Origin of the sequence: Streptomyces sp. NPDC048185, assembly GCF_043202495.1 — a bacterium.
Lineage (GTDB): Bacteria > Actinomycetota > Actinomycetes > Streptomycetales > Streptomycetaceae > Streptomyces.
Genome location: NZ_JBIDAN010000011.1, coordinates 112,822 through 170,492 on the forward strand (window position 1 = coordinate 112,822; position 57,671 = coordinate 170,492).

Here is a 57,671-nt window from a genome sequence, read left to right on the forward strand (position 1 = left end):
ACGAACCCGCCGCTGACCACGACACCCACCACCCCGAGGAGACCGATGCCCGCACTCACTCCGGACACCATCCGCGCCGCGACCGACACCCTGTGCCGCCTCACCGAATACCTGCGCGAGAACCCCGACCCCAAGGAGGCGCTCGCTCTCGTCGAGCCCCTCCTCGACGAATACACCGGCCTGCCCATCCAGCTCGGCGACACCCTGCGCGCCCTCGCCCGCGCCGTACAGAGCCACCCGAACACACCGCGCAGCGAGAAGATCAGTGATCTGGTCACCGAGCTGCGTGCCGCGGCGTGGGTGCAGACCGACCAGTACATGCTCCACTACGTCCTGGACGAGCTGCGCAAGGAGATCGGCAGCTCCGCCGCGAGTGAGCCGGGGTGCGGTCGGTGCCGCTGAGCGAACGGCAGCTCGCCGGGTTCGCCGACAAGCACGCCTGGCGGATCCCCTTCGACACCAGTCCCCGCCATCTCGCCGGCCCCGGGGATGCCCGCCACGTCACCCACGGCTTGGCCGCCGCCGGATGGAGCGCCGTCTCCGACCCTTTGAGTGCCGAGATCGTCCTGCGCAGTCCCGACCTTCGCCACAGCCTCCAGTTCGACCCGCAGTCCGCCACCTCTGCATGGTGGCGGCTGCGGGCCGAGCCCACCGACACCGAGCCCGGCTGGTACGCCGAGTTCGGTGAACTCGTGCCCGCCGAGGTCCTCGCCGGCTTCACCGATGCCCTCATCGCCCCGTCGCCACAACAGCCAGACCCGTGGCAGCCGGTGACCTCGGCGGGCTGGCACCGCGACTCGGACGGTACGGCGCGCTCGCCGGACTCCATGTGCCACATCGAACTGCGCCCGTTGAGCGAATTCAGTGGCCGGTCGTCCTGGCACGTTGAGACCTGCGAGCCCGGCGACGGGCAGTTCCCCGGCCCGCGCATCTGGCACGCCTACTTCGACGAGGACGTCCCCGCCCACCAGGTCGGATCGTTCCTCACCGCGCTGGCCGACCGCAGCCCGCACCAGCGCGGCATGTACGACCGCACCGGCCACTACAGCGCCGTGCAGGAGCCCAGCCCGCTGCGCCCGCAGCAGGTGGTCGACGCCCACACTGCCCGTATCGAGTCGCTCCGTGCCCGGGCACGCTCCGCCCGCAGGCAGCAGACGAAACCCGCACCGACCCCGGCGCCGGCCCACACCGCCCAGCCGGCCGCCCGCCGCTGAACCGACAGGACCCCTTTCCCATTTCCGCCGATCACCGCGCACACCGCGACCTCCTCCGCCACCTCGACCATTACGTGAGCGACAGCAAGAAGATCCTCGACGCCTGGGACGCCTACTCCGACGAACACACCGACCTCGACGGATGGCCCTACGACGACCACGCCTACGGAAGGCGCGCGAGCCAGCGCGACGCCGACACCGCCGAGGCATTCGAGCCGCTCCGGTACGGCGCCCGTCACCTGCTGGCCACGGCCGAAACGCAACTGGCCCACCTGCCTGAGACCAATGTGCAGAGCCGCTGGGTCTACCAGCTGGGCGTCCTGCGCGACGCACTCGACCGACTCGACGAACTGCACAAGCAATGGCTGGTCACCCGCGACGCCCTCCCCGCCACCGCCAAGCCCGGCACCCCGGACTTCGACGACGCACTCGCCGCACATCACGCCGAATCGTGGAGCTACCTCGACGACTGGGCCACCCACGGCAAGGCGCTCCGCGAGATCAACACGGCCGCACGCAAAGCCCCTTCACCCCTGGCTCCCACACCGACACCGGCCCCGGCCACCGCGCCCGACCGGCGAGCTGCCGCACGGAAGTGAGCATGCCCCCGGCTCCCGAGACCGTCGAGGTCGACTTCATCACGCCGTGCCACCTGGCCGACGGCGGTGACCCCGCCTGGATCACCGTCCCCCTGCACCGTGCCTGCGGCTGGAGCCACGGCAACGACCCCCCGATGCCCCGCGTCCTGCTCTCCAGCCCCGACCAGAAGGCCCTCCTGCGCCTGGAACCCGACCCCGACGGACAGTGGTGGACCCTCAACCATGCGGCGGAGGCGGACCGGCCCGCCTGGTACGCGAGTTTCGGCGCCCGCACCCCGGTCGAACTCATCGCCGCCTTCAGCGACGTCCCGCCGGCAACTCCAGGCCCGCCACGCCAGCCGCCGGCCAGGAACAGCCGCAGCCGCTGAATGCCCCGCCCCCGCCCGGAAGGCACGTAACTCTTTGCCCCCCACCTCCTCCAACAGTTCCACCGACGGGTACGACATCGTCCTGCGCCTCCTGATCGGCATCGCAGCCGTCATCGTCCCCCTGTCCCACCTCGCCTGGCTGTCCGGCAACATCACCGCCTACCTCACCGGAGGCGGCTGGGCGCCCTACCAGCCGACCACCGCTCTGCTCCACCCCCAGCGCCTCTGGCCCCACGCGGGAGAAACATCCCTGCTGATCGGGGCACGCATCGTTCCCGTTCTCCTCCTCCTAGCCCTCGGGACAACAGCGGGCATCCTGTGGGCCCGGCACAAGAACCGCAGCGGCGGCCGGAAGAAGAAGATCACCGGCATGGCCAAGGCCCGGGACATCGAACCGATGATGGCCAAGGCGATCACCGACAAGGCCCGCTCCCTGCGCCCGAGCCTGAAGGACGCCAAGCACATCGAGGCCCGCGACACCGGCATCCTCCTCGGCAACCTGCAGGGCACCAAGCAGGAGATCCGCATGGGCTACGAGGACGTGGCCGTCGCCATCATGGCGCCCCGCTCGGGCAAGACCACCTCGCTCGCGATCCCCTCCATCCTCGCCGCGCCCGGCCCGGTCCTGCTGACCTCGAACAAGGCCGCCGGCGATGCGTTCACCGCCACCTACGACGCCCGCGCCGCGGTGGGACGGGTGTGGTCGATGGACCCGCAGCAGATCGCGCACGCCGCACGCGAGATGTGGTGGAACCCCTTGGCGGACGCCAAAACCCTCGACGGCGCCGGGCGGCTGGCCGGCCACTTCCTCGCCGCCTCCGTGGACGCCTCCCAACAGGGCGACTTCTGGTCCAAGGCCGGATCCAACATCCTCGCGCAGCTCTTCCTCGCCGCGGCCCTGGACGAGCGGCCGATCACCGACGTCATGCAGTGGCTGGCGTTCCCCGCCGACCGCACCCCGCTCGACATCCTCCGCGACCACGGGTTCACCGCCGTCGCCGCCCAACTCAAGGGCACCGTGGAAGGCCCGCCGGAAACCAGGGACGGCATCTACGAGACCGCCCGCCAGTACGCCGCCGCGCTGCTCAACAGCGAGATCGCCGCCTGGGTCACCCCGCAGAAGAACGTCCCGGAGTTCAGGCCGTCGGAGTTCGTCACCTCCACCGACACGTTGTTCCTGCTGAGCAAGGACGGCGGAGGCGGAGCTTCGGCGCTGATCGCCGCGTGCGCGGACTCGGTGATGCGGGCCGCGACCGCCCAGGCCGAGCGCGCCGGAGGACGCCTCGACCCGCCCATGCTCGCGATCCTCGACGAGGCCGCCAACGTGTGCAAGATCTCGGACCTTCCGGACCTGTACTCGCACCTCGGGTCGCGCGGCATCATCCCGATCACGATCCTGCAGTCCTACCGCCAGGGCCAGAAGGTCTGGGGGGACGCCGGCATGGACGCCATGTGGTCCGCCTCTACCGTCAAGGTCATCGGCTCCGGTATCGACGACCCCGACTTCGCCGACAAGCTGTCCCGCCTGATCGGCGACCACGACGTCGAGACCACCTCAACCTCGCACTCCGAGTCCGGCAAGTCGACCTCGGTGTCGATGCGACAGCAGCGGATCCTTCCCGCCGACGAGATCCGCGCCCTGCCCAAGGGCACGGCCCTCTGCTTCGCCACCGGTCTGCGCGCCGCCATGCTCGACCTGCGCCCGTGGTACCAGGAGCCCGGCGCGGCAGAACTGTCCGCGGCATCCGACCGCGCATCCAAGGCGATCACCGCCCGGGCCATCGCCAAGCACGCACCGACGCAGTCCGACTTCGGGCCCGCCGCGTGAGCGAATCGCGCCTGCACCTGGTGCCCGTCCGCTCCCGCGAAGCCAAAGAGTTCGTCCGCCTCTGGCACCGGCACCACCCGCCGCCCACCGGACAGATCGTCTCCCTCGGTGCCGCCGACGAGGCCGGCATCCTGCGCGCCGTGGCCTTGGTCGGCCGCCCCGTCGCCCGCCACCTGAACGACGGCACCACCCTCGAAGTCACCCGCACCGCCAGTGACGGCACACGCAACGCCAACTCCCTGCTCTGCGGCGCCGCCTGGCGAGCGGCCAAAGCGCTCGGATACCGGCGACTGATCACATACACGCAGGCAGGGGAGAGCGGAACCTCGCAGATCGCTCGCACACTGTGGCAAGCGCCCTGACACGACAAGCTCATCGACATCGCGGATCGCCGCGGCCGTCCCGCTCAACAGGCGCGCTACCACCACGTGCAGGCTCGCCGCGCCCGCTGAAGCAACCGACAGATCCCGTTTCACCGATCCCCTGGACCGCCGTGTCTCTTTTGGACTTCCCCGATGTGTTCATCGGGTCCACCGACGACGGGCACACCTTCGTCGTCATCAACCGCCGCATCCGCGATGCCGACCGGCTGCTGACCGAGGCTGGGTTCCTCGCCCGGGAGCACCTCGGCCGCACGCTCTACCTGCTGCCGCCGGGCACTGACCAGGACGCGCACGAGCGTGCCGGGATCGCGATGTACGGGCTCCTGGCCCACACCCACGACCTGGTCGATCTCTGCTGGACGACCCGCTGGAGCCCCGACAGTCCCGTCGCCGATCCGGAGATCCGCTTCCACTTCAGCGCCGGCGCCGTGGCGGTGACGGCCAGGACTGCCGCCGCCCGTTCCCTCCTGGAGCAGCACGGCTTCACCCCGCTGGCGAACGGCTTGTCCTATCGCCCGCCGGACGGGCTGGACGCGCGCGGCCTACTCGGCGCCGTGACAGCTGCCGAAACCCACGCCTACACCCACGGTCTCGGTGTCCGCGTCGACCTCGGCATCCCCACGCCGGCCGACATCCCTCCCGCTCCCCGCCGCCCGTCATCTGCCGCCATCCGCACACCGACCACGCCTTCGACCCGCCGTCACACCCGTTGACCCCCACGCGGGTGGGGTCGGGGTGTGAACGATCGTCGAGCCGCGGTCAGTGGCGCGCGGCGGTACACACCTTCGCACTCCAGCCGTTGACCGCTATCCCTCTTGGAGTCTTGCCACGTCATCCGAGACCCCGAGCGCGCATGACCTTGCCTGCGCGCTTGCCGACCAGATCCACCCCGGCGCCGCTCCCCGTGATGTGACCGTCAGCTTCAGCGTCCGCCGACAGGCGGCAGCCAAGTACGACCACGGCTCCTGCGGCGGCCCCGTGACGGAATTCGCCCAAGCCCTGCACGCCCGACTCTACGGCCTTCCCACGGACGACGATGCGCTGCCTACCGCCCTCGACGCGCTCCTGCAGGCCACCCACACCGCGACCGCCCCCGAGCAGCAGACCGCGATCCTGCAACAGCTCGCCGAGCAGCTGCGCAACGCCACCGAGATCATCCAGCGCTACCAGTACCAGGCTCAATGGGACCGGCTCCCCGACAGCGTCGCCGAGCAGCTCCGGGAGGCCCACGACCAGGCTCAGCAGGTCACCAAGATCCTCGACGCCGTCGCACCCGCTTTCAGCAGCCAGCCCGCCGCGCCCGTGCCGCCTGCCGCGCAACCGCGCCACACCGCCAGCCCACCCGCGCCCACGACTCCACCGGCCGGGCGCCGCCGCTGACCTCCGGCGATAGCCCACCCGCCGGGAAAGGCACCAACCTGGCCACCTCCGATCCCCTCCAGACCTACCTCACCCAAGAATCCTGTGCGCTGGGCGTGTTCGTCCCCGCCGGCCTGCACCCGGCAACCGCACAGCGCCAGCACCTCGATCAGCTCGCGCACGCAGGTGCCGACCTGTTCGAGGTCGGCCTGCCCACCGAGGACGCAGCCCTCGACGGTCCCGTCATTCAGGCCGCCTACCACCGCGCCCTGCGCAGCGGAAACGCCCTCGACCACGCGGTGCGCGCCGTCGAACACGCCGCCAGCCTCCGGCCGACCGTTGTCATGACCTACTGGGAGCCCGTGAGCCGCCACGGCCCCGCGTACGTGGCCCGCGTGTTCGCCGACGCCAGCGCCGACGGCGTGATGATCGTCGACCTGCCCGCCCACCAAGCGGCCCGCTGGCACGAAACCGCACGGGAGACGGGCCTTCGCACCCCACGCCTCATCCCCCGCACCACCCCTGACCCGCTCCTCCCGGCCGCAGTCGCCGGCGCGTCCGGATGGCTCTACGCACCCGCCAGCACGGCCCCCACCGGCTACCGAGGGCCTCTCGACATCCCGGCGCTCGCTGGCTTCACCCAGCGGCTACGCACCGCGAGCCCACTGCCCGTGGTCTCGGGAGTGGGGATCTCCACCCCGGCCCTCGCCGCACGTATCGCCCCACTGGTGGACGCCGTCGTCATCGGCACCCCCGTCGTCCGCGCCCTGGCCACCGACCCGGCCCAAGCCCCGGACCTGACGGCCGCGTTCGCCCGAGCCCTGCACCCGACCACCCTCACGGAGACCCGTGCCTGATCGCTCCGCCCCGACCGAGGCCCTCGACCGGATCACGGCCGACGCCCTCACCCTGCACCAGGCCCTGTGCACCAACAGCATCGGCCACGCGCACGCGCTGGCCGCGTGGATCACCGACGCCCAAGGCATCGCCGGCGCCGCCCTGCGTCTGTTCCTCGACCTCGCCCAGCACACGCCGCACACCACGGCCGGGGAGCTGCTGCTCCTCGACCACGTCGCGCAGATCGCCAAGGCCGCCCAGGACGCAAGCGCCGAACTGACCGCAGCCCTCGCCCGCGCCGTGGAGAACCAACGCCGCCGAGCCGACGCCACGACGGGGTCGGCCGTCCTCATCCGCCCCTCACCACAGCAGTTCATCGAGTCGGCCACCGACCTCCTCGACCGCATCCCCACCCTCCACCACGCCATACGCCGCGACCGGCTCGGCGTCGTGGACGACTGCTCCCCCTGGGCGTGCCGCGGGGACGCGGAGGCGCTGACCCGCGACGACTTCGGGCTGGCCACGTGATACTCGACCTCTTCGCGGGGCCGGGCGGCTGGAGCAGGGCACTGGGCGTCCTCGGCGTGCGCGACGTCGGCCTGGAATGGGACGAGTGGGCCTGCAAAACCCGTGTGGCCGCTGGACAGTTGACGATCCGCACCGACGTGGCCATGTATCCGACGTGGCCCTTCCTCGGCCGCACGCACGGGCTGATCGCCTCCCCGCCGTGCCAGGCATGGAGCATGGCCGGCAAACGCCTCGGCCTGCTCGACCAGCCGCTGGTGCACACGGCGGTGGAGGACCTCGCCGTCGGCCGTGACACCCGCGAGCGTCTCCTCGCCGCCTGCCGCGACGAGCGCTCCCTGCTCGCGGCCGAGCCGATGCGCTACCTGCATGCCCTGAACACGGTCGGAGAGCCCGAGTGGGTCGCGATGGAGGAGGTGCCGGACGTTCTGCCGCTGTGGAAGCAGTACGCGGCCGTTCTGCGCGGCTGGGGTTTCTCGGTCTGGTACGGGATCCTCAACGCCGCCGACTTCGGCGTTCCACAGACGCGCAGGCGAGCGATCCTGATCGCCTCCCGGGTCCGTACGGCACAGCCTCCCACGCCCACCCACGCCCAAGTCGCCGAGCCTGACTCGCTGTTCGGTCCGGGCCGCGCCCGCTGGGTCAGCATGGCCGAGGCCCTCGGATGGGGCGCGACTGACCGGCCCGTTCCCACCGTCTGCGCCGGCGGCGGACCCGGCGGCGGACCCGAACCGTTCCCTTCGGGCTCCCGCAAGTCCCTCTCCGACGCCCGGGAGCGCGGCACCTGGATGCCCAGGCCGGACGGTGTGCTCCTGCAGTCCCGCCGCGAAGGAACTGGCTGGAAGGCACGGCACGGCACACGACAGAACCGTGCCGCCGACGCTCCGGCGCCGACGTTCACCGCCGACGCACACCGCTGGTCCTGGTCCCTGCGCAGCAACAACCAAGCGAACGCCACCGTCCGCCCGCTGTCCGAGCCGGCGGGCACACTGTTTTTCGGGCACCGCGCGAACGAGTGCACCTGGGTCGCCGGACCAGCCTCGCCTCCGACCGAGGACACGGACACACCAGCGGTACCCGAGCCGATCCGGATCACCGCCCGCGAGGCCGGCCTCCTGCAGACCTTCCCCGCCGACTACCCCTGGGCCGGCAACAAGGGCCAGCAGTTCTCCCAGATTGGCAACGCCGTACCGCCGTTGCTCGCCGGCCACCTCCTCGCCCCGCACCTCGGCGTCACCCTCAACCCCGACGACTTCACCCTCGCAGCCTGATGCCCCACGTCCCCGAACCCGAAGAAGACCACCTCGACGCCATCGCACCGCCGCAGCCGGTGTTCCACGTCGAGCAGGCCCTCCTCGGCGCCCTCCTCCTTCATCCACACCGCCTCGGCGACGTGACCGGCATCGCCGCCGACTCGTTCTCCACCACCGCGCACGCCGCCCTGTTCACCGCCATCAGCACCCTGCCTCCGCCCGACCCCGCCGAGCACGCGAAGAACACCAAATGGCTCAACCAAGTGCTCGCCACGGGGCGCGAACAGGCGCGCGGGCTGACCGCCTCCTACCTGCACACCCTCGTCCAGGTCTGCCCCTGGCCCCGCCACGCACCGGCCTACGCACGGATGGTCGAGGCCGAACACGCCCGCCGGCGCCTGCAGACGGCCGCCGAACGCCTCATCCAGAGCGTCGACGACGCCACCCACCCGCACCCAGTCGAGACAGTGCTCGCCGAGGCCGACGCGCTCACCGCGGTCGTGGACGACATCGCGAGCCGGTTCCCGCCACGCGCCGGAGTGCTGCCCCGCACCGCGGCACCGCCGCCGGCCATCACCACCGACCGCACCGAGGCGGTCGAGGAGGAGCAACTGCTGCTCGCGACCGCCACCGCCCACCCCGCCGACATCGAGTCCGTCCGGTGGCTGCTCCCCGACGACCTCACCCGGCCCCTGCACGCCGGCCTGTGGCAATGCCTGACCGCCCTGGCCCGCCGCCGCGAGCCCGTCGACCCCGTCACCGTCCTATGGGAGGCCCAACAGCGCGGCCTGCTCGAGAACGCGAGTGAACCCGGCGAGGTGCTCCGCCTGCTGGCCGAACCGGCCGGTTCCGTGGAGCACTGGGGCGAACGTGCCCTGCAGCGCTCCCTCCTGGCCACCGCCGATCACGCTGGCCGGCGCATCTCGGCGTACGCCGGAGACCCGGCGAACACCCCGTTCCAGCTTGTGGTGGGCGCCCGCCGCTCCCTCGCCGACATCAGCGCCGTTCGCACCCGCTGGCAGCACGCCACCGGAACTGTCCCGCCACCACGGCCGCGCCCGGCACCCGCCACTCGCGCCGGCCCGCCGACCACGACGGCCGCTCACGCCGCCCGCGCCGCGCGAGCAATCCGATAGCACCCCACTCACGCCGGTGGCCGGACCCGAAGGCCCGGCCACCGGCAGAAGAGACGACACCCAACGTGACTACCTCCATCGACGCTCACGTCCGCCTCGACACCCACCCAACCCATCCCAGCGCCGTGATCGCTGTCCTGACCGGCAGCCAGGCCCGCATCGCTCTCATGGCTCTCGAGGCAGCCGACTGGGCCGTCCTCGCCGACAACGCCCTGGTCTTGGCCCGCATCGACCACGAGGAGCCCTACTGGGCTCAGGACGCAGCCAAGCATCTGTCCGCCGGCGGCATCAGCGTCGAAATCACCCCTCGACTCCTGGAGGCCATGGACGAGGAATGGACCTGGGCGGACCATCCGATGCCGTGGTGCACCCGCAGCGAGATCCGCGAGGTCTCCAACCACGCGCAGAAGATCCACGACGACATCCGCCACGGCCATCTCCTCATCCACGCACACGCCCACGACGGCCACACCACCGTCGCGGTCGGCACGTACCTCGGCCGTGACGGCAAGTCGGTCTACCTCCACGGCGAGGACCACCTGCGCCAGGTCGCCGACACCTTCGACTCACCCGCTCAGGCCCTGCTCGCCTTCGAGGAGGTCCACGGCACCGACATGCGCCCCGGTCCGGCACCCCTGACCGACGCCGAGCGCGCCGCCGTCGAGGCCCGCACCGCCTTGGACCTCGGCGCAGCGAAACCCGGGCCTCACCGCCCGGAGCCGAAGACCGTCCCCGTCTACCTGGCCGATGCAGGCGACCACGACGCCCTCCTCGACTCCTTCCTCGACAGGCACGGCGAGTTCGAGAAGTGGCGGACCTGGTCCGACGAGACAACCCACGCCATCCACGAGTCGCAGACCCTGCGCATCGAGCGCGTTCACGAGGCCCCGGCCCACGAGACCGCGTGGACCGTGGCTGCCTACGAGACACCCGTCTCCGACCGCATATGGGTCCTCACCGCGACCGGCGCCACCCCCGCCCTGGTGATAGCGGAACTTCTGAATCACCTCGCCGACGGCGACGGCTGGGACACGACCACCGGCGTCCCGGTGGACGAGAAGATGGTCACCACGGCCACCCAGCCGCTCTCCGACGCCGGATGGAAGCACACCGTGGACGGGCGATGGATCCGCTGGACATCCCCCGACGGGAACGTGGGCGTCCAGTTCGACGCCTTCACGGCACAACACCCGAATCAGAACCTAGCCACCTGGACCGTCTGGGCCGGCCCCGGACCGGACCGGCCGACCTGGGCCATCACTGCGTCGCCACATACCCCGACTTCACTGCTGGCGGATCTCTCAGAGAACCTCGCCCACGAAACCGGCACCCGCAGCCATCAGGCCACGGGTCGCGCACCAACAAAGGGACTCGCCGTCACATCGCCGACTGCTCTGGCGGTCACGAGCTTTGCAGCCAGCCATAGGCGCTGATCACGGATACGCCTGAAGAGACCACCCGACGACCAAATCTCGCCAACAGACACCCAAGGCCAGCCGATACTGTCGGCCGTCACTCCGCCCCATAAGCTCGCGGAACGGCTCGTGCGCCCGGTCCACGTGCCTCGGCTGCGGAGCTCCACCCGCACGTCGTCCGCCCAGTAATAGCAGAACGCCCTCCTGAGCGCGAAGCCCGAGGCAGGCTCCGGACCCCCAAGAACGGCGAGGGGAGTCTGGCTGCCTACGGACCCCTGGAGCTGCACTCTGCTTGCGACCAGCGGCAAGCAGAACTGAACACAAGCAGCCCAGGGGATCTGGCAACCACCACAGGTCGCCGGATCCCCTGGGCGTACATAAGTCGACGAGGTAGTGGGCTTCGATGTAGGCGACGGTGGAGCCATACGGTTCCCCCACCGGCTTCAACGCGTACCGGCGGAAGACCGCGGCGGTGGCGCGGCGGACACCTCGGTTGCGAGCCTCGGCGTTGTCCCACGACTGCGCGAGGGTGCGCTTGACCACTTGATCGATCTCCTCGGCCAGGTTCCGCTCTGTGATGGTGAGGCCGGACGGTGCGTGATCGTGAATGATTCGCGACAGGACACCCACGTGGTCGTCGTCCAGCACGACGGCTTCGTCGGGGTGCTTCTCAGCGTTCACGATGGCACGGGCGACTCGGAGTGCTTCGGCCAGGAACTCCAGGGCGTCCTGGGCGTTCTGGATGATCCGGTCCCGCAGCTGCCTGATCCGCTCTGCCAGGGCGGTGTACTTCGCGGACCCCGGTTCGACCCCCCTTTCGAGGGCGTCCTTGATCTGGTCCAGGATCTCCGCCGCAGACGGCGGCTTCTTGTCCTCGCTGTCGTCCTTGTCGGACTTGGGGCGGACGAGGGCCAGCAGTTCCTTGAGGATGGCGATGCCCTGGGCGTCGAGGACGAGGGGTTCCTCCTGGGAAGCGACCACAGAGAAGGAGTGGACGTGGGCATTGATTATCTCCAGGACCATCGGTCCCAGCTCGCCCAGGCGTTCCTTCCTCTCTTCGTCGGAGGATCTCTTGAACAGGGTCGTGTACGCGGACCCGAACAGCCCGAACCCCTCCTGGTACTTGGCGATCCGCTTGTCGGTGTTGATGAGCGGGTACAGGCGGGCCAAGAGCCGGTAGTCCTTGGCGAACACCTCGGCGGCGACAGGGTCGGCGTCGAGGAAGACGTTAATGGCTCGTACCGACTCGTACCCGTGGACCGTGAGGTCCAGTCCGTCCACGTTCGCAAACAGGTCTTCGATACGGGCGAAGGTGGTGCGGAACTCGGCGACCAGGTCGGTCACGTCGGTGACGAACCCCCCACCTTTGCCAGCGGTCCCCTCCGCAGTGGGGTCGACGACGGCCCGCTGGACCTCCTCGGCCAGGCTGATGTAGTCCACGACCACACCGGAGGTCTTCACGAACCCGGTCGGGGACACCCAGGTGCGGTTCGGCCGGGTGATCGTCTGGAACAGGTTGTGGGCCTTCAGCGGCTTGTCCAGGTAGAGGACGCCCTCGTTGGGGGCGTCGAACCCCGTCATCAGCTTCGCGGTCACCACCAGGAAGCACAACGGATCGTCCGGGGCGAGGAAGCGCCGCTTCTGGTCCTCCTCGTCGACCTCCGAGAGCCGGTAGGGCCGCATGGCGGCGTCCTCGTCCTTGGAGTCCTTGACGTGGATGTTGACCTCGGCGGTGATCCGGTCATGTTTCCCGACCTCGGCGAGCACCTGTGACGCCTCGAAGCCGGCCAACAGCTCGTTGATTTTGTCGGTATAGGCCACGGCCAGCTCACGGTTGTAGGCGACGACCTGGGCCTTGAGGCCGTTGCGGTAGGCGCCGGCCAGGTAGTGGTCCACGATGTCCTGGCAGACCGTGTGTATCCGTTCGGGGTTGGCGAACACCGAGGTAAGACGCCCGAACTTGCGGGACAGGGTTTCACGGTCGGGGTCGTCGAGGTCGAATTCGTCGGCGAACTGGTCGAACTCAGCTTGCAGCGCCTGGTCGTTCATCTCGAAGGTGACCGGGTGCGGGTCCAGCATGACCGGGACGGTGGCCTCGTCATGCAGAGATCGGGACACCGAGTATCGGTGCAGCACCCTGCCCGGGTCGGTCTCCTCGCCGAAGAGGGCGAAGGTGTCGGTGGCGAGGTTCCTGATCGGGGTGCCGGTCATGCCGAAGAACTTCGCATGCGGCAACGCTGCACGCATCTGCCCGGCCAGAGACTCCTCCTTGGAGGACTGGGTGCGATGGGCCTCGTCAACCAGCACGATGATGTTGCGGCGGGTCGACAGGTTCTTGCCGGCGTCGGCGAACTTATGGACGGTGGTGGAGATAACGCCGCGTACGTCGTCGGCCAGCAGGGAACGCAGCTTCTTGCTGGTGGCGGGCTGGTGGAAGTAGGCGTCCCCCATCGCGGAGGTGAATACCCCCGAGGTCTGCCGGACGAGGTCGGTGCGGTCCGAGAGCAAGATGATCGTTGGCGAATCGGTGCGAGTGTCGGCCAACAGCAGGGAGGCGGCGAACACCATCAGCAGTGTCTTGCCACTGCCTTGGTGGTGCCAGATCAGGCCCTTCTGGCCGTCGGCCAGGACCCGCTCGTGGATCAGATGTGCGGCTTCCATCTGCGGATAGCGGGGCAGATACTTCTTGTCCGCGCCGCCCCCGGAGGTGCTGAAGAGGGTGAAGTTGGCGAGCATGTCCAGGACCGTGGCCGGGGTGAGCAGCAGCTCCACAGAGCGTTGCACGTCGGCCTGCCCGGAAAGGGCCTCATCGTCGGCAGTGGACCGGAACGGCTGCCACAAATTCAGGGGTGCACCGGCGGCACCGAATCGCAGCTTCAGCCCGTCGGAGGCGATGGCGAAGAGGTTGGGGGTGAAGAACCATGGGTACTCGGTGGCGTACACCTCGTTGATCTCGCGGGCGGCGCCGGCCCACCCGGACTTCGCGGTCGGTGACTTCACCTCTACGACAACGAGGGGCAGGCCGTTGACCCAGTAGACGAGGTCGAACCGTCGGGGTGTCTTGCCAGGGATGGTTATGGTCACCTCGTCCGACACGACCAGCGTGTTGGCGATTGGATGCTCGAAGTCGACGAGCTTCAGAGAGTGCCACACCCCGTCGGCGTGCCGGAACTCCTTTTGCCCGCGCAGCAGTTTCAGCACCTGTTCGTTGGCCCGCACCAGCCCGCCCTCGACGGCGTTGACCGTGGCGACGATCTCCTCGACCACGGCGTCCACGTCGAACCCGTCGATCACCTCAGGGTTAAGTCGGACGATGGCGTCCCGCAGGTGGCTGACGATCACCGTCTGCGTCGTCTCACGCGGCAGCGACCTGCCGGCTGCGAAGTTCCAGCCCATTGGCAAGGACCATTGGATCATCAAGTTCTGGAACTCGCGCTCCCGAATGCCCTTTGCCACGTCTCAGACCCCCAGTTCGGCAGACTCAATCTCGATAGTGCGGTCCAGCAACCCCAACAGCAGCCCCGCCCGGACTCGACGGAGACGGGCCTCCTCGGCACGGGTTGCCATGATCCCGCGGGCCACGGCGTCGCACCGCTGGACGTACTCACCCTGCTCTGGAAGCGACGGAATGGGCACCCGAAGAGTACCGAAACCGCGCTTATTGATCTTGACCATCGACTTACTCGTTCCGCCGGCAGTACCGGAGATGCTGGTCCGCAGTTCGCGCGATGACAAAGCGTGCTCCAGGTAGTCCGCGCGAACGCGAGACTCGTCCACACGAAGGCGCCAGATGAGGTCTGGCATGAATGTCCCCGCGGGCACGTTCCTCGCGACGGCAACGAAGCCAACGCGCTCCGGCGTGTTGGCCCGCGTGATGAGTAGGTCACCGTTCTTCACCACATGACTAGGCGAGAACGCGGCGACCTCCGTAACGGTCTTGGCCTCAGAGGTCTTGAACCAACCACGCTGCACTGCGCTGAGCTTCAGGATTCGGTACTCGTCCTCAGCAGAGGCTTCCCCTCCAGCCTGGACGCTCTTACCGCTGTCGATCCCCAGCAGTACGTCGCTGATGGGCTGATGATCCGTGTCTGGCAAGTTAGAGCGCAGCGACTCCAGAAGCCCCTCCAACGCCTCGGATTCAGCATCCAGTGCGGCAATCTGGTCATCAACTGCGTCGAGAATCTCGACAATCCGAGCTTGTACCTCGCGGGGCGGGATCGGGAGTTGGATCTGCAGGAGTTGCTCTGGGTTGAGACGCTTGCGCCGTTGAACTGTCCCGCTTACCCGGTTTTTCATCTCTGCCCACAGCCGAGGTGAGCCACAGACGTGCCTCATCCAGTCGGGCATCAGGTCTGGCCCGAGCGTGAACGTCGGGAATTCGTTGCTGACAACGAATCCGTCGAACTCATCAGGTACTACAGTGATTGGCCCTTCCCACGCAGTCAGTTTTCGCATTACGACCTGGTCGGCGCGCAGGACGTTCATCGCTACGTACTCTGTATCTCCACCGTCGAGTTCACCCTTAGTGATAACCCCCTTCCCTGCATTCAGGACCCCGGCTAGGTGGTAGGTAGTTCCAGGCTTCATCGGTGTGCGCTGGATGTCGAGGCGCATCACTTCCCCGAGCGGACGAAGCGGATAGCCGCTACTCGCCGAAGCCTTCGAACCCTGCGGTGGAATGGCTACCTTGCGACGTGCGGGAGCCTCCAGGTCGCCGAGGCTGATTTGCTGCCAGTCACTCATCGAAGCCCTCGATCCCGGCGGCAGAGAGGACCTCGAGCATGCGCTGCTCGGTCTTCTGGCGCTCGGCGCGGGCGATGTTGTAGGCATCGATGAGGGTGCCGAGATCCTCCTGCTCGGCGGCGGCCTGCTTGATATAGCGGCCGATGTTGAGGTCGTGCCCGTTCGCTGCGATTTCCGTGGCGGGGACAAACCGCGCGGACAGGCCAGCCTCTCCGTTGCCGTCGGAGCCCGAGTGGTAGGCCGTCACCACGTCGGCGATGTCTGTGCGAGTGAGGACGTGGCGGTTCTTGGCTTTGGTGAACCGTGTGGAGGCGTCGATGAACAGCACGCCGTCCTGCCGCCCCAGGGCCTTGGTGCCGGGGGCACGGAATACGAGAATGCAGGTCGGAATCGTCGTGTTGTAAAAGAGGTTCGACGGCAGCCCGATCACGGCTTCCAGTAGGTCGTCGCCCAGGACGCGCCGGCGGATAGCTGCCTCCTGGCCACCTCGGAAGAGGACGCCGTGTGGCAGGACGACGCCGGCACGGCCCTTCTTCGGATCCATGCTGGCGATCATGTGCTGCACAAATGCCCAGTCCGCCGACGACTGTGGGGCGACCCCCCCGATGGCGCGCGGGTCGTTGGTCCAGGGCTTCCACTTCAGGCTGTAGGGCGGATTGGCGACAATCACGTCGAATTGCTTCACGGACCCATCCGGCTTCTTGAAGCGAGGGTCCCTCAAGGTGTCGCCGACCTCGACCTTGAAATCGGTCAGGTTGTGCATGAACAGGTTCATGCGGGCCACACCTGCAGTGTCCGTTACCGCCTCCTGCCCGTTCAGGCTGAGTGTGTACCCCCGGCCGCCGCGGGCCTTCAGAAGGCTCGCGGCGGCAATGAGCATGCCACCAGACCCGCAGGTCGGGTCGTACACCGACTCGTGGTTCTTGGGGTCCAGCAGCTCGATGATCAGCTCGACGACCTCACGTGGGGTGAAGAACTGGCCGGCGCGGGTGCCTGACCCGTCGGAGAAGCGCTTGAGCAGGTATTCGTACGCTCCACCGAGCACGTCGTGGGACATGTTGCCCTCGTGCATCTTGGGGGTGCGGTCCATCGCCCGCATGACCGACGCCAGCACCTCCCCTGGCAGCACCGCTTCGGAGGTCCAGGTCATGGACCCGAACAGACGGGAGAACTTGTCAGGGTTGGCCGACTCGATGGCCTGGAGGGAAGCGCGAACCCGCTGGCCGAGGCCGTGCTGGGCGACGGTGGCGAGGATGGATGACCAAGAGGCGCGGCGCTCGGCGACGGTACCAGGGAAGATCAAGGGGATCTTGAACGTCTGGTAGTTGCTGTACTCGACCTCGTCGGCTTCCTCAGCTGAGAGGTCGAGGTCCTCGTTCTCCTTGAGGAAGATCTGGTGGGTGTGCTCCCAGGTATCCGACAGGTACTTCCAGAACATCAGAGGGAAGACGACCGAGGAGTACTGCGCTTCGGGCATCGCCACGCGCAGCTCGTCAGCGGCGTCCCACAACCGGTTCTCGATCTCCTGCTGGGTCACTACCATCAGTCGGGGGTGTCCTTGCTCGTCTAAAGGTGGCGACCCGAAGGTCGTGGTGTTCCTATCAGTCAGCCCAGCCCGGGGATGCCCGGCGCGCATCCACCGGACACGCCGCCGAGTGGACATGCGCGGGGCGTCGCATCCCTGTGCGGACGACCCGCCAACGATATCCCTCCCCAGGACCACGAAGGACGGCAATCGCGCCCAGCAGGAGACGCTCCGAGACTGACGGAGACGGCGCCACAGCGACGCCGTGGGCTGGCCGCCCGATGGCGCGTGCTCGTCGGCGACCGCCCCTTATGCGACGTCTGGCGCGCCCGCCCTCGTGATCGACAGGTCGCGCCTTCGATCGCGCGCCCGGCAGGTGCATGACTCGGCCCCGATGTGCTCCTGAGGACATCGCTATCTACGCCCTCACCACCGACGACTCGATCCCGGGACACGATCACGACGGGCTCTGGGCTTCAGGCACGCCCCCCGCACTCGCTTGAAATCCCCGCTGACAGGCACCCGGCGCCTCATCAGTTGCCATGAAGTCTTCACTGAGGTTCCCTACGAGTATGCCGAGGCATCTGCTAGCCGTTGAGCACACCAAGATCAGGGCGCTGCGCGAGCAGGCTGGACTCACTCCGCAGGAGCTTGCTGATCGCGTGGGGGTCACCTACCGCGTGGTCGTGTACTGGGAGGAGGGCAGGTATGTGCCTGAAGCCAGGAACGTACGGCGGCTCGCCGATGCTCTGGGCTGCGCCACCGCCGACCTCACGGGTACGCCCAGCGGGTCCGAGACGCTGGTTGACCTCCGCTATGCCGCTGGTCTCACCGCAGAAGAGGTCGCCACTCGTCTTCGCGCGACTGCCGTCGGCCGTGATCTGTTCGTGGACGCGCACAAAGTCCGCAGCCTGGAGCGGGGCCGTCAGGTGTCCGGATGGAACTGGAGGAAGCCGGGGCACACGGGCCGGCTCGTGCAGCAGCTGGCGACCGTGTACGAGGTGCCAGTCCGGATAGTGATGGACGCCTGGATGCGTACGCGGCCGGCCGATGAGCCCCCGCGTCTGCCCGAGCGGGAGCGGCACGGTCCGCCGGCGTCAGCGGTCGAGGGCTGGGAGGGGCTGAATGAACGGCAGCGGGTCTATCTGGGGGAAATCCTGCGCGATGACCAGATGACTGAAACGGAGATGTGGATGCGCCGGCAGAACCAGGTCAGGGTGCCGCCGGCCAAGCAGTGGCGGAAGTTGCCGTTCGCTCTCGACGCACCCTCCGAAGTAGTCGGCCACACGCGCCTTCAGCAGCGCCTGCGGAGCGCTGGCGTCCACGATCAAGGGGCCGGGGCCACCCTCCACTCCCTGGAGCGGCTGGGACTGATCAAAGTGACCAAGGACCGCGTAGAGGTTCCAGGGGTCGGCGAGGTGGACCGGACCCTCGTGGAGATCACGCGCCGCGGCCGTGCCTGCGCCCGCGCTGGGCTTGGAGAGCCCGCGGAGTCGGCGCCTCCCGCGCACCTGCTGTCCGAATGGCTGTGGGGCGTTTTGCTGCGTGTCGCCGCGGCCGGCCCGGAAGGTCTCCACGAGAGCGAGCTGACGGGCAAGTCCCTGTTCTACTTGGCTGTCGGCTATCGGCCGAAGCGCCAGGCGCATCCCAGCAGAGGCTTCATCGAACTACGTCCCCGGATGGCACCGGGCGATACGCACGTCCTCGAGTACCGGTGGCACACCACCGCTCTCGGGCAGCAGCACATTGCCTCCTACCTGCACGTATACACGGAGATGTACCCAGCTGCGGCGTCTCCAGCACAATGATCATTTAGGGCGGTCCGAGACCGTTCCGGGGGCATTGTCAGACCCGTGCTCTACCGTCGTCTCCCGTGACGACCCATGTCGATGATGACGGCTTGACGTTCTCGCATTTCGAGGCGTTCCGCCTGATCAACTTCACCTTCATCAAAGCCTGTCAGACGATCACCGCACCGGACCTGACCCCGAGGGACCGGGCCGAAAAGCTGATGCGGTACCACGGGGACCTGCTCGCCGCGTACGGCCCCGGAGTGCCGCTGTCGTTCGGCGAGTTCCGCCGAAGGCTGCGCGGTCCCGTCGACGGCCTGCTCCCACCGTGGCTGGACCGGTCCGGCTTCGGCGATCTCGACTTTCCAGTTGTCGATGCCGAGGGCTGCGTCACCGGGAACGCCTTCGATCTGCAGTGGGAGACCTCCCAGCTGCACCGGATTTTGAAGCGGCTTCGGCGGATCGGCCGGATGCGGTTCACCGAGGAGCAGCTTCAGGACGAGATCGACCAGGACCAGATGTACGAGATCCTCAAAGGCCGCGGTGACGCCCAGTACGTCAAGGACCGCACCACGCTGGTGGAATGCCCGACCGGCACGGCCGCGGAGCTGAACAAGCGCGGCCTGCCCCTCAACGCGATCGGCTTCTACGAGCCGATCCCCTACCACGCCGTCTACCGCACCTGGTGGTTCCCCTGCACGGTGTGCAAGTGGCCCATGAAGATCAGCAAGCGGATGAGTGCGGGCCGCGAGTACTACCGCGTCGCCTGCCTCTACGGCCGTCACGCCGATACCGGCGCCAGCTTCATGTTCCGGCCCACGTCCGGAGACGCGCCGCAGCTGCATCCGGACAGCCCCGACACCCCGGCTCCGCACGAGGCAGCGCTCGCGCTGGGCACCACCGGTGCCGTGCCGGAGGCGAAGCCGGTTGAGGGGCACCTGGCCCTCAAGCGTGGCGTGTGGCGCTACACCTGCGTGCCCGGCCTGCACGAGCTGCGTCTGCACACCGTTCTGCGGGAGCGGCTGGCCGCCGCACTGGCCGATGTGGACGCCGTCAGGCTCTGGCCGATGAGCGATGCCTACGACCATCACATCGAGGTCAAGGGCCCTGACGGGAGCACGCACGTCTTCACCGTGGATGTGAAGGACTACACCCACGGCCGTGTCCTGGCCGAGAGCCTGCACCGCAACGACGGCGACAAGGGCGGCGCCGAATGGCTCGTCGTTCCCGACCACCGAGCCGACCAGATCCCCCTGCTGACCGTGACCTGCCACAAGTACGGAATGAAGGCCGCGACCATGACCGACTTCGCCAAGATGGTCTGCCAGAGCGCCGGGGTGGTGTGGGCATGAGCCAGATGACTGTCAAAGACGCCTTCGTCCACGCCGCGCTGGCCCTGGCCGCCCACTACTTCCCGCAGCAGGACGACGACGGCAAGCCGCTGGCCTCCTTCCGCCACGCGGCGTTCTTCGCCAGCTGCAAACCCCAGGCATGGGAGAGATGGAATGAGCTGGGCAGTGAGGAACGCCTGCTCGTGGCCGAGGTGATGAAGCTCAGCAACCCCGACCTCGCCGACGAAAAACGGTTCGCCTCCGCCGCGCGGATCCTCCTGGGCGCCATGGACACCGCAGACGAGGAGGACGAGCAGACCACCCTCCAGCTGTTCACCCTGGCCGGTGATCCTCTCACCGCCACCGCGGCCTACCCCCTGCTGGGAGGGGACTACCTCGGCTACGCCAAGAGCCTTCTCGCGCCCTACCGGCGGCCGAGCAGCCGGCGCAAGCCCCACGAGTTCGCAGCTCCCGGCCAAACGTACGAGACGAGTGAGCGCACCGAGGGCAACGAGATCGTCCACGGGCGCGTGACCATCCCCCGCTTTCCCGCTTTCGCCCAGCCTCTCGGCCACGACACGCTTCCCGCCCTCACCACCCGGCCCAACGTTGGCAGGGTCCCGGTCTACGTCCAAGATCTCAAGGACATCGCACAGCTCCTGGACACCCAGTACGAGGACACAGAGGCTGGCCCCTGGTTGCATAAGGTGCTGACGGGCCTGCTCGACCGGGTCAAGGCCCGTGACACCGACACCGTCGATGTGCTGGAGCTCCTGGCCGGCTGCACCCAGATCTTCCACGCGCCCACCGGAACCGGTAAGTCCGTGCTGGTCCGTCTCCTGGGCTCGTGGGCCGCGCTCAACGACTACCGCATCACCCTCCTCGTCCCCGATGTGAAGGCCACGCTCGCCTCCGTCTGGGACATCAGCCGCGACCTTGAGATCCTGCACGAGGCGGGCAGGACCCAGCACCTGGCGACGTGCGCTCCGCTGATGTCGCCGTCTTCACGGCACGAGCGGGCCCTCAAGCACGCCGCCCTCGTCAAGGAGGACCCCGACGCCCCCGGGGAATGGGGCAAGCGAGGCCGCCGTGACGTCGACCACCTCGCCTATGGATGCGCACAGCAGCACTGGCTCGACTCCGCCGGCATCTACCGCCCCGGCAAGGAGAACTGTCTGAGCCTGCGTGGCGGCGGAGAGATGCTGGCCTGCCCCTGGATCCCAACCTGCGGCAAGTTCACCCCCGCTTACCAGGCCGCTGACGCCACGGTGATCGTCACCAACCATCACAACTTCATCCAGGGCAACATGAAGGTGGGCATCCAGATCGACGGCCGCCCGGTCCGGTCCGTCACCGTCCGCGAGTTCGTGCTCCGCGCCAGCGATTTCGTCATCATCGACGAGATCGACGCCTTCCAGGCCGTCGCCGTCGACCGCTGCGCCACCACCGTCGATCTGCACTCGCGGCGCCCGTGGACCGCAGAACCGCAGGTCCTGGACACCGCGGCCAAGCACCTTCCTCTGCGCTTCGAGGACCAGCTCATCGAACCGGTCAGCCACGTCCGGCTCATGGCCGAGTCCCTGCTGACCGGCCTGTGCACCAAGGCATTCCGCCTCAACCACCACGACGACGCCCGAGTCCCGCGGCTGAGGCACGAATACGACTACGAGGGCTGGCGCCTGCCACGCTCCAAGGACCGCGAGCTCATCAGCCTCCTGTTCCCCGAATACCCGGTCAGCGACGGCCAGCCGCTTCCCGCCGAGGCCATCGCCCGGCTCAACGCCCTGGTACCGGCACCCGACCTCGGCGAAGACGACGAGACGGCTCCTGCACCCATGCTCTTGGACCCCGAGTGGGAACGAGTGAGCAGCGTCCTCGGGGCCGTCGTGTCGCCGCGCGGCATCAACCAGCGCGATGCGCTCAAACTCAGGCTCCACGAGGCCCTCGCTCCGATGATCAGCGACGGCCGCACACGCAACCGGGCCATCGACCACCTCCTCATCCGCACGCTGATGAGCGAACTGGACGTGGCGCTCGCCGTTCTGCGCGACACCGCCCAGTCCCTGCGTCACTCCGGGCTGCTCAGCGCCAACCGCATCATCGACTCGATGCGCTCCGGCGGCATCGCCGACGTACTTCCGCACGGAACGATCGGCAGGCCGATCAACGGCTACCGGGTCACCGGCATGAAGAACCCGGAGAAGGACGCCAAGCTCTCCACGCAGCATATGGCCGGCGACCCGCACACCTACGTGTCGGAACTCGGCGGACTCGTCTCACTGATCACCGCCGGCGTGGAACGGCCCATCTTCGGACTCTCCGCCACGGCCTACTTCCCCCAGGCGGTCAAGGAACACGTCCACGCCCCCGTGATGTGGTGGATGACCGACGCCCAGGAAGAATCCATCCTGGTCGAGTCCTCGGCCGTCACCTACGGCAACGGCCACCGAAAGGCCGGAGAACGCATCCCGATCGCCGGCCAGTTTCCCTCCGACAAGCCCGAAGCCCTGCGCGAAATCGGTGAACGCCTGTACGAGACAAAGCTGTCGAGGAAACTCACGCGCCTGGCCAAAACGGAATCGACCCGCACCCGCGCCCGCGTGATCCTCACCGCCAACAGCTACGAACAGTGCGGCCACATCGCCACCGGCATCGCCAAGGCGAAAGGGCTCTCCCACCGCGTGTGCGTCCTCGTCCGGGAAGAAGACCGCCTCAGCAACGTCCGCTACCTCCCCGACCCGTCACTGGTCCGCCGCATCACCGTCGAAGAGGTCGAGGAATTCCCCCAATTCGGCGACATCCTGATCGCCCCCCTGGCTAACATCGCCAGAGGACTCAACATCGTCGTCAATCTCCGCTCAGCCATCCACTCCATCTACCTGTGCGTGAGGCCCCCGCTGATCATCGACGATCCCACCTGGATGTACGGCAGTGTCAACGCCGCAGGCATCAACTCGTTGCCCGCATCCGGTGCGTCGGATCCCGTCCAGGCTCTGCAGACGGCTCGCACCGCAGCACGCGACCACTTGGCCACCATTCTGCGTTCCTCCCCGCAGCTGTCGACCATGGACCTCGTCCTCCAGGAACAGATGGTCGCCGGAATGCTGGTGTCCCTCATCCAGCTCGCCGGCCGAGCACGACGCGGCGGTACCAACATGGAACTGCACTTCGTGGACTACGCCTTCCACGACGAGACGTGGAGCTCCGACCTGGCCAGCATCATCGAACGCATGGCCTCCCGGTGGCTGCCGGAAGAACGCCGACAGATGGCCGAACTATATGGGGAGGCGGTCAACGCCTTCCTGACCTACGCCGGCGTCGACCTCGCCCTCTCCGCATAGCCCAGCGCTTCTTCCCGAAAGAGATCACAGCATTGAGCGACACCACCGCGACTCTCCCGAGCACCCTCACCCTGCGCTGCACCCCCGAACTCGTCCAGGGCCAGAAGGTGTACGTACGGCTCTTCCCGCGCAGCGTGCGGGATGAATGGGAGAAGCTGAAAGGCGGCGGAGACGACGAGCAGAAGAGCCAGCAGCATCCGGACGAGAAGAAGAACCTGCCGTATTCAACCGCCCTGACCTACCTGAAGTTCAAGACCGGCGGGTACGTCCACCTCGACCGGTACCTCAACTTCCTGGTCTCACTGGAAAAGATCGACGACGAGACCCTGCGCCACGTCTTCCGGTGCGTCGTCGCCTACAGCAAGGGGCTGAACACCGACCAGGCCGTCCTCCTCGACGTACCGCCGGTGGCCGAAGCCATCGCGAACACGCCCGAGCAGGAGTTCGAGATGACGCGCTTCCTCAAGCCGGTGTCCGGCAGGCAGCCGAAGTGTCCCGACTGGATGTACGTGGCCGTGCCCTGGGTGATCTCCAAGAAGCTCGCCCAAGAAAAGTTCACCATCTACGACCTCGTCCCGATCACTGAGAAGGTCGCCGCGAAGGAGAAGGACGGCTCCCCCAAGCTCGACGCCAACGGCGAACAGGTCTACAAGAATCGCACGATCGGCTGGAAAGCCAACCCAAACAAAAGGGAAGTCGCCTACCTTCCCGACAGCCGGGGCGGCCTCATCGCCTGGGATCACCCTTTCGGACGCAAGTACAACCTCCGTGACGACGCAACCGAGGTCAACGAGGCCACCAAGGCCCAGTACGCGATGTCCCGGCTCTCGGTGGTCATGAAGACCGAGCCCAACGTCATTCACCCGGTCATCTTCCTGGACGCACATGTCACCCGCGTCCACAGCAACATGGTCTACGCGAAGTCCACGCACATCTACCAGGGCAGCGACGGCCTTCCTATCCTGCACACCGAACTAGTACGCAACGGCAACGTTCGCGCCGTCAACCAGCGCGCCCTGGAACTGCTCGCACGCGACGAGATGGACATCAGCGTCCTGCAAGCCCTGCAGGCACGCGTCACCGAAGAGCGGGACCTGCTGGAAAGGGCCGCCGAGAAGGGGGAATTCCCCTCGTTCATCACCCCTGACGCCGGCGTCATCCGCCCGCTCATGCCGCAGAACGACAACTTCGCTGTCGGCACGGGACCTGGCACCCTCCACCTGCGGCTCCTGGCCGAACACGTCTCCAAAGTGCTGGGCGAGAAGGCCACCTGGGTCGACTTCACGGTGGAACCGATGACCTTCGAGCCGCGCCCCACGGACAAACAGAAGATGGCCCCGCAGGAGCGTGCAAGCCGTATCGAGGCCGGCGAACTCCTCCACAGCATTGGCTTTCCCCCACCCGAAGAGATCACGGCTTCCGTGAAGGCACAGGGTTTCGAGCACCTGCGGATCGTATGCCTGTGGTACCGCTGGAACACCCGCCTTCGCATGATCAATGCGCTGTCCCTGGCCTTCCCGGACGGCCCGCCCATCGGCGATCCCTCGCCGGGCGAGGAGGTCTTCCTCGCTCCCGGCATCAGCGTGGTGTTCCGCCAGGCCGAGCGCTTCCTGTCACACGGCGACGCCATCAACCGGACCGTGGAGTTCAAATCCCTCGAAGACGACTTCGCCGACAGCGAGTCGCAGGTAATGGTCGGCGCCTGGTGCGAGACCGAGATCCCGGCCCTGAAGAAGAAGGACGGAGAGAAGCGAAACGCCTTCCTGCTGCGCAAGGAGCGCTATGACGGGAAATTCCAAGTCCGCCGCTTCCTGGCCAAGAAGGGCTTCGTCTGTCAGTTCACCACGGGAATGAAACCGGGATCCTTCGGAAACCCCGCAACAGAAATCAGTCCTCCGAAGCCGGGGAAAGACCACGCCGCTTACATGGCGCTCCTCGACCTGTACCGCTCACTTGGGATCATCGACCAGCGCCTCGCGCGGGCCATCGCGAAGGACCGGAAGGGACGCGAGGCGGGGAAACTCGTCTACTGCGGGATCCACGCCCGCCGGCAAGCCAAGACCGCCGACGGCAAGCACACCAAACGCATCATTGTTGCCACCGCCCTGTTCCCGCCGGAGGAGGAGGGCGACGCCTGGACGATGCGAGCGTGGACGCCGCAAATCGGGGCCTGGGTGCCCTACCGGGAGGCAATCGCCGCCTTCCACGCCAGTGACTACGCACTCCACGTCGACGGCAAAGGCGAGACGGACAAGGAACGCTGGGCGGAAGCAGCAGCACACGTCGAAGATGCCCTCTCCAGCCTCGTCCGCGACGAGCTGGAACCCGACATGGGCTATGTCGTCATGGTCGACGGGCACGCCTGCCGACGGATGTGGACGGGCCTCCACAACGAGAATCAGAGCTATCAGGAAGAGGACATCACCGATCCGCGTACCTGGCTGCCGGGGTACGGCAAAGGCAGGAACGCACCGCGCAAGAAGCCGAGCGCGGTCATCCGGATGAACGTCGCGGCGGACGAGGTGCCCCAGTACGTTCCCGTCCCTCGCGAGAGCGATCCGGACGCCGAAAAGGAATCCATCCTGTTCGCATCGGCCAAACTACACCGTGCCGAGGTGGACTTCGGGAATCCCTTCTGGATCCTGTTCAACATCCCGCGCAACTATCAAGCCAAGGGCGGAGACCTGGGCAAGGCCATCACTCGCTGGGATGCCGACCCGGGCAAGGGCGGGGAGGAGGGGGAGCGGGAAACGAATGAGCTTAAGGCTCCGTGGTGGGCCGTCACAGCGACCGAGATCTACCCCGTCGGTGTGGCCGATGGGGTCGACCGAACGATGCTCGCACGGGCGACCGCACGCTTGTGTCACCAGACCATCGCCTGGTCCGACCGCTCCCGCTACCCCGTCCCGTTGCACGCAGCCAAACAGCTCGACCTCGACCATCCCCAGTACCGGCGGTCGGCGCCGCCCGAGGAACAGGGAGATGAAGCCACCGACGAGTAGCCGAAGATGCGTTTTCGGGAGTGATGCAGAGGAGGGGCGGCGGATCGCCTCCTGGGCCGGCTGATGGTGATAAGCGATGGCGCACTTATTCACTCGCCCAGGTCGTGTGACTGGGCGGAGGCGCTGCGAGCCGCCGCTGCTCGCGGCTGATGCCAGGGCCAGACAGGCTGATCACCAGCACCGCAAAGCGGGGGAACATAGCGCGGGATCGCCGGTTGGCCAAACCGGCAATCCCGCGCACCATTGATAGTCCACCGCCACGCCCTGTCCCTACGTCGAAAGGCGCCTCCCGACGACCACAGACCAGCCACGAAGCGCGCACGGCCGAGGGACCGTCCAGCGATCACGCCGCCGCGTAGCTCGCCCGGAACAGATCCTGCGCCCGCTCCACGTCCCTCGGCGTACGAAGCTGCACCTCCAGATCACCCGTCCCGTGGTGACCAAGACCGGACACATCCCGGGTAAAGCCCGGAACGAGGTCGGTGTCCCTCGGGTCGACCTTCAGGTAGACGAGGAGCTTGCTCCGCTGAGGCGGACAGACGCAGGCGAAGTTCCGCAGACGCTGATACGCCCAGTACTGCTTGCGTTCAACGCGGTTCACCCCGTCCCCGAGCCCAAGCAGTGCCTCGTCGACCGCGCTCGCCAGCTCCATCATCGACGCGCCCTGGACGTCGGCTGCCGCCCGGGCAACCGCCTGTCGGCGCATTCGGCGGGTGACCCGCATACCACCGCTGACGGATGCCACAGTCTCAAGCCCGAGCAGAGCGCTGCCGAAGAGTCGGTAGCGGACCAGGTCGATCGAGCGCCGGTACTCGCGCACGGCGTGAACGTCGTAACGGGTGAAGTCGCCGGCGATACAGATCAGACGCGGGCCGCTCCACAGGACCTGGCCCGCGGCTGTCACCCCGAGGCAGTCGTGGACCAGGCGCTCAAACTCGGCGCGATGGTCCATCAACCACGCCAGATAGAAAAGGCCCTGGTTGATGACGCCGGCGTCGACGCCGCGCTTGTACTCGACGATGACCGGCGAGCCATTCTCGTCCAGCCCGAGCGAGTCGATCCGGCCCCCGTGGACCGGCCCGGTGCCGTACTCGCTCGCCAGGAACCGGACGCCCAACAGCGTCTCCATGTGTGCTTCGATGAGGCCCTGCACGTCTGCCTCAACCTCAGCAAGACGCGGCGCGACCTCGCTCATACCTTCATTCGTCGTGTGAAACAGCTTCAGGCTCGACACCTTCCCCTCCTCGGCTCGAAGATCGAGAACACCGGGCGGGTCAGGATTGTTTCCGTCAGGGGCTTCGGCGCCGTGAAGAAGATGTGAGATCCCGGATTAGTAGCCCACCCCTGGCCACCATGCCCACACACATCTACTACTGCCGCAAGCAACACAGAATCGAAAGGCACCGCCGACAAGAATGCCCAGCCAGAACAGCGCAATGCAGCACGGGCAGTTCAGCCCCGCACATATACGAGCCACCTGGAGCGGAACCGCGAGCGTCGAAGAGGCTGCCCAAGCGTTTGGGCTGTCCAGGTCGAAGAGCTACGACCTCGTCCGCCGCGGCGAGTTTCCCTGCCGTGTGCTCCGGATCGGCCGCGCCACCCGGATTGTCACCGCATCACTGCTCCGAGTCCTGGAAAGCGGCGAACCGGAATACAACACCGTCGACACCAGGCACCTCACGGGCTCCTGACCCAACGTGTCCATGCCCTCGATGGCCTATTGCCCCTCGCCCCGTGACCAGTGCGTGTTCCCAAGGCGAGCCGGTGCCGTCGCCTCAGTGAGGTCAGAAACCGAACGATGGTCTGGGCCGCTCTACGTCGTGCTGTAGGGAACACCCTTGACATCGAGTATCGCAGCAACTCGACTCGTGTGCTTACGATGCAGGGCGCAGACGAGCAGTTCCTGCGCTCGGGAGCCAGCCACGTAGAGGACACGCCGGGCCTCGGTGTTGTGGGCGCCTTCCCAGTCGTCCAAGACCGTCCGCCCAGTCACCGGGTCTACCCGCAACCTGTCTGGCAGGACAAGCACGACTCCGGGGAATTCCATGCCCTTGACGCCGTGGACAGTGGAGTGGCGGATGGACGGGCTGTTACCGAAGCTGGAGACGCTGGCCCAAGCGGCCTCCGGTGGTGCTTTGAACAGCTTGCCCAGATCGCTGGAGGCCGGGGCTGGCCCGTCTCCCCAGCTGGCTTGTTTCAAGAACTCACGCACCTCGGCTGCGAATTCGAGCCTGGTCTTGCCTTGAGCGTCGAGCCCCAGAGCCATCCGTACCGCGAAGCTCTCCAGCCACCGAGGGTCGACGCTGATCTCTTCGCAGGCCGCTGCAAAGCTGTGATGCTGTGTGTCCCGCCCAGCGGTGAGCGTCGCCAGGATGGCTCGCTGCACCTGTTCGACGGCCTTCCGACGGGCCTTCGGGTCCGTCTCCCGCGACCGGAGCGTAGATCCGGCGTTGGCGATGGCCATCACGCGGTAGCTCCCAGCGGCTTCTTGGCTAGCAACGCCGGCCGCCTTCATCCCGTGAGCCTCGGCGTGGGACAGGACGACGAGATCGTCTGCTGCGAGCTTGTATCGCTCAGCGACTTCCAGCGCCGCAGGCACGATCTGGTCGAGAGCCGAGAACTCGATCAGGTGGACCGGGGTCTGGACGACGGAGTTCTCGCCGCGAGCCGTCTCTACCAGTTGCCCGGACCTCAGGGCACTGTTGAAGGCACAAATGGCCGGCGAGCTGCGCCAGTTGTCGTCGAGTTCGAGTTGGACAGGGAGGTCGGCGGCAAACTCCTGGACCGCGGCGGGAGTCGCGTTGCGGAACTCGTAGATCGATTGGTCGAGGTCTCCCACCATGACCACGCGGACGCCGCTGTCTCGAAGGAAGCGGAGGATGTCGAGCTCTTCTCGGCCACAGTCTTGCGCTTCGTCCACGATGACCTCGGCGAAACGAGCCCGCAGCAGCCCTGCAAGGATCGCCCGCTCATTGGAGCTGTTGAGCCAGAACGCGGCCAGCAGACGGGCAGCCTCGCAGGTGATGGTCCCGACCTTGAGCAGTTGGCCAAAGATGTGCGACGCCTTGGCTTCCGCCTCGTGTTTGCGTCGCGCCAACTGATGGTGCACCGCGGCATCGCCGAACGCCTTCGGCACTCGGCTCAGGTCCAGATGAGCGCGCCCGTCCGGGTCGAAGTCGAACCAGCGGAACTCCAGGTCTTTGGCCCTTCCTAGATCAGGGACGAGGCGAAAGCTCGTACTGGTCACGTCCTGCCAGGACTGTACGTAGTGGGGCCTCCGGTTGTACGCCTTCACGTACAGAGGGGTGACGATGAAGCGGTGGATGAACGTGTCGAACGTGCCGACGAAGTGGGGTGCCCGCAGGGCCTCCGTCTGGCTGCCACACCTGTGTCGGACCTCGTCCACCGCGGCGTTGGTGAAGGAGATCAGGGCGATCCCGCGTCGGGGTTCCTCGGCGGTCCGCTGGAGGAAGCGGGCGACCATGGCCCGGGTCTTGCCGGCCCCAGGGCAGGCCGCCGCGAACAGGCTGTCTGTGGCGTCGACGAGGGCCTGCTGGCCGTCGGTGAGCTTCACCTCGTTCAACGTGCCTCACCCGAGGTGTCCGCCAGGACGCCGCGGATGGCGTCGGCGAGGTACTGCGGGGCTTCGAAGGTCTCCCCGTTCTCGATCGCCAAGGCCACGTCGTGCGCGAACTCGCCCTTGCCGATGAACTTCTTATGCTTGCGGAGTTTGAGGTAGAAACCCCAAGCACGCCCCCGTTCATTGTCGAGGATCTCCTGCCACTTCTTCTTGGAGCGCGTCTTCTGCTTAAGGAAGGCCGCTTTGAGTACGGGCTCGTTGGCCTCGGGCGTCAGGAGGTCGGCTTCCAGGGTGTGGGGAGCCTCGGCCACGTGCAGGTGGCCCTTGGCCCCGATCAACTCGGCGTGGGCTGTCAGCCGGTCCTTGCGGTTGTTCACCGCGCTGTCGTCATCGTCGTCGTCCGGCTCGTCCTCATCGGTTTCAGCGTCCGCTTCAGGATCGTTTCCGGTCGGGGCAGCGGCTGCCGGTTCCTGGACCTCGCCCTGGCCGTCCTCGCTCTCCCCTTCCTCTGTCTTCTTCTCCTTGGGGATGTCCGGGTCGCCGTCGGTGATGACGGTCAGCTTGTCCAGGAGCCGGCACCCGTTGACCTCCGACAGCAGCAGCGTGATGTAGGGGGCGAAGTCGACGCTGCCGACGTTGATGATCGTGACGCCGTGGAAGTCCCGGCGCTGCTTGGCCTGGGCCTCGCCGCCGAAGACGCAGTGACGGGCGATCACCGGCAGCAGGACGGCCTCGGCGATCCCTTCGACGAGGATGACCCGACGGGCAAAGAGCAAGCCGGCCCGGGTGGCATCCAGGTACTGGTTGATCTTCCGCCGCTCGGCCTCAGAAAGCTCGATCTTGGCCAGCGGGAGTGCCTGGCTCTTCCGGCGCAGCACGTCCTTGTCCTGGCCCTGGCCGTCCTGGACAGTCTCCTGGTCCACTCGTGTGCGCAGCGCGACAACGTTCTCGATTCCGACGCTGCTGGCCAGGTTGGGCGAGTGTGTGCTGGCGATGACCTGGATCCGGCCGGCCGGGCCCTGCGTGTCGTCCTTGAGAGAAGCCTCGGCCTGTTCCTGCAGGTAATCCAATAGGACTGCCTGAAGCTGCGGGTGGAGGTGCGCCTCGGGCTCCTCGACGAGGAAAAGCGTCAGCTCCATGTGCTGGGCCTTGCGTAGTTCCAAGATGACGGTCGCGATGAACAGCAAGTTGGCGTAGCCCAGACCCGACTCGGTGAGGTCGGCCGGCGGGATGCCGGCCTCGGCCATTTTCACTCGCAAGCTGCGCGCCAGGCGGTGCAGTTCGTACTCGGCGAAGGTGACCTCGACCGTCTGTCCGCGGACGGAGTCGGTCAGCTCGCGCAGGTGGCCCTGGATCTCCTTGGTCGTGGAGGTCAGGACGGGATGTTCCTTGAGCTGCGTGAACGAGTCGTTGGCCTGCGCGCGAAAGGCTTCCTGTTCGTCTTCCTCGGTGAGGTAGCGGATGATCCTCAGCAGCCGGTTCCCATCCGAGGAGTCCAGCTCGCGCTGCGCATCTCTCAGCGGTGCCAGGTAGACGTGCGCGATCTGGTCGCGTTTGTCGGGTTCAGCGTCTGGACCGTCCACCGGACCCACAGTCACGGTCGGACGCATTTGCTGCCGGGCTTCGTCCCGCTTGTACGTCGTCGTGTAGGTGGCCTGGTTTGATCCCACGTCGAGGGCAGCTATGTAGTGGGCCCGCTGGGCTGCCGTCAGTCCGTCGTACGTCGCACGGAACTGAACCTCCTGGCCTTCGCGTCCGTGGGACAGGTCGACCTCATCGAACCAGCGCGTCGAACGACGGTTCAAGGGCGTCGTGGCCAGCCTCAGCGCTTCGATCACGTTGGACTTGCCGGAATTGTTCTCGCCAACGAGGAGCGTGATGCCGGGTTGAAAATCGAGTTCGAGGTCATAACACGACCGGAAGTTCTTGATACCGAGCTGCCGCAGATACATTCCGGCCTTCGGTCCGTCCTGGCTCACTAACGCGCCCCCGCTAATCCATGAAGCCATTCTGCAAAATCGGCCACCTGCACCATGCGTCATATAGAGCAGCCATTGCGTACTTTGGCACATGATCCACAAGGCGATCATGCGAACCGGCCGGTAACACAGAGTGGCTTCGGTCACGTTGCGTTGCCGCCGGGCTGGTCGCGACCGGCCATCCTGCGCATCCTTGCCAGGGCCCCTGCGCCGCCCCGCACTCGGGCGGCGCAATGGTCGTTTCCGGCAGGCCCATAAATGTCAGTGGCACGAGATAGCGTCCCCCACGGTGAGTTGGGAGGGGACCCATGGCAGGTGTCGACCGTGCGGAGCAGCTACGCAGGTTCGGGCGATCCGTGTTGGAGGGGGCGCGGTCGGAGCAGGTGCGGCGGCTGGCACGGCAGGTGAATGCCGTGTCTTACACGAGTGCGCGGGAGTACGCCGGGCGTTCGCTCTTCGAGCTGCTGCAGAACGGTTATGACGCACACCCAAGGGGCCGGTGTGACGGCCAGGTGCATGTGCTGCTGGATGAGGAAGAGGGCGAGTGGGGGACGTTGTACGTCGCCAATGGCGGCACGCCCTTCACGTGGAGGAACGTCGAGAGGGTCTGCGAGCTGGCGCAGAGCTCCAAGGCGGTTGGGGAGGGGATCGGGAACAAGGGCGTCGGGTTCCGAAGCGTCCTGTTGATCAGCGACGCGCCCGAGATCTTTAGCGCCGATCCTGACGGCCCCAACGGTCCTGAACTGGACGGCTATTGCTTCCGGTTCGCGCACAGGGGCGATGTTGAGGCGTTCCTGGGCGATGAACCAAACGCCCACGAGGTGGCCGCTGAGTTTCCGCCGCTTCAGGTGCCCTTGCCGCTGGACGAGGTGCCGGCGATCTGTCGGGAGCTCGCCGCCGAGGGGCATGTGACCGTTGTGCGACTGCCTCTTCTGAATGAGGCGGCCCGGGCCGAGGTCCGGCTGCGGCTTCGCGAGCTCGCGGAGGCGAAGGCGCCCGTGATGCTGTTCCTCGACCGACTCGCGAGCCTGACGCTGGAGCGACGGGCCACCGGCGGCGAGGCCGCTGAGCGGTGGGAACTGACCCGGTCCGAGGAGCGATTCGCCACGACGGGCACGGCGGGAGAGCAGCTTGCCGTCTCCTTCGCGACCGTGGATCTGGGGCTCTCTGGAACGTTTCTCGTGGCCCGGGGCAGCGTGGAGAAGGAGCGTCTGAACAGCGCGCTCGACGAGGCCGTGGGCCTAGGGCTCCTCGACGACACCTGGCAGCGGTGGACTTCGTCCGCAGCAGTGGAGATTGCCGTTCCGCTGCCCGCCGTGCGACGGCCGCGACGGGGGCAGATCTATACCTTCTTGCCGATGGGCGAGGATCTGACGGCGCCGTTCCCCGGTCATGTGAACGCCCCGTTCTTCACCAAGATCGACCGCACCGGCCTGCCCTCTGAACACCCGCTCAATACGCTGCTGTTCGACGCCGTCGCCGAGACCTGCCTTGCGGCTGCAGCGATGTTGCGCGCGGTGCCGCAGGCCGAATTGGGGCGGCTGGCCGTGGATCTCGTGAGCTGGGAGAGCGGCAAAGGCTCAGCCGGGCTGCTGCGCGCGGCAGCCCGGCGAGTACACGGCAGCGATCTCGCCGACGTGCCACTCGTACCTGTTCTCGCCGCCGATGACGCCAAGCGGGATGCGGCCTGGGCATCCCCCCGGGTCGCGATCCTGTGGCCTGACCTTGAGTTGACCGTCCTCACAACACACCGCGCCCACGCATCGGGAGTCGTGGTGGCGGACCCGGCCGTGGGCGGCGAACGCCTTCATCGGCTGGCGGCCACGTGCAAGTCCCTCGCCTGCCCATTGGAGCCGGACCGGGAGACACTCGCTGGGCATGTGGAGCGGATCGTCGCAACCCTCCCCCGTCCGGCCTCCCGCCCCGCTCCTTCATCCCCTGCCGCACCCCGTCCGCGTTCCGCGCCCCGTCCCGACGCGGTCCTCGACCAGTGGAGCGAACTGTACGAGGATCTGGCCGTGCTCTTCCAAGACGACGGGCACGTCCTGCGCGGCAGGAAGCTGCTGCTTGCGGAGGACGAAACGCTGCGCCACGCCAACCACCCTGCGGCCAGGTCGAGTTTCCCGCGCAATGTGAGTGGTCGCGGAGCCCGGCGCGAGGCATTCTTCCAACCGGTGCGCGCGGACATGAACCTCGCAGAGGCACCCTCCGTCCCTGCCCTCCTCGGCAAGCGTCTCTTCTCCCTGCATCCCGGGCTGGTCTGGAACGACCACAGCAAGCGTGGGCGGAGGCTACCCGCCCGCGCGTTCCTCGAGGACGCGGGGCTTGTCCGGCCGTTCGACATGAGGGGCCTGCTGGACCACGTCCGGCAGGCGCTCGGTTCGAGCACCGACCACCGGCTCCGGCTGCAGACCCTGCGGTTCGTCTTCCGGCTGTGGCAGCCGCGGCGTTCGTTGGGCGGCACGACGGTCTCGTCGCTGGGGCTGTACGTACCGTCCGTGGACGGCAGGCTGATCAAGGCGAGCGACGGTGTGTTCGGCAAGGGCTGGGGCCGTGGCTCCGTTGGCGAGGACCTGGCAACGGTGGTCGCTGCTGGGCAGGACGTGTCAAAGAACCTCAAGGTGATCGCTGAGCACCTCATCGCCGCGCCGGATGAGTTCGTGAAGCGGGGCGATACCTCGGACGAGTGGCGGGCATTCCTTTCGGAGTCAGGGGTGGCCGACGGACTCGTGCCAGTTTCCTCCCCCGACGCCCAAAGGTGGGCGGACGGCCAGGATCTCACCACCCGGCAGTTGGTCCGCATGGCCAAGGTGGCCTTGACGGTGCGGGAGCAGTGGGAACCGTATATCGACCGCCCTTGGTCCCATGCTTCCTACCCTCGGACGTCCTACCAAGGTTCCCCCGCCTATCAGCTTCCCGGTCAGGACGTCGTCGAACGGCTCGGCCACAGTGCCCGGCTGGCCTACGCGCGCCTGGTTCTGCATGGCCTGGCGCACTGGGAAGACATGTATTTCACCAGCACCTGGACCAGTGCGGGGAGCCGAAGCACGGACAGGGAACGGGCGCTGACCCCTCTCGCCGCCTTCGTTCGGGAGCAGCCATGGCTTCCGGTGCGGGGGCGTGACCGCGCCGTCAGATTCGTACGGCCGGCCGACGCGTGGCACTGCCCGCCCGGGCTGGAAGAGGAGCCCGCCTATGCGCCAACCGTCGACCACCGAGTGCGCCATCTGCTAGAGCTGGACAAGGCCCGTGACCGGCTGCGTGAGATGAGGATGCCGACCTGGGACGACCCCCGCGACAGCGCTCGCGCCCTTGCCGCGCTTGGTCTGCTCGCGTCGCAGGGCGCGCTGGGGGCCGAGGACCGGCCTGCCGCGCAACGCGCCAACGAACGCGCCTGGAAGCACCTGGTACAGCACCCACGCCCGGCACTGCCCAGCGACACGACTCTGCTCGTCGAGTCCCGGGAACAGCTCATCGGCATGCCGTTGTCCGGCCTGGACGACGGGCAGACCGTGCTCTACATCAGCGACCAGCGCGATGGCCTGACCGCGCTGCTGGTACGCGAAATGGCGCGCCCCTTGCTCGTCGTTCCCGGTGTCGCAGCGAAGGCTGCCGGACTGCTGGCACCTGGCCATCCCGAGACTGTCCGTCACACCGACGATGTGACGTTCACCGTGACCGTGGACGGCCAGCAGGTAGACCCCGTCACCATGGGAGAGCCCCTGGTCGATCAACTGCCCTGGCTCGCCCTGGCGGTGGGTGTCCTCGCCGATCACCTGGCCCGCGGCCCCCGGGCGAGTGAGGCGGAACTGAACGAGCTGACCTCTGCAGTGAAGAGCGTGCGCCTGCACCGCTACCGCTCCTGGAAAATCGAGCTGGACGGCCAGCCCGTGACCTTGCCGACCCGTCTCGGCGGAGTGCTGCCGCTGCCGGATCCGAAGTACCCCCTTCTCCTCGCCCCGGAGTCCGAACCGAGCTGGCACGAGACGACCCGCATAGTGGAGGCAACGGCCGAGTTGTTGAAAAGGCGGGAGTTCGGCATCCGGCTCCGCCTGGCCACCCACGTCCTCGCCGCCCGCCACGCCAACCTCACCGACCCCGGCCAGGACGAGCTCGCCGATGCCCTGGAAGTCACCGTCCACCAGATCGAGGAGACGAGGCGACGCATCGACGGGGCCATCGGCGTGGTTGTGGAGCGCTGCCGCCCCTTCCTCGTCCACCTGCTCGGCGCGACGACAGCTGACACGCTGCTCGTGCCGCCACCGGCCGACACGCGGGAGCTCCAGGCCGGCCTGGAGAAGCATGCCACTCAACTCCCGCTTGATGCATCGGAGTTCATAGCCCAAGCCCGTGCGGCGCGCAGCACGGACGAGCTGCGGCACGCTCTGGGCGTCGGCTTCGCCGAGCTGAACGACACTCTGCGCTTCATGACACCGCCCATGGAACCGATCAGCCACGCGGACGAGCACCAGGAAGCGCTCCACGCCTACCTGGACCTCCACAGGAAGGATCTCGTCAACCGGCTGCGCTGGGCGGCACTGAACGATTTCGACGCCCGGCGCCCGATGCCCCACTGGCCGTTGCTGAGCGCCCTGAAGTGGATCAGCGTACCTGCGGCATGGGCCTGCACCGTGGATACGGCCGACTCCGAGCGCCTGGAGAGGCACATCGAGGAGGAGCTGACACGGAAGCTGGGCCGCCCGGCGCCCCACGCGGGTGAACGCCTGCCCGCCCTCGACCAGGTCCGCAGCGCGAACCTCCGTACGATCACCGACCTGGCCGCCGACCTCGCGGTCCTGGTCCATGCCGCCCGGCACCCATTGCCACCGGCGCTGGCCGGCTCCGAGCCCGCCACCGAGGTCACTGCACGGCTGGAAGCGGCGGGCGCACTGGACTTCCGCCCGCTGGCTGCCGCAGATGTCGTCGCCTGGCTGGCCGTGCTCGGCCAGTGGCCCGCCGGGATGCCTCCGACAACGGATCTCGACCGGCATGGGTTGACCGAGACTGACCTGGACCGCGTACGCAACGCGGCCGAACACGCCCGCCGCGAACAGGAGCGTCGACGGCGGTCGATCTCCGTCGGCGGCCGAGCCTTCGACGTGTATGACGGCGACTTCACAACCCTGACCCGCGAACTCCAGCGCGTCTTCGAAAACGGGGCCATACCGGGAGTCGCCGCCGGGCCGCTCCGCTTCACCGATCCCCAGACGCTGACCGACGCCCGGCGGGCATCCTCCACCGGTCGTTCGCACGGCGGGCGATACGGCGGCAACCCGGACAGCGGACTGACCGCGGCTCAGCGGGAGGCCATCGGATACCTAGGTGAGTGGTACGCCTACCAGTGGCTGTGCGCGCACTACCCGGACAGCATGGACGAGACCAGCTGGGTGTCGACGAACCGCCGAAAGGCTTTCCCCGGCCCGCCCGGTGACAACGGTCTCGGCTACGACTTCCGGATCGGTTCCGGCCGGCGACCCTACATGTTCGAAGTCAAGGCGACCCAAGGCGACGGCGGGCGCTTCGAGCTAGGAGAGAGCGAGGTACGCGCAGCCCAGCAACACGCGGGCAACGACCGCTGGCGCCTCCTCATGGTCACCCACGCCCTTACCCCGGACCGGATGAACATCCGCATGCTCCCCAATCCCTACGCGAAACGCGGACGCGGACGCTACCGGGAGGAAGGCGGCTCGCTGCGCTTCTCGTACCGGCTTTGAGCTTTATAGCCCCGCCGGAGTACACGTCCCCCGACCGGCATCGGGCACTGGCCCGTTTGTCACACGCGACCCCTCCAAGCCTGAGTCGTTACATAGCCAGCTGGGCTAACAGACGTTGTCATTTGTACCGGTACAGCTGGTGAAGGTGGAGGACGTCGGCTTGCCACTGCGAGCACGCGTCCTGGGCATTGCCGGACACGTACCCGCCCAGCCGGCCTCCAGTGCAAGCGCTACCGGGCACGAATCAATATGATCGGTTCGGCCGACTTCACCGACCTCGCCGCCGCATTCGCACGCCAGCACCGCATCACCGTTTTCGGCCGCGCCGAGATCAAGAAGTAGGCCCACGGCACCCACCTGTACCGAGCCGTCGACATCCTAATCTGACCTGTCTCCACCCGGCCGTCACGGATGTTGAGGGTTCAGACCTGTACGCCAGCCCAAGTCCAGGCCCGTCGAGTCCTTAAGGACCTTGTTCAGCGCCCCGACCTCTGCGTGGTCCTCGAAGAGGGCACGGGGAAGGTGATCCGAGGCGAGAGGGCCGGTGCCGTGCAGTACGTCGTCGTATGCGGACGCCACGGCGGCGCTGATCAGCAGGTCCGTGGCCTCGTTGAGGTTCACGTGCTCCGCCGGCCATCGGTACTCACCCTGGCTCACCCGGAACATGGGGAACAGCCACCACATGTCCGGGTCGGGGTCGATGAACCTGAGTGCCCGGTCGTTGAGGAAGTTGACGCCGTAGTGGGTGAGCGCGCAGGCATCCTGCTCGCGGAGATCGAGCAGGCGTGAGGCGCACAGGAAGGAGACGGCCGGAGTGCGTCCGGCCATGTGCATGGGTACTGTGGCGGCCTCCCGCAGCGTGGAGAGTCCGGACAGGCGGGAAACCACGCGCCCCATCCGGAGCCCGCTGCGTTGGGCCAGCATGCGCTGGAAGTGAACCGTCATCTCATGACTCGGGTACTGGAATTCCAGGTCGCTTTTCCAGTCCGCCATCGCCTTTGCCGCCGCCGCGTAGCGGTAGGGAGGGTACAGCTCCCTCCAGTCGACGGACGGGTCGGCAGAAGTCAGGCCCGGGACCACCGGGTTCAGCGCGAAGTCGATGAGCGCCAGGACAACGCTCCCACCAAGCTCCCTTCCCGCCAGGGCGCTCGCCAGGCGCCACGGAAGCCCGTACTCGCCACTCATCTCCTCAAGCAGCAACTCGCGCAGTGTCGGGTCGGCCATCCGCAAGAAGGCGCCCTCGAACTGGAAGAGCTCGTCGATCACCGCCGCGCACTCGAACAAGGTTCGTGTGCTGAGCGGGCCTTCGGAGGTGTCTATGAGCTTCAGGGGCCCTGTAATACTGACTGGCGTGTCCTCAGCACGCTCCACCATCTCCGCGCCCGCGCTCTGGCGCCACGCGTCTTGCAGGGAGTTCTCGAATGCCGCCTGGGTGTCCCAGGACGCGGCATCGGACTCCCCCAGGCCCTCCGGGTCCAGCAGAACGTAGTAGGCATGGTAGAGATTGAGCCAGTCCAGCTCGTTGTACCTCAGCTCTCCGCTTGTGTACTGGGGATAGCGCTTGAAGGAGAGGAAGGGCAGCCCGTTGCTCCGGGCCCCGTGGAGGAGCTCGGTTTGCTGCCGGCTCATCTGGGAGATCGTGTACGCGGCCAGTTGGTCTCTCGTTCGCCGTAACAGGCTCAGCAGGACGCCGACGGTGGATCCGTGATAGCGCGCCCAGTGGCTGCTCTCGTGCACGTAGGTCTTGTGCCAGGAGGCGACTGAGGTGACGAGGCCCTTGGTGCGCGTGCGGGTCGGGTCCTGGAAGAGGATCTGGCTGCGCAAGTTCAACTCGGCGCCGCTGGAGTTCTGCAGGCGGGGGGAATGGACGGTCATTGGGCTGCGCCTTCCGGGCTTTCCGGGTCCTCGTCGGCGCTTTCGGGACGAGGACTCAACTCGTCCACTGGTCCGCGGTCACGAGCGCGCTCGACCAGGGCCTTGAGAGCGTCGTGCAGCGTGTTCGTAGCCAGTCCGGTAACGACGGAGATGGCGATCTCCGCCCACTGCCCGTGACGCAAGGAATCGCGTCTGTCCTGGCGCAGGGGTGTGAGGGTGAGGGTGCATTTTCCGGCGAGGTGCGGATCTGCCTCGATCTCCCGCGCGAGCACCTTCAAGTTCGCGGTCTCGCCCCGGTATTCAAAGATCAGCATGGCGGGAGCCTACAGCGGCCCCCAACCCTTGGGACGCCCGGACATCGCGGCGCCTATGACCGGGGCGTGCGGGTGTGGTGCAGATCGCTGCCTGGCGGGTGGTGGAGGGGTGTGAAGTTCGAGACGTCCCAAGTCACGCTGGGCTCGCAGTAGCATCCGGGCAAGACACGGCGTGCCCGCCACTCACGGCTCGGTGACCTCGTCACTAGAGCTGCCGTCAGGTGCTCGGCCAGTAATCCGCCCCGGCTGATTCCGATCGCCGCACGAAGCGCCAGCCTGTTTCCTAAGGGACCATTGCGGCAAGCTGAAGCCATGGGGGAACCTACCAGTCGCGTGTCGTTCCGCATCAGCTTCACCGAGTTCATATCCGACCCAGACGACGATGACTGCCGACGCCGTGCAGTGACCATCCCGGCCGACCGGATCACGTTCGATAACGACCACCTGATCCTGTGGGTCGGCGACACGGAGCGCGTGCGCTTCCCCATGGGCACCGTAAAATCCATCGAAGTCGTCCACGCCCCCAGCACCAGCCGGCGCGTGGATCCGGATCAACTCCGCGCCCGCTACCCGAACTTCGGCAAGGCGTGGAGCAGCGCCGACGAAGAGAGACTCCTCTCCCTGTACCGAGCGGGGCAGCGCGACTACGACGTACTGGCCACCGAATTCGGACGACAGCCCTCCGCAATACGCTCCCGTCTCGGCCGGCTCGGCCTGGAACAGCTATGACCGAAGCGGGACCAGAAGCCGCGATCCGCAACGTGGCAGAACTCGCCCACCACGTCCATTGGATCCACGCGTGGCCCGAGAAACCGACATGGCGCGACCGACTCCGCCGATGGGCATATCCCGAGATCTATCGCTTCGACCCAACCGCCACCCCACCGAGGCCGTGGCTGGACCGGCCTGCCGGGGCGTACGAACGGACAGGCTGGCGTATCCGAGTCGCCTACGTGGGGGACGAAGTCGCGTTCGAGGTCGAATACGTGGTGTGCCGGCCTTGCGCGATCGGCTGGGTGGAATCACCCGTCTCCTATCCTGGCTACAAGCGGTTCGGACTCGCCTCAGCCGCGCTTCGATCTCTACGCCACCAATACCCCGGACTGGAGTGGCACACGGGCGGCGGGCACTTCCGCGATTCCGAACCCTTCTGGATCTCCGTCGGCGCGGACGTCCCCGGCGGTTACACCCAGCAGGAAAGGTGTCACCACGTGGAGCCAAGGCGAGTGAAACGCACCTAAGAAGGCTGGGAGAGCTACCTCCATCGCCCGGGAGGAGCGTGCCGATGGTTCATGCAGGGCGGAGGGTGCCTGTGGTCATCACCCACGGGCGGCCGGGACGCAGCGTGCCTTGGCATGCTCGGATGGCCCCGGCTCGTCTACCAGTCCGCCACGGGACGGAATGCTTGTGCATCCGAGGTCCGGGCAAGCAAGGAGGCACTGACAACGCACGCCAGGAATACATGAACTCCTCTCCCAACGAGTGCAATCGCAAAGTATGCGCACCCTGGAAGCGTCACAGGAACACGGACCGCATGAAGCGCCAGCCGCATCGTGCGCGCCAGCGCAGCCGATCTCAGACGAAGCCGCACCGGAGCGCTCCGATGACTTCGTCGTCTCACGGCTCGACTCAAAGTCCCGTCAGGACGGACCCCGGCGGGGCCTCGCCGTATCACTCGCCTATCACAGACGCCCCTATAACGCAGGTGTGCGGGCAACCGGTCTGACCAGGTTGAATACCTCGCGGGCTGCGTATCGCTTGAGGCATCGGATGATCTCGCGTCGGGTCTTGCCTTCCTGGGTGCGGCGTTCGTAGTACGCCTGGGTGCGCGGGTCGTGGCGCAGGCGGGTGAAGACGATGCGGTGCAGGGCCGCGTTCGCCTGGCGGTCGCCGCCGTAATTGAGCCGGCGCGTGCTCCGACGGCCGGAGGAGTACTCGATGGGGCTGACTCCGCAAAGGGCAGCAAAGGACGCCTCGGTGTTCAGTCGCTCGGGGTTGTCTCCCATGGTGATCAGGAGAGTGACGGCGCTGTCCGGACCGATGCCCACCGGTTCGAGTAACTGTGGGGCGTGGCGTTCGACGAGCCGGGTCAGGCGCTGGTTCAGCTCGTCGATCTGAGCGGTGAGCTGCTCGATACGCTCGGCGAGCATGCGCAACGTCAGGTGGGTGGCCTCGGCCACCGCGTCCTCGTCTCCCCCACCGTCGTGCGGGGCGAGGCGCGCGCAGGTGCGGAACAGCTCGGCATTGCCCAGGCTCGACAGCTGTTCCCGCAGGGCGGGATCAGCGATTACCAGGACGGCCTTGAGCTGGTTGATCGCCTGGGTACGGGCCTTGACCGCGGAGTTCTTGGCGAGCTTGAAGATCCGGGCGCTGTGCACCGGACCGTCGCCGGACTTGGCCCGGGCCCGGACGCGGCCACTGAGCACGGCCCGCGCGGCGGCCTGCGCGGCGGCCTGAGCGTCGAGCGGGTCAGACTTGCCCAGCAGACGGCGGGCCGTGCGGTCGGGGCGGTTCACTTCGAACACCTGGATGTGCTGGGCCAGCAGGTAGCGGGACAGGCCCGCGCCGAAGGTACCGGTGCCCTCGCCGGCCCGGCGCACGGTACCCCGCTTACGGGCCCACACGAGCAGCTGCCGGTAGCCGGCCGCCGTCGCCGGAAAGGACTCCGTTCCGAGGATCTTCCCGAGCGGGGAGAGCACGGCGGCGACGTGCATCTCTCCGTGCGTGTCCACGCCCAGGACGACTTCGCGCCGAACGGGAGGATCCGCGCTCGATGAGGTGCTGCGCTGTCGGCTCGTCATGATGGTTCGCCTCCCACGTGATGACGTGCTTCTGGACGGATGGCACCGGCCCGCCCGGGCGGTCTGAACCGTGATGACGCCTGAAACCTGGCAAGACCCCTATGGGGACACGCCCTGTGGCTCGGTACCGGAAGGCGCCATCCCGCAACGACAGTCGACACGCCTGTGACTGGACACTTCGGTCAAAGATCTCAAGAGTCAGACCCCCGCCCGGGACGGCACTGCGCAACCGTCCCACTGCTTCCGTGCAACTGTCTGACTCGACCGCAGCTGGTCCGCTTCATCCGAACCGGCCCTTCGCTTGGCCTTCGCGGACTGACAATGAGATGACTCTTCGTCCACTCGTGACCGGCATTGACGGATAGCGCATGGACCGCCTTACCGGCATTCCTTCGCCGACCGTGTCACGACTGCCCTCAAACTCTCTTTTAGTCAGCGGGGCTGGCGACGAGCCCGTGCGTCGCAAGGAGCCGGACGACCAGCGGGCCCGGCTCTGTACGGGCTGCTCAAGGTGATCCGGCCCGGGCCGGATCAGACTTGTGTCGCCGACGGCACTGCTGGCCCGGGGCTCCGCACGCCACAAGTCCGACCACCCGCCCGAGCCGGGGCCGTCCCCTGCTCGCTCCCCTGCTCCGGAGCGGTGACGGCTTCGGCCTTCAGCACCTTCGCGCGCGTGTTGCAGCCGTCCCGATCGGCGTCGACCCAGTGCCTGAACGCGGTGCGCTCGTATCCGGTGCGGTCCTCGGTGCGTACCGGCAACTGCGCGAGGGCGTCTCGTACGGGCAGCGTTACGGTCTCGCCGGGTGCGCGGGCAGCCGGGGCGGCCGGCGGGATGAGGGGGACGGTCAGGACAGCGGCCACGGCAGTGGCGGCGCGGGCGAAGCGCACGGGCAGGGTCTCTTTCGAAGGTCACGAACGGTGCGTGATCTTCGTAGCGGGATGCACGGCCGGCTCGCCCGGCAAGCGGCTGCGGCTCTACCCGATCGGGCGGTAAGTGAGATCGTCGGCATGCGCAGCGGGCAGCATCCGACACCGGTGCCGTGGCCCAGCCCGCGAGGGGCCATCGCCCTCGAAGACACTCGCCCGGGTCATCTCTGAACCCTCAGTCGTTCGGCCTACTGAAGTCTTGGCCGTTCCCACAGCTCGCAAATTGCTCATTTCGCTGGGTCTTCCGTGAGTCGTCCATCCGCCAGGGACGTGGTTCGCAATGATCACCTCGACCGATCCACCTGATGTCCGGCTCCATCGAGGAGGGCTTACATGAACGACACGGACGACGAGAAAAGAGTGAAGGAGATCATCGCGCAGGAACTGCACTGCGACGCGGTGACCATCAACAACCGCATGCTGATCAGTTCCCTCATGGACGAAATCAGCTGGGATTTCGTGGCTCGCGCTCTCGAGGAGGAGTTCGGTCTCCCGATTGCTGACGTGGAGATGGACCAGGTCGCCACCGTCCAGGACGTCATTGACCTCATCACCAATCCACAGCCCGACGACGACTGAGGCTCACGACAGGGCGGATGCCGGCCGCCGCAGGACCTTATGCCCCCTCGTCACGAGACACAGGACGGTCAGGCCGTCGACTGACCGCGGCGGTGCTCCCGGACGCCCCTATAACGCGGGTGTGCGGGCAACCGGTCTGACCAGGTTGAATACCTCGCGGGCTGCGTATCGCTTGAGGCATCGGATGATCTCGCGTCGGGTCTTGCCTTCCTGGGTGCGGCGTTCGTAGTACGCCTGGGTGCGCGGGTCGTGGCGCAGGCGGGTGAAGACGATGCGGTGCAGGGCCGCGTTCGCCTGGCGGTCGCCGCCGTAATTGAGCCGGCGCGTGCTCCGACGGCCGGAGGAGTACTCGATAGGGCTGACTCCGCAAAGGGCAGCAAAGGACGCCTCGGTGTTCAGTCGCTCGGGGTTGTCTCCCATGGTGATCAGGAGAGTGACGGCGCTGTCCGGGCCGATGCCCACCGGTTCGAGTAACTGTGGGGCGTGGCGTTCGACGAGCCGGGTCAGGCGCTGGTTCAGCTCGTCGATCTGCCCGGTGAGTTGCTCGATGCGCTCGGCGAGCATGCGCAACGTCATGTGGGTGGCCTGAGCTACAGCGTCCTCGTCTCCCCCACCGTCGTGCGGGGCGAGGCGCGCGCAGGTGCGGAACAGCTCGGCATTGCCCAGGCTCGACAGCTGTTCCCGCAGGGCGGGATCAGCGATTATCAGGACGGCCTTGAGCTGGTTGATCGCCTGGGTACGGGCCTTGACCGCGGAGTTCTTGGCGAGCTTGAAGATCCGGGCGCTGTGCACCGGCCCGTCACCGGACTTGGCCCGGGCCCGGGCGCGGCCACTGAGCACGGCCCGCGCGGCGGCCTGCGCGTCGAGCGGGTCCGACTTCCCCAGCAGCCGGCGGGCCGAGCGGTCGGGGCGGTTCACTTCGTACACCTCGACCTGCTGGGCCAGCAGGTAGCGGGACAGGCCCGCGCCGAAGGTGCCGGTACCCTCTACGCCGGCCCGGCGCACGGTACCCCGCTTACGGGCCCACACGAGCAGTTGTCGGTAGCCGGCCGCCGTCGCCGGAAAGGACTCCGTTCCGAGGATCTTCCCGAGCGGGGAGATCACGGCGGCGACGTGCATCTCTCCGTGCGTGTCCACGCCCAGGATGCGCTGTCGTCTCGTCATGATGGTTCGCCTCCCACGTGATGACGTGCTTCTGGATGGATGGCACCGGCCCGCTCGGGCGGTCTGAACCGTGATGACGCCTGAAACCTGGCAAGGCCCCTATGGGGACACGCCCTGTGGCTCGGTACCGGAAGGCGCCATCCCGCAACGACAGTCGACACGCCTGTGACTGGACACTTCGGTCAAAGATCTCAAGAGTCAGACCCCCGCCCGGGACGGCACTGCGCAACCGTCCCATCGATCCCGGTGCGCCGGTATGACCGACCACAGTCAAACGGCTTCGCCCGAACCAGCGCGCAGCCTGGTCGGAGCAGACTGACACTGAGGTGACTCCCCGCCCACTCGTGACCGGCGATGACGGACAGCCGTATGGCCCGCCTTACCGGCTGTCCTTCGTCGACCACGGCACGAAGGGCTGGAACCCCCTGCCACAAGCAGTCAGCCACAGTGATCGCCCCACGGAAGCGGCGAACGGGTTTCGATGCACCGGGGAATGGAGCCTATCCCGGCGAATGTGCAGGTCATCATCGATGCCGACACCCGCCTGGTGGTGGCCTCAGCCCGGTCGGCACCCGGCAACAAGGCAGACGCACATGTCTGGCGCGAGTCGGATCTGCCCGTGACGAGGCTCCCGGCCCCCAGATCTGTCGACGCCGATGATTCCCGGCCCGTGCGGAAGTCTGTCTTTCGACAGCAATCCTCTGGAAGGCGGCCTCATGGCGACCCTGCACGACTTGCTCGAAGCCCACATCGGTGCCGGAACGCTGCCGGGAGCGGTCGGCCTCGTGGCCCGGGGTGACCAGGTCGAGGTGGCGGCCGTCGGCACACAAGACGTCGGCGACGGCGTCCCGATGGCGAGGGACTCCATCTTCCGGGTCGCCTCGATCACCAAGTCCGTCACCGCCGCCGCACTGCTGATCCTCGTCGAGGAGGGCACGCTCGCACTGGACGACCCGATCGGGACGTGGCTGCCGGAGCTGGACAAGCCGGTGGTCGTACGCACGCCGGCGAGCCCGGTGGACGACGTGGTGCCGGCCGACCGGCCCATCACCGTATTCGACGTACTGGCCTCCCAGGCCGGGTACGGATTCCCCTCCGACTTCACACTGCCGGCGGTGCAGGAGTTGTTCACGGTGCAAAAGGACGGCCGGGTGCCGAGCGACTTCCCGCCGGCCGACGAGTGGATGGCGGCGCTCGGCCGCATCCCGCTCCTGTACCAACCGGGCGCCGCCTGGCTGTACGACACCTGCTCCGTCCTGCAGGGAGTACTGATTTCGCGGGTTGCCGGACGGCCGCTGCCGGAGTTCCTGACGGAGCGGATCTTCGGGCCGCTGGGCATGGTGGACACCGGCTTCGAGGTGCCGGCCGCCAAGCGGGACCGGTTCACCAGCTTCTACCGGCCGAGCGACGACGGCAGCCTGGAACTCGCCGACGGCCCGGACGGCGAGTGGAGCAGCCTGCCCGCGCTACCGCTCGGCAATGGCGGGCTGGCCTCGACCGCCGACGACTGGCTGGCCTTCTGCCGAATGTTGCTGGCCGGCGGGGTCGCGGCCGACGGCCGCCGGGTGCTGTCGGCCGACTCCGTACGCATGATGACCACCGACCATACGGATCCGGTCCAGCGCGCCGTCGGCCGGCTGTTCCTGGAGGGCCAGGGCTGGGGCTTCGGCGGCTCGGTTGACATCGACCGGACCAACCCGTGGAATGTGCCCGGCCGTTACGGCTGGGTCGGCGGCACGGGCACAGCGGCGCACGTCGTCCCGGCCACGGGTGTGGTCACCATCCTGCTGACTCAGGTAGCAGCGATGGGTCCCGTGCCGGCACCGGTGATCAGGGAGTTCTGGCGGTACGCGGCGGACGCCTGACACAACTGCTCTTATATCGGGGGTTGCGACGTCACAGGTCTGACCAGGTGAAGGGGAGTCTCCCAGGCCGCGTAGCACAGCTCGCTCGTTCGGACGAATTGACTCGAAACACCGGTCGCCCACCAACTGAACTGGCAACGTGCCGCCTCGTACGTCACTTCGAGTCGAAGGCGGGCTATTGGAACGGCGGGTCAATGAGCGGCAGCTCTCGGTGTTGCAATGGGTGGGAGACGGGTGCCCTGCCGGCCAATGGGAGACCAGCTCCTACAAGACCACCTGTCAGGCGCTGCACAACCGGGGCCTGGTCACGATCTCCCGGAGGAGCGGGCAGTGGAGCGTCGCCCTGACGAGCGCCGGGCGGCACTACCTGGCACACGGCACGTACCCTCCCCGCGGGTCAAGCCCGGGGAAGACCCAGGCCGCCGCTCCACGCCCCCAGTCCCCCCGAGCGCAGCTAACTCAGGCAGCGGCGCGGAAGCCAAGCCCTCCCTCGCAGCCTCGTGTGACGCTCACGGAGCAGCTGTTACTGGAGCTCGCGGAGGCCGGCGGCAGGATCGTCAAGAGCGGCAGCGGTCCCGGCTTGGAGAAGTGGCCGTCCCGCGTCGCCGCCGTACGCAGGTCCGGAAGGATTCCGGAGACGAAGGAGCTGTACGGAAGCTGGTGCCATGGCGGATACGAGATCAGGCTCGTCGACATCCCCGCCTGGCGTCTTGCCGTCCTCGACCCCGTCCCCGTGCCCTCGCGGCTCACTCGGCCGCACGCCGTGGTCCGGGCCATGCAGAACGAACGTCAGCCGCTCGGCCTGACCAAGCCCGTCCAAGGACGCGCTCTCCGGCTCATCCAGGCACTGATCACCACTGCCGAGGCCGAAGGACACACCTGCTCGGCCGGGCAGACCGGCTACGCACCCCCGTCTCATCGCCGCCGCAGGGCAAATCCCCACTTCACCATCACCGCACAGGGCCAGACCGTGGGGTTCCTCGTCCTCCAGGAACAGGACCGGACCGAGCACGTCGCCACCGAGAAGGAACTCGCTGAGGCCAAGAAACACTCCTGGGTCAGGATCCCCCGATTCGACTACACCCCGTCCGAACGCCTCCGCTTCATCCTCAGCGGTGGCCAGCCACACCGGGCGAGCGAGTGGGCCGACGCTCCCGGCCGCGCCCTCGAAGAGCAGCTCGCCGAGATCGCGCAGGAGGTCACGCTTCGCGGCGAAGCCGCCGAACGCAGACGCCAGGACGAGGCCGAAGCGGCACGCCAGAAGCGCATCCGCTGGGAAGCCGCCATGGAACAGGCCCGCATCCGCTACGCGGAGGCGTACCGCGTCCGGCAGCTTGAAGCCCAGGAAGCGGCGTGGCGCCACGCCACCCGACTGACCGAGTACGTGAGCGCGGTACGCACGCGAGTCGAGGCCATGCCTCCGGGCCAGCCCAGAACCGAAGCCGAGGAATGGATCAGCTGGGCCGCGGCCACCGTTGAGCGCCTCGACCCATTGAACGCACCGCCCCGGCTGCCCGACATTCCCAACCCACGGGCGGACGACCTGAAACCCTTCCTCGGGCACTGGAGCCCCTACGGCCCCACCTACTGAACGCCTGCCCCACGAGAGCGTCCGGCCTGACGAAGTCAGGGCAGCGCGACAGCTTTCGCCGCTCGTTCCCCCCCGAGGGCTCGGCGCCCTGCGCGACCCACTCGCCCTGCGTGATGGCGTCACCGGCTGGATCGCCGACCCGGACCTGGACGACGTCGGCCACGTCATCGTTGGCCTTTCGTCGTCCAGACGATGTTCCTCCGCGGCGGCCTACACGCAGCTGTGCGCCGACGACAGAAAGGCTCCCGCGAGCACGTCCTCGCGGGAGCCTTCCGTTGGTGCCGCCTGCCGACGTGAAGGGTGAGAAGACGATCACGAGGCAGGACGCTTGAGGTGTGTCACGGCGTCACGGCTTGAGCAGCAGGCTGTCGCCGCGCTCCTTGGCGGCGGTGTAACGCTTGGCCACGTCCTGCCAGTTGACGACCTGCCACATGGCCTCGATGAAGTCGACCTTCTGGTTCTTGTACTGGAGGTAGAAGGCGTGCTCCCAGGCGTCGAAAACGAGGACCGGGGTGGAGCCCTGGCCGACGTTGCCCTGGTGGTCGTAGACCTGCTCCACGATCAGCCGGCCGCTCAGCGGCTCGTAGGCGAGCACGCCCCAACCGGAACCCTGCGTGGTGGCCGCGGCCTTGGTCAGCTGGGCCTTGAAGCCGGCGAAGGAACCGAAGGACTCGGTGATCGCGTCCGCCAGGTCCCCGACGCCGTCCTGGGCCAGGGGCTCGCCGCCGCCGTCCTTCGGGCCGGTCATGTTCTGCCAGTAGATGCTGTGCAGGATGTGGCCCGAGAGATGGAAGGCCAGGTTCTTCTCCAGGCCGTTGATCGAGCCCCACGTCTCCTTGTCCCGCGCCTCGGCCAGCTGCTCCAGCGTGTCGTTGGCACCCTTCACGTACGCCGCGTGGTGCTTGTCGTGGTGCAGCTCGATGATCTCCGGGCTGATGACCGGGGCGAGCGCCGAGTAGTCGTACGGAAGTTCCGGGAGCGTGTAAAGCGCCATGTCCAACGTCCTCCGACGTTATTGCGAGTCGTATGCAGGTGCACGCTAGCAGTAAGAACGGTACCTTGCGATCAGGCGATGGACCTAGGACCCCTCCCCCATGTCGCGCCGGTCAGGTGACGGCGGTTCGCGACCGGACTCGTCCACGACGGCAGGAAAGGCAGGCACGTGACCATGACCCCGCTGTCGGCGCACCCTGGCGAGGCGACGGCGCCGGACCACTCCGTGCTGCTACGACACCACGGCCTCCGCTGCACGCCCGCCCGACTGTGCGCTCTGAGGCTGCTGTCCGCTTCCGGGGAGCACCTCGCCTCGGCGGACGTCTGGGCTGAGCTTCGGCAACTCGGCCTGCCGTTCGATCAGGCGACCGTCTACCGGACCCTGGAGACCCTCACGGATGTGGGCCTGGCGCACGCTGTACACGGTCCCGGCCCCAAGCGCTACGGCGTCAGCTCCGAACCGCACCACCACACCGTGTGTGAGGAGTGCGGTCGCGTACAGGTCCTGGCGATCGCTGACATGAGGGAGGCCGTGGAACGGATCACCGAACTGGCCGGCCTGCGCGCCGGCGCAAGCGGCGCGCTGCTGCTGTACGGCCGATGCGCCGGGTGCACGAGTACGTGACTCGCTGTCACAGGTGCGGGACGCCGCCGTCGGAACGGACGCTGTCAAGGCATGACGACGCCCCGCACCCAGCCGACGGTGGGAGTACCGCTTCAGCACCCCCAGCCAGCCGACCTTCCTCGAATCTAGTCCTTATTGCGAGTCATTCGCAATAAGCGGAGGCATCACCCATCGCCCTCAAGGTCACCCTCGGTCTCCAGGTACACCTGCCGCAGCTCTGCCAGCAGCGCCGGATCGGGCTTCGCCCACATCCCCCGCGACTCCGCCTCCAGCAGCCGCTCGGCGATGCCGTGCAGCGCCCAGGGGTTGGCCTGCTGGAGGAACTCCCGGTTCGTCGGGTCCAACACGTAGGTCTCGGTGAGCTTGTCGTACATCCAGTCGGCCACCACGCCGGTCGTGGCGTCGTAGCCGAACAGGTAGTCCACGGTGGCGGCGAGTTCGAAGGCCCCCTTGTAGCCGTGGCGGCGCATCGCCTCGATCCACTTCGGGTTGACCACGCGCGCCCGGAAGACGCGGGAGGTCTCCTCGACGAGGGTGCGGGTGCGGACCGTCGCCGGACGGGTGGAGTCGCCGATGTACGCCTCGGGTGCGGTGCCGCGCAGGGCGCGGACGGTGGCGACCATGCCGCCGTGGTACTGGAAGTAGTCGTCGGAGTCGGCGATGTCGTGCTCGCGGGTGTCCGTGTTCTTCGCGGCAACGGCAATCCGCTCGTACGCGGTCTCCATCTCCTCACGTGCGGGGCGGCCTTCGAGTTCGCGGCCGTAGGCGTAGCCGCCCCAGACGGTGTACACCTCGGCGAGGTCGGCGTCGGTGCGCCAGTCGCGTGAGTCGATGAGCTGGAGCAGTCCGGCGCCGTACGTTCCGGGGCGGGAGCCGAAGATGCGTGTGGTGGCCCGGCGTTCGTCGCCGTGGGCCGCCAGGTCTGCCTGCACGTGGGTGCGGACGTGGTTGGTCTCGGCCGGCTCGTCCAGGGAGGCCGCCAGGCGTACGGCGTCGTCCAGGAGACCGATGGTGTGAGGGAAGGCGTCGCGGAAGAAGCCGGAGATGCGCAGGGTGACGTCGATGCGCGGGCGGCCCAGCTCCTCGTAAGGGATGGGTTCGAGGCCGGTGACGCGGCGGGAGGCGTCGTCCCAGACGGGACGGATGCCCAGCAGGGCGAGGGCTTCGGCGACGTCGTCGCCCGCGGTGCGCATGGCGCCGGTGCCCCACAGGGACAGGCCGACTGAGGTGGGCCACTCGCCGTTGTCGGCGCGGTAGCGCTCCAGCAGGGAGTCGGCGAGGGCCTGGCCGGTCTCCCAGGCGAGGCGCGAGGGGATGGCCTTGGGGTCGACGGAGTAGAAGTTGCGGCCGGTCGGCAGGACGTTGACCAGGCCGCGGAGCGGGGAGCCGGAGGGACCCGCCGGGACGAAGCCGCCGGCCAGGGCATGGACGGTGTGGTCGAGTTCGGCCGTGGTCGCCGACAGGCGCGGGACCACCTCCCGGGCGGCGAAGTCCAGGATGGCGCGCACCTGTTCGCCGTGTTCGGTGGGTACGGCGGCCGGGTCCCAGCCTGCGTCCTCCATGGCTTGGACCAGGGCGCGGGCCTGTTCCTCGGCGGCGTCGGCCGTCGTGCGGGTCGCGGACGACTCGTCCAGGCCGAGGGCTTCCCGTAGACCGGGGAGAGCCTCGGCGCCGCCCCAGATCTGGCGGGCGCGGAGGATGGCGAGGACGAGGTTGACGCGGTCGGCGCCGGTGGGCGGGGTGCCGAGAACGTGGAGGCCGTCGCGGATCTGGGCGTCCTTGACCTCACACAACCAGCCGTCGACGTGGAGGAGGAAATCGTCGAAGCCGTCGTCGCCGGGCCGGTCTTCCAGGCCGAGGTCGTGGTCCAGCTTGGCGGCCTGGATGAGAGTCCAGATCTGGGCGCGGATGGCGGGCAGCTTCGCCGGGTCCATGGCGGAGATCTGCGCATACTCGTCGAGGAGTTGTTCGAGGCGCGCGATGTCGCCGTAGGAGTCGGCGCGGGCCATGGGCGGGACGAGGTGGTCGACGAGGGTGGCGTGGACGCGGCGCTTGGCCTGGGTACCCTCGCCGGGGTCGTTGACGAGGAAGGGGTAGATCAGCGGGAGGTCGCCGAGGGCGGCGTCGGGGCCGCAGGCGGCGGACAGGCCGGCGTTCTTGCCCGGCAGCCATTCCAGGTTGCCGTGCTTGCCGAGGTGGATCATCGCGTCGGCGCCGAAGCCGCCCTCGGACTGCGGGGCGGCGATCCACCTGTAGGCGGCCAGGTAGTGGTGGGAGGGCGGAAGGTCCGGGTCGTGGTAGATGGCGATCGGGTTCTCGCCGAAGCCGCGCGGGGGCTGGATGAGGACGAGCAGGTTGCCGAAGCACAGGGCCGCGAGGACGATGTCGCCCTCCTTGTTGCGGCTGTGGTCGACGAACATCTCGCCGGGCGCCGGGCCCCAGTGCTCCTCCACCGCCTCGCGCAGTTCCTTCGGAAGCGTGGCGAACCAGCGTCGGTAGTCGGCTGCCGGGATGCGCACAGGGTTGCGGGCGAGCTGTTCCTCGGTGAGCCAGTCCTGGTCGTGGCCGCCCGCCTCGATGAGCGCGCGGATCAGTTCGTCGCCGTCGCCGGAGGCCAGGCCGGGGATGTCCGTGTCGGAGCCGAAGTCGTAGCCCTCGTCGCGCAGGCGCCTGAGCAGGGCGACGGCGCTGGCGGGGGTGTCCAGGCCGACCGCGTTGCCGATCCGGGAGTGCTTGGTGGGGTACGCCGACAGGACGAGGGCCAGGCGCTTCTGGCCCGGGGGGATGTGACGGAGGCGGGCGTGGCGTACGGCGATTCCGGCGACCCTGGCCGCGCGCTCGGTGTCGGCGACGTAGGCCGGGAGGCCGTCGGCGTCGATCTCCTTGAAGGAGAACGGCACCGTGATCAGACGGCCGTCGAACTCGGGGACCGCGATCTGGCTGGCCGCGTCCAGCGGGGAGACGCCCTCGTCGTTCTCCGCCCAGGCCGAACGGGATCCGGTCAGGCAGAGGGCCTGGAGGATGGGGACGTCGAGGGTGGTGAGCGCGCCCGCGTCCCAAGACTCGTCGTCGCCGCCGGCCGATGCCTCGGCGGGCCTGGTGCCGCCGGCCGCCAGGACCGTGGTGACGATGGCGTCGGCGGCCCGGAGTTCGGCGATCAGCTCCGCCTCGGGCGCCCGCAGGGAGGCGACGTACAGGGGCAGCGGCCGGCCACCCGAGTCCTCGACGGCGTCGCACAGGGCATGGACGAAAGCCGTGTTGCCGCTCATGTGGTGGGCGCGGTAGTAGAGCACCGCGACGGCCGGGCCCTCGGGGTGGGCGGGAGCCGGGCGTTCCAGTGGGCCCCAGGTCGGAGCGGGCGCCGGCGCGTCGAAGCCGTGGCCGGTGAGCAGCACGGTGTCCGACAGGAACCGCGCGAGCTGTTCCAGGTTGGCGGGGCCGCCGTGGGCCAGGTAGGCGTGGGCCTCGGCGGCGATGCCGACGGGGACGGTGGAGGCGGCCATCAGCTGGGCGTCGGGGGCCTGTTCACCGGTGAGGACGACGACCGGGCGCCCGTCCGCCAGCAGCAGGTCGATGCCGTCCTGCCAGGCCCGGATGCCGCCCAGCAGGCGTACGACCACCAGCGCGACGCCGTCGAGCAGGGCGGGGAGGTCGCCCAGGGCGAGGCGAGCGGGGTTGGCGAAGCGGTAGCCGACCGGGCCGCCGGCCGCGCGGGCGCTGAGCAGGTCGGTGTCGGACGTCGACAGGAGCAGGATCTCGTGGGCGTGCGGGGCTCGCTCCCCGGCCGGAGTGGGCATGCGTCGCCTGGCCTTCCTCGGGGTCCGCGCCCCGGGCAGTGTCGGAATGGTCTCCCCCTCGGACGAAGCCGAAGGTGAGGGAAGGGAGTTCCTGGCTCATCCGGCCTGGTGGGGCCGGATTCACAGTGGCGGGACCGCGCCGGATTCACACCGGCTTCCTCTCCTGTCGCCGTGGTGGCGGTTCGTGGACCGGGTGATCCACTGTGGAGCATAGTAAGGGTCACAGGATGAGCGCGGGGCATACATCGTTCATGATCGTGGGTATGCTCACCGCCATGCCCACGGCAGCCCTTCCTCCATCGCCCCAGGCCACCCCGGCCCGACGGGACCGCGGTGACGCCTGCCCCGGAGCGCTGCGCCTGCACGAGGCGGACGACGGGGCTCTGGCCCGTATCCGGCTTCCCGGCGGATTTCTGACGACAAATCAGGCGCGGGCACTCGGCCGTGCCGCCCGGCGGCTGGGCGACGGCGACCTGCACCTGACATCGCGTGGCAACGTGCAGGTGCGCGGCTTGGCAGCCGGGTGCGGCGCGGAGTTGGCGGAGGCGTTGGACGCGGCCGGCCTGCTTCCCTCGCCAGAGCACGAGCGGGTGCGCAACATCGTCGCCTCACCCCTGTCCGGCCTGGACGGTGGCGGCTTGCGGGACGTACGGCCCTGGCTGACAGCCCTGGACGCCGCGTTGTGCGCGAGCGAAGCCGCCAAGGGCCTGTCGGGTCGGTTCCTGTTCGCCCTGGACGACGGACGCGGTGATGTGGCCGGCCTCGGCGCCGACGTCACGGCACGTGCGACCGGCGACGGAGGAGCGTGGCTCACCCCCGGGTCGGTTCGGGTGGCCGCCGCCGACGCACCGCTCGCCGCGCTGGTGGCCGCCGAGACCTTCCTTCAAGCCGCGCGGTCGCACGGGAGGCGAACCTGGAGGGTGTCCGAACTCCCCCTGTCGCAAGCCGAGCTGGGCCGGCTCGTGCGTGACCGGCTGACGGCCAAGGGCATCGAGCACGAGGACCGTCCCGAGCCGGTCGGTGCTGCCGAAGGACCGTCGCCGGGAGTCGTCGGCGATGCCCTGTCCGTGCACGTTCCCCTGGGGCGGCTCTCGCCCATCCAGTGGGAGGCGTTGACGGTTGCCGCGGACTCCGGGCTGCGGCTGACCCCTTGGCGCGGCGTGGTCGTCCCCACTGTGGGCGCCACCGCTGCGCGGATCGCTGAGTCGCTCGAACGTCTCCGTGCGGCCGGGCTGGTCACCGACGCCGCGTCCCCGTGGCTGCGCGTGGGCGCCTGCATCGGCCGCCCCGGATGTGCCAAAGCACACTCAGACGTACGGGCGGACGCGGCACGGGCACTCGAAGTGACGGGCAGCCCTGCCCTCCCCCTGTACTGGTCCGGGTGCGAACGGCGCTGCGGGCACCCCAGTGGTGACCACGTCGATGTGCTCGCGACCCCGGACGGCGGCTACCGCCTCTCGGCCGCCACAGCGGGCCGGAGCATGCGAACCGCCTCCGCAGCAGGTCCTTCCCTGATAGGCGCCGCCCTGGCGGCGATCACCTCATGATCCGCAAGACGACCGAGAGCAGCGAGAAGAGCACCGTGACCACCCACGTCTACGAGAAGGACGGGGCGGCGATCTACCGCCAGTCCTTCGCCACCATCCGCGCGGAAGCGGACCTCGCGGGACTGCCTGCCGACGTCAGCCAGGTCGCGGTGCGCATGATCCACGCCTGCGGGATGGTCGACCTCGTGAAGGACCTGTCCTACACGCCCGCGGTGGTGGCCCGCGCCCGCGAGGCCCTGCGTTCCGGTGCTCCGATCTTCTGCGATGTGCAGATGGTGGCCAGCGGCGTGACCCGCAAGCGGCTGCCGGCCGGTAATGACGTGCTGTGCACCCTGTCCGACCCGGCCGTCCCGTCGCTGGCCGAGAAGATGGGCACCACGCGCAGCGCCGCCGCGCTGGAGCTGTGGCGGGACCGGCTGGAGGGGGCGGTGGTCGCCGTCGGCAACGCGCCCACCGCCCTCTTCCGGCTCCTGGAGATGATCGAGGAGGGCGCTCCCCGGCCCGCCGCCGTCATCGGTGTCCCGGTCGGCTTCGTCGGCGCCGCCGAGTCCAAGGACGCCCTGGCCGCGCATCCCTCCGGCCTGGAGTACCTGGTGGTACGCGGCCGCCGTGGTGGCAGCGCCATCGCGGCCGCCGCGCTCAACGCGATCGCGAGCGAGGAAGAGTGAGCGGCAAGCTGTACGGGGTCGGCCTCGGCCCCGGTGATCCCTCCCTGATGACCGTGCGGGCCGTCGAGGTCATCGCCGAAGCGGATGTCATCGCCTACCACAGCGCCCGTCACGGGCGGTCCATCGCCCGCTCGATCGCGGCGCAGCACATCCGCGAAGACCACATCGAGGAACCGCTGGTCTACCCGGTCACGACGGAGACCACCGACCACCCCGGCGGCTACAAGGGCGCCATGGAGGAGTTCTACGCCGAGGCGTCGGCCAGGCTCGCCTCCCATCTCGACGCCGGCCGCACCGTGGCCGTCCTCGCCGAGGGCGATCCGCTCTTCTACGGCTCCTACATGCACATGCACAAGCGGCTCGTCGACCGCTACGACACCGAGGTCGTCCCCGGTGTCACCTCCGTGTCGGCCGCCGCGGCGCGTCTGGGCACACCGCTCGCCGAGGGCGAGGAAGTGCTGACGATCCTGCCGGGCACCCTGCCCGAGGAGGAGCTGACCGCCCGCCTCGCCTCGACGGACGCCGCGGTGGTGATGAAGCTCGGCCGGACCTTCCCCAAGGTGCGGCGTGCACTGGAGAGTTCGGGGCGGCTGGCGCAGGCACGGTATGTGGAGCGGGCCACCATGAGCCAGGAGCGCGTCGCCGAACTGGCGGACGTGGACGCGGAGTCGGTGCCGTACTTCTCGGTGGCCGTCCTGCCCAGTCAGGTGGATGCCGAGCGGCCCGCGCGGAAGCCGGGCGACGTGGTCGTGGTCGGCACGGGTCCGGCCGGCCCGCTATGGCTGACGCCCGAGACGCGGGGCGCCCTGGCCGCCGCCGACGACCTGGTCGGCTACACCACCTACCTGGACCGGGTGCCCGAGCGACCGGGCCAGGCCCGGCACGGCTCGGACAACCGCGTGGAGGCCGAGCGCGCCGAGTTCGCGCTGCAACTGGCCCAGCGGGGGCGTCGGGTGGCCGTGGTCTCCGGCGGCGACCCGGGGGTGTTCGCCATGGCGACCGC

General features: G+C 68.0%; 39 protein-coding genes, 2 pseudogenes and 1 riboswitch (2 of these 42 only partly in view). Of the genes and pseudogenes, 29 read left to right on the forward strand and 12 right to left on the reverse strand.

Annotated elements, in window-relative coordinates:
* The 14 genes and pseudogenes from ACGF3H_RS28150 to ACGF3H_RS28215 form a co-directional block, all read left to right on the forward strand.
* Window positions 1–16, forward strand: the end of a protein-coding gene (locus ACGF3H_RS28150) for a DUF317 domain-containing protein (protein WP_362491182.1). The gene continues 788 nt to the left of window position 1, outside the view; the window shows 16 of its 804 coding nt (coding positions 789–804); its start codon lies beyond the left edge, outside the window; it ends in the stop codon at window positions 14–16.
* A 29-nt stretch (window positions 17–45) separates the two neighbouring features.
* Window positions 46–402: a hypothetical protein gene (locus tag ACGF3H_RS28155; RefSeq protein WP_362491185.1), complete on the forward strand. Its 357-nt coding sequence runs from the start codon at window positions 46–48 to the stop codon at window positions 400–402.
* Entirely contained in the window at window positions 393–1,214 is an 822-nt protein-coding gene (locus tag ACGF3H_RS28160; RefSeq protein WP_362491188.1) for a DUF317 domain-containing protein, read from the forward strand. The genes ACGF3H_RS28155 and ACGF3H_RS28160 overlap by 10 nt, the downstream gene beginning before the upstream one ends.
* 74 nt (window positions 1,215–1,288) lie before the next feature.
* Entirely contained in the window at window positions 1,289–1,813 is a 525-nt protein-coding gene (locus ACGF3H_RS28165) for a hypothetical protein (protein ID WP_362491191.1), read from the forward strand.
* 2 nt (window positions 1,814–1,815) lie between these two features.
* A pseudogene (locus tag ACGF3H_RS28170) lies at window positions 1,816–2,154 on the forward strand (DUF317 domain-containing protein); the annotation flags it as partial.
* A gap of 61 nt (window positions 2,155–2,215) precedes the next feature.
* Window positions 2,216–4,009: a TraM recognition domain-containing protein gene (locus tag ACGF3H_RS28175; protein WP_362491193.1), complete on the forward strand. Its 1,794-nt coding sequence runs from the start codon at window positions 2,216–2,218 to the stop codon at window positions 4,007–4,009.
* Entirely contained in the window at window positions 4,006–4,371 is a 366-nt protein-coding gene (locus ACGF3H_RS28180; protein WP_362491195.1) for an XF1762 family protein, read from the forward strand. Before ACGF3H_RS28175 ends, ACGF3H_RS28180 begins: the two co-directional genes overlap by 4 nt.
* A 131-nt stretch (window positions 4,372–4,502) precedes the next feature.
* A complete protein-coding gene (locus ACGF3H_RS28185; protein ID WP_362491198.1) occupies window positions 4,503–5,105 on the forward strand; it encodes a hypothetical protein in 603 nt (200 codons plus the stop codon).
* Between the two features lie 196 nt (window positions 5,106–5,301).
* The gene (locus ACGF3H_RS28190; protein ID WP_362491200.1) at window positions 5,302–5,772 is read left to right on the forward strand and encodes a hypothetical protein; all 471 of its coding nucleotides are present in this window, start codon (window positions 5,302–5,304) and stop codon (window positions 5,770–5,772) included.
* 38 nt (window positions 5,773–5,810) lie between these two features.
* A complete protein-coding gene (gene trpA / locus ACGF3H_RS28195; protein ID WP_362491359.1) occupies window positions 5,811–6,608 on the forward strand; it encodes a tryptophan synthase subunit alpha in 798 nt (265 codons plus the stop codon).
* Complete coding sequence (locus ACGF3H_RS28200) at window positions 6,601–7,116, forward strand: hypothetical protein (RefSeq protein WP_362491203.1); 516 nt, start codon at window positions 6,601–6,603, stop codon at window positions 7,114–7,116. Before trpA ends, ACGF3H_RS28200 begins: the two co-directional genes overlap by 8 nt.
* Window positions 7,113–8,384, forward strand: a complete 1,272-nt coding sequence (locus ACGF3H_RS28205; RefSeq protein WP_362491205.1) for a DNA cytosine methyltransferase — start codon at window positions 7,113–7,115, stop codon at window positions 8,382–8,384. The genes ACGF3H_RS28200 and ACGF3H_RS28205 overlap by 4 nt, the downstream gene beginning before the upstream one ends.
* Complete coding sequence (locus ACGF3H_RS28210; protein WP_362491208.1) at window positions 8,384–9,502, forward strand: DnaB-like helicase N-terminal domain-containing protein; 1,119 nt, start codon at window positions 8,384–8,386, stop codon at window positions 9,500–9,502. The genes ACGF3H_RS28205 and ACGF3H_RS28210 overlap by 1 nt, the downstream gene beginning before the upstream one ends.
* Before the next feature lie 65 nt (window positions 9,503–9,567).
* The gene (locus ACGF3H_RS28215) at window positions 9,568–10,935 is read left to right on the forward strand and encodes a DUF317 domain-containing protein (protein ID WP_362491210.1); all 1,368 of its coding nucleotides are present in this window, start codon (window positions 9,568–9,570) and stop codon (window positions 10,933–10,935) included.
* Here the strand turns inward: ACGF3H_RS28215 and ACGF3H_RS28220 are convergent, their stop codons facing one another.
* Genes ACGF3H_RS28220 through ACGF3H_RS28230 form a run of 3 tightly spaced genes read right to left on the reverse strand, consistent with a single transcriptional unit; the run spans window position 10,936 to window position 17,203 of the window.
* Window positions 10,936–14,373, reverse strand: a complete 3,438-nt coding sequence (locus ACGF3H_RS28220; protein WP_362491212.1) for an HsdR family type I site-specific deoxyribonuclease — start codon at window positions 14,371–14,373, stop codon at window positions 10,936–10,938.
* A gap of 3 nt (window positions 14,374–14,376) precedes the next feature.
* Entirely contained in the window at window positions 14,377–15,660 is a 1,284-nt protein-coding gene (locus tag ACGF3H_RS28225; protein ID WP_362491214.1) for a restriction endonuclease subunit S, read from the reverse strand.
* The gene (locus tag ACGF3H_RS28230) at window positions 15,653–17,203 is read right to left on the reverse strand and encodes an N-6 DNA methylase (protein WP_362491216.1); all 1,551 of its coding nucleotides are present in this window, start codon (window positions 17,201–17,203) and stop codon (window positions 15,653–15,655) included. Before ACGF3H_RS28230 ends, ACGF3H_RS28225 begins: the two co-directional genes overlap by 8 nt.
* Before the next feature lie 554 nt (window positions 17,204–17,757).
* Between ACGF3H_RS28230 and ACGF3H_RS28235 the strand changes: the two genes are divergently transcribed.
* The 4 genes from ACGF3H_RS28235 to ACGF3H_RS28250 all read left to right on the forward strand — a co-directional run bounded on the left by ACGF3H_RS28235 (window position 17,758) and on the right by ACGF3H_RS28250 (window position 26,649).
* The gene (locus tag ACGF3H_RS28235) at window positions 17,758–18,993 is read left to right on the forward strand and encodes a helix-turn-helix transcriptional regulator (RefSeq protein ID WP_362491218.1); all 1,236 of its coding nucleotides are present in this window, start codon (window positions 17,758–17,760) and stop codon (window positions 18,991–18,993) included.
* Between the two features lie 92 nt (window positions 18,994–19,085).
* Entirely contained in the window at window positions 19,086–20,327 is a 1,242-nt protein-coding gene (locus ACGF3H_RS28240; protein ID WP_362491221.1) for a hypothetical protein, read from the forward strand.
* Window positions 20,324–23,647, forward strand: coding sequence for a hypothetical protein (locus ACGF3H_RS28245; RefSeq protein WP_362491224.1), 3,324 nt, complete (start codon window positions 20,324–20,326; stop codon window positions 23,645–23,647). The genes ACGF3H_RS28240 and ACGF3H_RS28245 overlap by 4 nt, the downstream gene beginning before the upstream one ends.
* A gap of 32 nt (window positions 23,648–23,679) precedes the next feature.
* On the forward strand, window positions 23,680–26,649 hold the full coding sequence (locus ACGF3H_RS28250) for an RNaseH domain-containing protein (RefSeq protein ID WP_362491227.1): 2,970 nt from the start codon (window positions 23,680–23,682) through the stop codon (window positions 26,647–26,649).
* A gap of 343 nt (window positions 26,650–26,992) precedes the next feature.
* Here ACGF3H_RS28250 and ACGF3H_RS28255 read toward each other — a convergent pair whose 3' ends face one another.
* A complete protein-coding gene (locus tag ACGF3H_RS28255; protein WP_362491231.1) occupies window positions 26,993–27,883 on the reverse strand; it encodes a DUF5655 domain-containing protein in 891 nt (296 codons plus the stop codon).
* 202 nt (window positions 27,884–28,085) lie between these two features.
* On the opposite strand from ACGF3H_RS28255, the gene ACGF3H_RS28260 reads away from it, so the two are divergent.
* Window positions 28,086–28,340 carry a helix-turn-helix domain-containing protein gene (locus tag ACGF3H_RS28260; protein WP_037664724.1) on the forward strand — a complete coding sequence of 85 codons (255 nt, stop codon included), beginning with the start codon at window positions 28,086–28,088 and terminating at the stop codon, window positions 28,338–28,340.
* A gap of 122 nt (window positions 28,341–28,462) precedes the next feature.
* On the opposite strand, the gene ACGF3H_RS28265 is transcribed toward ACGF3H_RS28260, so the two are convergent.
* Both ACGF3H_RS28265 and ACGF3H_RS28270 read right to left on the reverse strand, forming a co-directional pair.
* Entirely contained in the window at window positions 28,463–30,223 is a 1,761-nt protein-coding gene (locus ACGF3H_RS28265) for an ATP-dependent helicase (RefSeq protein ID WP_362491234.1), read from the reverse strand.
* Window positions 30,224–30,228: 5 nt separating this feature from the next.
* Window positions 30,229–32,208: an AAA family ATPase gene (locus tag ACGF3H_RS28270; RefSeq protein ID WP_361226465.1), complete on the reverse strand. Its 1,980-nt coding sequence runs from the start codon at window positions 32,206–32,208 to the stop codon at window positions 30,229–30,231.
* A 308-nt stretch (window positions 32,209–32,516) separates the two neighbouring features.
* On the opposite strand from ACGF3H_RS28270, the gene ACGF3H_RS28275 reads away from it, so the two are divergent.
* The gene (locus tag ACGF3H_RS28275; RefSeq protein WP_362491238.1) at window positions 32,517–37,922 is read left to right on the forward strand and encodes a sacsin N-terminal ATP-binding-like domain-containing protein; all 5,406 of its coding nucleotides are present in this window, start codon (window positions 32,517–32,519) and stop codon (window positions 37,920–37,922) included.
* Between the two features lie 405 nt (window positions 37,923–38,327).
* On the opposite strand, the gene ACGF3H_RS28280 is transcribed toward ACGF3H_RS28275, so the two are convergent.
* Window positions 38,328–39,797, reverse strand: coding sequence for a hypothetical protein (locus tag ACGF3H_RS28280; protein ID WP_362491241.1), 1,470 nt, complete (start codon window positions 39,795–39,797; stop codon window positions 38,328–38,330).
* A complete protein-coding gene (locus tag ACGF3H_RS28285) occupies window positions 39,794–40,111 on the reverse strand; it encodes a hypothetical protein (protein WP_362491244.1) in 318 nt (105 codons plus the stop codon). The genes ACGF3H_RS28280 and ACGF3H_RS28285 overlap by 4 nt, the downstream gene beginning before the upstream one ends.
* 333 nt (window positions 40,112–40,444) lie before the next feature.
* On the opposite strand from ACGF3H_RS28285, the gene ACGF3H_RS28290 reads away from it, so the two are divergent.
* Complete coding sequence (locus ACGF3H_RS28290; RefSeq protein ID WP_167795708.1) at window positions 40,445–40,840, forward strand: hypothetical protein; 396 nt, start codon at window positions 40,445–40,447, stop codon at window positions 40,838–40,840.
* 965 nt (window positions 40,841–41,805) lie between these two features.
* Here the strand turns inward: ACGF3H_RS28290 and ACGF3H_RS28295 are convergent.
* The gene (locus ACGF3H_RS28295; protein WP_362491247.1) at window positions 41,806–42,825 is read right to left on the reverse strand and encodes an IS110 family transposase; all 1,020 of its coding nucleotides are present in this window, start codon (window positions 42,823–42,825) and stop codon (window positions 41,806–41,808) included.
* Window positions 42,826–44,172: 1,347 nt separating this feature from the next.
* Here ACGF3H_RS28295 and ACGF3H_RS28300 point away from each other — a divergent pair.
* A complete protein-coding gene (locus ACGF3H_RS28300; RefSeq protein WP_362491248.1) occupies window positions 44,173–44,418 on the forward strand; it encodes a phosphopantetheine-binding protein in 246 nt (81 codons plus the stop codon).
* 108 nt (window positions 44,419–44,526) lie between these two features.
* Here the strand turns inward: ACGF3H_RS28300 and ACGF3H_RS28305 are convergent, their stop codons facing one another.
* The gene (locus ACGF3H_RS28305; RefSeq protein ID WP_362491250.1) at window positions 44,527–45,582 is read right to left on the reverse strand and encodes an IS110 family transposase; all 1,056 of its coding nucleotides are present in this window, start codon (window positions 45,580–45,582) and stop codon (window positions 44,527–44,529) included.
* A 508-nt stretch (window positions 45,583–46,090) separates the two neighbouring features.
* Here ACGF3H_RS28305 and ACGF3H_RS28310 point away from each other — a divergent pair.
* The 3 genes and pseudogenes from ACGF3H_RS28310 to ACGF3H_RS28320 form a co-directional block, all read left to right on the forward strand.
* Window positions 46,091–46,201, forward strand: a pseudogene (locus ACGF3H_RS28310) (IS5/IS1182 family transposase); the annotation flags it as partial.
* Between the two features lie 97 nt (window positions 46,202–46,298).
* Window positions 46,299–47,447: a serine hydrolase domain-containing protein gene (locus ACGF3H_RS28315; RefSeq protein WP_362491252.1), complete on the forward strand. Its 1,149-nt coding sequence runs from the start codon at window positions 46,299–46,301 to the stop codon at window positions 47,445–47,447.
* Between the two features lie 502 nt (window positions 47,448–47,949).
* Window positions 47,950–49,038, forward strand: a complete 1,089-nt coding sequence (locus ACGF3H_RS28320; RefSeq protein WP_362491255.1) for a hypothetical protein — start codon at window positions 47,950–47,952, stop codon at window positions 49,036–49,038.
* 346 nt (window positions 49,039–49,384) lie between these two features.
* Here ACGF3H_RS28320 and ACGF3H_RS28325 read toward each other — a convergent pair whose 3' ends face one another.
* A complete protein-coding gene (locus ACGF3H_RS28325; protein ID WP_362491258.1) occupies window positions 49,385–50,032 on the reverse strand; it encodes a superoxide dismutase in 648 nt (215 codons plus the stop codon).
* Between the two features lie 174 nt (window positions 50,033–50,206).
* On the opposite strand from ACGF3H_RS28325, the gene ACGF3H_RS28330 reads away from it, so the two are divergent.
* Window positions 50,207–50,656 carry a transcriptional repressor gene (locus ACGF3H_RS28330; RefSeq protein WP_362491360.1) on the forward strand — a complete coding sequence of 150 codons (450 nt, stop codon included), beginning with the start codon at window positions 50,207–50,209 and terminating at the stop codon, window positions 50,654–50,656.
* Window positions 50,657–50,820: 164 nt separating this feature from the next.
* Here ACGF3H_RS28330 and cobN read toward each other — a convergent pair whose 3' ends face one another.
* A complete protein-coding gene (gene cobN / locus ACGF3H_RS28335) occupies window positions 50,821–54,453 on the reverse strand; it encodes a cobaltochelatase subunit CobN (RefSeq protein WP_362491261.1) in 3,633 nt (1,210 codons plus the stop codon).
* An 85-nt stretch (window positions 54,454–54,538) separates the two neighbouring features.
* A riboswitch (cobalamin riboswitch) is annotated at window positions 54,539–54,615 on the reverse strand.
* An 89-nt stretch (window positions 54,616–54,704) separates the two neighbouring features.
* On the opposite strand from cobN, the gene cobG reads away from it, so the two are divergent.
* The 3 genes in view from cobG to ACGF3H_RS28350 are tightly spaced (each overlapping or abutting the next) and all read left to right on the forward strand, a layout consistent with a single transcriptional unit that may run on beyond the window.
* A complete protein-coding gene (cobG, locus tag ACGF3H_RS28340; protein ID WP_393816545.1) occupies window positions 54,705–56,000 on the forward strand; it encodes a precorrin-3B synthase in 1,296 nt (431 codons plus the stop codon).
* The gene (locus ACGF3H_RS28345; RefSeq protein ID WP_362491265.1) at window positions 55,997–56,668 is read left to right on the forward strand and encodes a precorrin-8X methylmutase; all 672 of its coding nucleotides are present in this window, start codon (window positions 55,997–55,999) and stop codon (window positions 56,666–56,668) included. Before cobG ends, ACGF3H_RS28345 begins: the two co-directional genes overlap by 4 nt.
* Window positions 56,665–57,671 carry the 5' portion of a precorrin-2 C(20)-methyltransferase gene (locus ACGF3H_RS28350; protein ID WP_362491268.1) on the forward strand. 481 nt of this gene lie beyond the right edge of the window, so the window shows 1,007 of its 1,488 coding nt (coding positions 1–1,007); its start codon is at window positions 56,665–56,667; the stop codon falls past the right edge of the window. The genes ACGF3H_RS28345 and ACGF3H_RS28350 overlap by 4 nt, the downstream gene beginning before the upstream one ends.

Excerpts from the sequence above, each read along its gene's own strand:
- ACGF3H_RS28155 (WP_362491185.1), top strand. The coding sequence starts at position 46 with ATGCCCGCACTCACTCCGGACACCATCCGCGCCGCGACCGACACCCTG.
- ACGF3H_RS28210 (WP_362491208.1), top strand. The coding sequence starts at position 8,384 with ATGCCCCACGTCCCCGAACCCGAAGAAGACCACCTCGACGCCATCGCA.
- ACGF3H_RS28225 (WP_362491214.1), bottom strand. The coding sequence starts at position 15,660 with ATGAGTGACTGGCAGCAAATCAGCCTCGGCGACCTGGAGGCTCCCGCA.
- ACGF3H_RS28230 (WP_362491216.1), bottom strand. The coding sequence starts at position 17,203 with ATGGTAGTGACCCAGCAGGAGATCGAGAACCGGTTGTGGGACGCCGCT.
- ACGF3H_RS28235 (WP_362491218.1), top strand. The coding sequence starts at position 17,758 with ATGCCGAGGCATCTGCTAGCCGTTGAGCACACCAAGATCAGGGCGCTG.
- ACGF3H_RS28245 (WP_362491224.1), top strand. The coding sequence starts at position 20,324 with ATGAGCCAGATGACTGTCAAAGACGCCTTCGTCCACGCCGCGCTGGCC.
- ACGF3H_RS28260 (WP_037664724.1), top strand. The coding sequence starts at position 28,086 with ATGCAGCACGGGCAGTTCAGCCCCGCACATATACGAGCCACCTGGAGC.
- ACGF3H_RS28275 (WP_362491238.1), top strand. The coding sequence starts at position 32,517 with ATGGCAGGTGTCGACCGTGCGGAGCAGCTACGCAGGTTCGGGCGATCC.
- ACGF3H_RS28280 (WP_362491241.1), bottom strand. The coding sequence starts at position 39,797 with ATGACCGTCCATTCCCCCCGCCTGCAGAACTCCAGCGGCGCCGAGTTG.
- ACGF3H_RS28285 (WP_362491244.1), bottom strand. The coding sequence starts at position 40,111 with ATGCTGATCTTTGAATACCGGGGCGAGACCGCGAACTTGAAGGTGCTC.
- ACGF3H_RS28295 (WP_362491247.1), bottom strand. The coding sequence starts at position 42,825 with ATGCACGTCGCCGCCGTGCTCTCCCCGCTCGGGAAGATCCTCGGAACG.
- ACGF3H_RS28300 (WP_362491248.1), top strand. The coding sequence starts at position 44,173 with ATGAACGACACGGACGACGAGAAAAGAGTGAAGGAGATCATCGCGCAG.
- ACGF3H_RS28305 (WP_362491250.1), bottom strand. The coding sequence starts at position 45,582 with ATGACGAGACGACAGCGCATCCTGGGCGTGGACACGCACGGAGAGATG.
- ACGF3H_RS28315 (WP_362491252.1), top strand. The coding sequence starts at position 46,299 with ATGGCGACCCTGCACGACTTGCTCGAAGCCCACATCGGTGCCGGAACG.
- ACGF3H_RS28325 (WP_362491258.1), bottom strand. The coding sequence starts at position 50,032 with ATGGCGCTTTACACGCTCCCGGAACTTCCGTACGACTACTCGGCGCTC.
- ACGF3H_RS28330 (WP_362491360.1), top strand. The coding sequence starts at position 50,207 with ATGACCCCGCTGTCGGCGCACCCTGGCGAGGCGACGGCGCCGGACCAC.
- cobN (WP_362491261.1), bottom strand. The coding sequence starts at position 54,453 with ATGCCCACTCCGGCCGGGGAGCGAGCCCCGCACGCCCACGAGATCCTG.
- cobG (WP_393816545.1), top strand. The coding sequence starts at position 54,705 with ATGATCGTGGGTATGCTCACCGCCATGCCCACGGCAGCCCTTCCTCCA.
- ACGF3H_RS28345 (WP_362491265.1), top strand. The coding sequence starts at position 55,997 with ATGATCCGCAAGACGACCGAGAGCAGCGAGAAGAGCACCGTGACCACC.